The 53,740-nt window shown below is 36.6% G+C and carries 43 protein-coding genes; 18 read left to right on the forward strand and 25 right to left on the reverse strand.

Annotated features, from left to right (window positions below):
• Nucleotides 1-174: 174 nt before the first annotated feature.
• Entirely contained in the window at nucleotides 175-483 is a 309-nt protein-coding gene (locus EDF66_RS24585) for a helix-turn-helix domain-containing protein (RefSeq protein WP_132845826.1), read from the forward strand.
• A 314-nt stretch (nucleotides 484-797) separates the two neighbouring features.
• Here the strand turns inward: EDF66_RS24585 and EDF66_RS26200 are convergent, their stop codons facing one another.
• The 7 genes from EDF66_RS26200 to EDF66_RS24615 form a co-directional block, all read right to left on the reverse strand.
• The gene (locus EDF66_RS26200; protein WP_165902519.1) at nucleotides 798-965 is read right to left on the reverse strand and encodes a hypothetical protein; all 168 of its coding nucleotides are present in this window, start codon (nucleotides 963-965) and stop codon (nucleotides 798-800) included.
• Nucleotides 952-1,179: a hypothetical protein gene (locus tag EDF66_RS24590; protein WP_132845828.1), complete on the reverse strand. Its 228-nt coding sequence runs from the start codon at nucleotides 1,177-1,179 to the stop codon at nucleotides 952-954. Before EDF66_RS24590 ends, EDF66_RS26200 begins: the two co-directional genes overlap by 14 nt.
• Before the next feature lie 144 nt (nucleotides 1,180-1,323).
• Nucleotides 1,324-1,770: a DUF5675 family protein gene (locus EDF66_RS24595; RefSeq protein ID WP_243656136.1), complete on the reverse strand. Its 447-nt coding sequence runs from the start codon at nucleotides 1,768-1,770 to the stop codon at nucleotides 1,324-1,326.
• 4 nt (nucleotides 1,771-1,774) lie between these two features.
• Nucleotides 1,775-2,326 carry a DUF6266 family protein gene (locus tag EDF66_RS24600; protein ID WP_132845830.1) on the reverse strand — a complete coding sequence of 184 codons (552 nt, stop codon included), beginning with the start codon at nucleotides 2,324-2,326 and terminating at the stop codon, nucleotides 1,775-1,777.
• A gap of 72 nt (nucleotides 2,327-2,398) precedes the next feature.
• A complete protein-coding gene (locus EDF66_RS24605; RefSeq protein WP_243656137.1) occupies nucleotides 2,399-3,043 on the reverse strand; it encodes a DUF6266 family protein in 645 nt (214 codons plus the stop codon).
• A 475-nt stretch (nucleotides 3,044-3,518) separates the two neighbouring features.
• Nucleotides 3,519-3,944, reverse strand: a complete 426-nt coding sequence (locus EDF66_RS24610) for a hypothetical protein (protein ID WP_132845832.1) — start codon at nucleotides 3,942-3,944, stop codon at nucleotides 3,519-3,521.
• A 27-nt stretch (nucleotides 3,945-3,971) separates the two neighbouring features.
• Entirely contained in the window at nucleotides 3,972-5,087 is a 1,116-nt protein-coding gene (locus tag EDF66_RS24615; protein WP_132845834.1) for a hypothetical protein, read from the reverse strand.
• Between the two features lie 201 nt (nucleotides 5,088-5,288).
• On the opposite strand from EDF66_RS24615, the gene EDF66_RS24620 reads away from it, so the two are divergent.
• The 6 genes from EDF66_RS24620 to EDF66_RS24645 all read left to right on the forward strand — a co-directional run bounded on the left by EDF66_RS24620 (nucleotide 5,289) and on the right by EDF66_RS24645 (nucleotide 9,286).
• Nucleotides 5,289-5,669 (forward strand): hypothetical protein, encoded by a 381-nt coding sequence (locus tag EDF66_RS24620; protein WP_132845835.1) that lies wholly within the window; start codon nucleotides 5,289-5,291, stop codon nucleotides 5,667-5,669.
• A 128-nt stretch (nucleotides 5,670-5,797) separates the two neighbouring features.
• On the forward strand, nucleotides 5,798-6,799 hold the full coding sequence (locus EDF66_RS24625; protein ID WP_132845837.1) for a helix-turn-helix domain-containing protein: 1,002 nt from the start codon (nucleotides 5,798-5,800) through the stop codon (nucleotides 6,797-6,799).
• A 76-nt stretch (nucleotides 6,800-6,875) separates the two neighbouring features.
• Nucleotides 6,876-7,562: a hypothetical protein gene (locus tag EDF66_RS24630; protein ID WP_132845839.1), complete on the forward strand. Its 687-nt coding sequence runs from the start codon at nucleotides 6,876-6,878 to the stop codon at nucleotides 7,560-7,562.
• 147 nt (nucleotides 7,563-7,709) lie between these two features.
• Entirely contained in the window at nucleotides 7,710-8,318 is a 609-nt protein-coding gene (locus EDF66_RS24635) for a MauE/DoxX family redox-associated membrane protein (protein ID WP_132845841.1), read from the forward strand.
• A 118-nt stretch (nucleotides 8,319-8,436) separates the two neighbouring features.
• Nucleotides 8,437-8,820, forward strand: coding sequence for a hypothetical protein (locus EDF66_RS24640; RefSeq protein WP_132845842.1), 384 nt, complete (start codon nucleotides 8,437-8,439; stop codon nucleotides 8,818-8,820).
• 82 nt (nucleotides 8,821-8,902) lie between these two features.
• Nucleotides 8,903-9,286 carry a hypothetical protein gene (locus EDF66_RS24645; RefSeq protein WP_132845844.1) on the forward strand — a complete coding sequence of 128 codons (384 nt, stop codon included), beginning with the start codon at nucleotides 8,903-8,905 and terminating at the stop codon, nucleotides 9,284-9,286.
• 94 nt (nucleotides 9,287-9,380) lie between these two features.
• Here EDF66_RS24645 and EDF66_RS24650 read toward each other — a convergent pair whose 3' ends face one another.
• The 5 genes from EDF66_RS24650 to EDF66_RS24670 form a co-directional block, all read right to left on the reverse strand.
• Nucleotides 9,381-10,760 carry a RagB/SusD family nutrient uptake outer membrane protein gene (locus EDF66_RS24650; RefSeq protein WP_132845846.1) on the reverse strand — a complete coding sequence of 460 codons (1,380 nt, stop codon included), beginning with the start codon at nucleotides 10,758-10,760 and terminating at the stop codon, nucleotides 9,381-9,383.
• A gap of 12 nt (nucleotides 10,761-10,772) precedes the next feature.
• Entirely contained in the window at nucleotides 10,773-13,997 is a 3,225-nt protein-coding gene (locus tag EDF66_RS24655) for a SusC/RagA family TonB-linked outer membrane protein (protein ID WP_132845848.1), read from the reverse strand.
• Nucleotides 13,998-14,016: 19 nt separating this feature from the next.
• Nucleotides 14,017-15,405, reverse strand: a complete 1,389-nt coding sequence (locus tag EDF66_RS24660; protein ID WP_132845850.1) for a hypothetical protein — start codon at nucleotides 15,403-15,405, stop codon at nucleotides 14,017-14,019.
• Between the two features lie 27 nt (nucleotides 15,406-15,432).
• A complete protein-coding gene (locus EDF66_RS24665; RefSeq protein ID WP_132845852.1) occupies nucleotides 15,433-16,089 on the reverse strand; it encodes a hypothetical protein in 657 nt (218 codons plus the stop codon).
• 102 nt (nucleotides 16,090-16,191) lie between these two features.
• Nucleotides 16,192-16,827 (reverse strand): hypothetical protein, encoded by a 636-nt coding sequence (locus tag EDF66_RS24670; RefSeq protein WP_132845854.1) that lies wholly within the window; start codon nucleotides 16,825-16,827, stop codon nucleotides 16,192-16,194.
• Nucleotides 16,828-17,916: 1,089 nt separating this feature from the next.
• On the opposite strand from EDF66_RS24670, the gene EDF66_RS24675 reads away from it, so the two are divergent.
• The 3 genes from EDF66_RS24675 to EDF66_RS24685 all read left to right on the forward strand — a co-directional run bounded on the left by EDF66_RS24675 (nucleotide 17,917) and on the right by EDF66_RS24685 (nucleotide 21,803).
• Nucleotides 17,917-18,420, forward strand: a complete 504-nt coding sequence (locus tag EDF66_RS24675; protein WP_132845856.1) for a hypothetical protein — start codon at nucleotides 17,917-17,919, stop codon at nucleotides 18,418-18,420.
• Between the two features lie 322 nt (nucleotides 18,421-18,742).
• Nucleotides 18,743-20,905 carry an NACHT domain-containing protein gene (locus tag EDF66_RS24680; protein ID WP_132845858.1) on the forward strand — a complete coding sequence of 721 codons (2,163 nt, stop codon included), beginning with the start codon at nucleotides 18,743-18,745 and terminating at the stop codon, nucleotides 20,903-20,905.
• The gene (locus EDF66_RS24685) at nucleotides 20,898-21,803 is read left to right on the forward strand and encodes a RelA/SpoT protein (RefSeq protein ID WP_132845860.1); all 906 of its coding nucleotides are present in this window, start codon (nucleotides 20,898-20,900) and stop codon (nucleotides 21,801-21,803) included. Before EDF66_RS24680 ends, EDF66_RS24685 begins: the two co-directional genes overlap by 8 nt.
• A gap of 98 nt (nucleotides 21,804-21,901) precedes the next feature.
• Here EDF66_RS24685 and EDF66_RS24690 read toward each other — a convergent pair whose 3' ends face one another.
• The 8 genes from EDF66_RS24690 to EDF66_RS24725 all read right to left on the reverse strand — a co-directional run bounded on the left by EDF66_RS24690 (nucleotide 21,902) and on the right by EDF66_RS24725 (nucleotide 37,886).
• Complete coding sequence (locus EDF66_RS24690; protein ID WP_132845862.1) at nucleotides 21,902-22,330, reverse strand: HipA N-terminal domain-containing protein; 429 nt, start codon at nucleotides 22,328-22,330, stop codon at nucleotides 21,902-21,904.
• On the reverse strand, nucleotides 22,317-23,426 hold the full coding sequence (locus EDF66_RS24695; RefSeq protein ID WP_132845863.1) for a HipA domain-containing protein: 1,110 nt from the start codon (nucleotides 23,424-23,426) through the stop codon (nucleotides 22,317-22,319). Before EDF66_RS24695 ends, EDF66_RS24690 begins: the two co-directional genes overlap by 14 nt.
• 189 nt (nucleotides 23,427-23,615) lie before the next feature.
• On the reverse strand, nucleotides 23,616-23,888 hold the full coding sequence (locus EDF66_RS24700; protein ID WP_207898764.1) for a DUF6088 family protein: 273 nt from the start codon (nucleotides 23,886-23,888) through the stop codon (nucleotides 23,616-23,618).
• Nucleotides 23,889-25,082: 1,194 nt separating this feature from the next.
• Nucleotides 25,083-25,997 (reverse strand): hypothetical protein, encoded by a 915-nt coding sequence (locus EDF66_RS24705; protein ID WP_132845865.1) that lies wholly within the window; start codon nucleotides 25,995-25,997, stop codon nucleotides 25,083-25,085.
• Between the two features lie 44 nt (nucleotides 25,998-26,041).
• Nucleotides 26,042-27,670 carry a RagB/SusD family nutrient uptake outer membrane protein gene (locus tag EDF66_RS24710; RefSeq protein ID WP_132845867.1) on the reverse strand — a complete coding sequence of 543 codons (1,629 nt, stop codon included), beginning with the start codon at nucleotides 27,668-27,670 and terminating at the stop codon, nucleotides 26,042-26,044.
• Nucleotides 27,671-27,682: 12 nt separating this feature from the next.
• Nucleotides 27,683-30,820, reverse strand: coding sequence for a SusC/RagA family TonB-linked outer membrane protein (locus EDF66_RS24715; RefSeq protein WP_132845869.1), 3,138 nt, complete (start codon nucleotides 30,818-30,820; stop codon nucleotides 27,683-27,685).
• A gap of 27 nt (nucleotides 30,821-30,847) precedes the next feature.
• Nucleotides 30,848-33,712: a TIM-barrel domain-containing protein gene (locus EDF66_RS24720; protein ID WP_243656138.1), complete on the reverse strand. Its 2,865-nt coding sequence runs from the start codon at nucleotides 33,710-33,712 to the stop codon at nucleotides 30,848-30,850.
• A 172-nt stretch (nucleotides 33,713-33,884) separates the two neighbouring features.
• Nucleotides 33,885-37,886 carry a two-component regulator propeller domain-containing protein gene (locus EDF66_RS24725; protein ID WP_132845871.1) on the reverse strand — a complete coding sequence of 1,334 codons (4,002 nt, stop codon included), beginning with the start codon at nucleotides 37,884-37,886 and terminating at the stop codon, nucleotides 33,885-33,887.
• A 219-nt stretch (nucleotides 37,887-38,105) separates the two neighbouring features.
• On the opposite strand from EDF66_RS24725, the gene EDF66_RS24730 reads away from it, so the two are divergent.
• Nucleotides 38,106-38,927, forward strand: coding sequence for a GLPGLI family protein (locus EDF66_RS24730; protein WP_132845873.1), 822 nt, complete (start codon nucleotides 38,106-38,108; stop codon nucleotides 38,925-38,927).
• A 109-nt stretch (nucleotides 38,928-39,036) separates the two neighbouring features.
• Here the strand turns inward: EDF66_RS24730 and EDF66_RS24735 are convergent, their stop codons facing one another.
• The 3 genes from EDF66_RS24735 to EDF66_RS24745 are packed head-to-tail and all read right to left on the reverse strand — an operon-like array spanning nucleotide 39,037 to nucleotide 44,095.
• Nucleotides 39,037-39,615 (reverse strand): fasciclin domain-containing protein, encoded by a 579-nt coding sequence (locus EDF66_RS24735; protein WP_243656139.1) that lies wholly within the window; start codon nucleotides 39,613-39,615, stop codon nucleotides 39,037-39,039.
• 4 nt (nucleotides 39,616-39,619) lie between these two features.
• On the reverse strand, nucleotides 39,620-40,993 hold the full coding sequence (locus EDF66_RS24740; RefSeq protein WP_132845876.1) for a RagB/SusD family nutrient uptake outer membrane protein: 1,374 nt from the start codon (nucleotides 40,991-40,993) through the stop codon (nucleotides 39,620-39,622).
• A 9-nt stretch (nucleotides 40,994-41,002) separates the two neighbouring features.
• Nucleotides 41,003-44,095: a SusC/RagA family TonB-linked outer membrane protein gene (locus EDF66_RS24745; RefSeq protein WP_132845878.1), complete on the reverse strand. Its 3,093-nt coding sequence runs from the start codon at nucleotides 44,093-44,095 to the stop codon at nucleotides 41,003-41,005.
• Between the two features lie 430 nt (nucleotides 44,096-44,525).
• Here EDF66_RS24745 and EDF66_RS24750 point away from each other — a divergent pair, with 430 nt between their 5' ends.
• From EDF66_RS24750 to EDF66_RS24765, 4 genes are all read left to right on the forward strand, one after another.
• The gene (locus EDF66_RS24750; RefSeq protein WP_132845880.1) at nucleotides 44,526-45,572 is read left to right on the forward strand and encodes a hypothetical protein; all 1,047 of its coding nucleotides are present in this window, start codon (nucleotides 44,526-44,528) and stop codon (nucleotides 45,570-45,572) included.
• 71 nt (nucleotides 45,573-45,643) lie between these two features.
• Nucleotides 45,644-46,354 carry a hypothetical protein gene (locus EDF66_RS24755; RefSeq protein WP_132845882.1) on the forward strand — a complete coding sequence of 237 codons (711 nt, stop codon included), beginning with the start codon at nucleotides 45,644-45,646 and terminating at the stop codon, nucleotides 46,352-46,354.
• Nucleotides 46,355-46,463: 109 nt separating this feature from the next.
• Complete coding sequence (locus tag EDF66_RS24760) at nucleotides 46,464-47,072, forward strand: hypothetical protein (RefSeq protein ID WP_021191239.1); 609 nt, start codon at nucleotides 46,464-46,466, stop codon at nucleotides 47,070-47,072.
• A 57-nt stretch (nucleotides 47,073-47,129) separates the two neighbouring features.
• Nucleotides 47,130-47,777 carry a hypothetical protein gene (locus tag EDF66_RS24765; protein WP_132845884.1) on the forward strand — a complete coding sequence of 216 codons (648 nt, stop codon included), beginning with the start codon at nucleotides 47,130-47,132 and terminating at the stop codon, nucleotides 47,775-47,777.
• A gap of 49 nt (nucleotides 47,778-47,826) precedes the next feature.
• Here the strand turns inward: EDF66_RS24765 and EDF66_RS24770 are convergent, their stop codons facing one another.
• Nucleotides 47,827-48,681 carry an HD domain-containing protein gene (locus EDF66_RS24770; RefSeq protein WP_132845886.1) on the reverse strand — a complete coding sequence of 285 codons (855 nt, stop codon included), beginning with the start codon at nucleotides 48,679-48,681 and terminating at the stop codon, nucleotides 47,827-47,829.
• A 308-nt stretch (nucleotides 48,682-48,989) separates the two neighbouring features.
• Here EDF66_RS24770 and EDF66_RS24775 point away from each other — a divergent pair, with 308 nt between their 5' ends.
• Together EDF66_RS24775 and EDF66_RS24780 are read left to right on the forward strand one after the other, a co-directional pair.
• Entirely contained in the window at nucleotides 48,990-50,309 is a 1,320-nt protein-coding gene (locus EDF66_RS24775) for a serine hydrolase domain-containing protein (protein WP_132845888.1), read from the forward strand.
• 326 nt (nucleotides 50,310-50,635) lie between these two features.
• A complete protein-coding gene (locus tag EDF66_RS24780) occupies nucleotides 50,636-52,837 on the forward strand; it encodes an alpha-galactosidase (protein WP_132845890.1) in 2,202 nt (733 codons plus the stop codon).
• 76 nt (nucleotides 52,838-52,913) lie between these two features.
• Here EDF66_RS24780 and EDF66_RS24785 read toward each other — a convergent pair whose 3' ends face one another.
• Entirely contained in the window at nucleotides 52,914-53,288 is a 375-nt protein-coding gene (locus EDF66_RS24785; RefSeq protein ID WP_132845892.1) for a winged helix-turn-helix transcriptional regulator, read from the reverse strand.
• A gap of 91 nt (nucleotides 53,289-53,379) precedes the next feature.
• Between EDF66_RS24785 and EDF66_RS24790 the strand changes: the two genes are divergently transcribed.
• Complete coding sequence (locus tag EDF66_RS24790; protein WP_132845894.1) at nucleotides 53,380-53,652, forward strand: alcohol dehydrogenase catalytic domain-containing protein; 273 nt, start codon at nucleotides 53,380-53,382, stop codon at nucleotides 53,650-53,652.
• The last annotated feature ends 88 nt before the right edge of the window (nucleotides 53,653-53,740 follow it).

The raw sequence follows: 53,740 nt of genomic DNA on the forward strand, positions 1-53,740 counted from the left end.
TGGTCTTCCCATGATGATTAAAGTTAAATCTTTTTTAGGAAAACACTCTCTTAGTTTTTAATCAATTATGTCCAAATTATGCTGACGATTTACACCTAGAGTTTTAACATTTATAAATTATATAACCTCAGGTTATATTGTTAAATTTGTCGAGCAATAAATTAAGAGTAAGTTATGTCAAAAGCGGAGATTGGAACTTTTATTCGACAGAAAAGAGAAAATCTAAAAATATCACAAGAAGCAGTTGCTTATCATCTAGAAATGTCTCAAGCTGCATATTCAAAAATTGAGCGCAATGAAACAAAAGTAAAAGTTGATCAGGTCTACAAAATTGCCGAGTATTTTGGTGTAAGTATATATGAGCTTTTACCTCCATCACTAGCGAGTGATATTATGGGAGAAAACGTATTTGGTTTAGCTTATCACTATATTATTGTTGGAATAAAAAAAATCAAATCCATATTTAGGAAATTAGATAAATAACATCACTTAATAAATATGGAAATTCCCTTATGATGATTTACCGCACTACTTTGCCTTTTCTTTTTTCACAGCACGTAACACGGGTGATCGCTTCTTTTAAATCAAATATATTTTAGATTATGTTGGAAGGAGTTTCCGCGATATGACTAACAAGAAAAGAGCTTCCAATTATTTTATCATAGTTTTTTTTAAGTATCTACTAATTCTACTTCATTTATGAAACGATAAAAATGTTTCTTCTTTATACGAGTACGAAAATTAAAGAATCCTCTCAAAAACCTGAAAGGATTCTTTAATTTTAGAAAGTAATAATATTACTTCCGATTTGAAGTTTTTCTTAAAATTCTACTTGTTGCATAACTCACCACTGTTCCCAATGCAGCCATCAACACAGTCTGCAACACATCTCCGAAAGAAAAAGAAACCCATATCGAACACAGTGTACCACCTATCGTACCGATACGGATATCATTTAGTTTCATCTGACTCCTCCTTTTCTTGATTAGATAGAAACCCTTCTGCTGTTGGCGGTCCTTCCTCCTCTCCTTTTTTTACTTTATCATCTAGAACTGTCTCTACCACACCAATTCCTAGAGCAATGTATTTAATAATATTTAGTGCCTTTCCCGGCAACTTAATCGGAGCCATAAGCACAATCTGTAGCGCACGGCTTATTTTTTTAATTATCTTTTTCATTTTTCTAAATTTTTAGAATGTTAAGATGGTTAGTAAGAGAGTTATGAAGTGAAAGTGTTAGTAGGTTAGAAATTCTCTTTGTAACTTCGTTACTAGTCCACTTGTTACTGCCTCACCTCGTCACTTGGTTACTCTTTCACTACGTTACTCAACAACTTCAATAATCACATCCCGTACTACCATCAATTCCACCAACAATCCATACAATTTCTTGTACGCCGTTACCGACTGTACCAATCGATAATCCCCTTTTTCGAATACATAACCTGTTCCTGCAAGCAGGCAACCAGCAGTTTCCTTATGCGTATTACCGATATGGATATAGACGTAACTGAAACCTGGAATATCCTTAATCTCGATCATACCCCGATGCAGTTTAGGAAAACGGTCATAATAGTTTCCGTTCATGCCACCATCACGGTTGAAACCAAGCTTATATCTTCCTGCAGGAATGCTCGTACTTCCCGGTATCTTTTTTTCCCGAGGGATGTCCTCCAGACCATAGCAGATAAACTGATTATTCAGATAAATTTCGGACAGGGTACTGTTTTTCCCCTGTTCGATACGGATCACCTTTAAATGCATAGCCATGCTGTTAAAATTTCCCTAGATATTTACTATTGGACACCATCCGCTTATCCCGGTCATGGAGCATCAGATACAGATGCACCTGCTTTCCGCGCAGCACAGAAGGCAATTCCAGTGTCATTCGGGCATCTTTTCGGATTACCTGCTGTTCATTGATCGCCGCGTTGCCGGCTTCAACATCATAAGCACATAAGATCAATTCATCATCCCAGTTGCACTGATCCGGAAAAAAGCCATCCGGTAATAGCCACTTCACTGAGATAAAATCACCGGTTCTCTCCACCTGTTCGAGCATAACCGGAGCTAAGGTTCCTTCACTTATTTTTGCTTTAGCGGGATCGATTTCCATATTCGGATATTCTCCTTTGAGCGCATTCCGCAGATGATGTGACATGGCTTTTCCAATTGCAGTTTTCCCTTTTTTACGGGTTGCAAATCCGATCTGGATCAATAGGTTGAGCGGATTGAGGAAATAGCGCACCAGTTTAAATCCAAGCTGGATAGCTTTGGCTTTATTCGGTTCCGAAGCTGTTTCTTTTTTATTTGATATCATCAACATATCGCTATATTTTAAAGATCAGAACCAGGAGAAACTCTCGCTTCTCCCGGTCTGATGGATGAATAAAATTGATTACAGTAAATCTACCTCTCCCAGATAGGTACTGCCGGAAACCTTGGATCCCTTGCGGTCTGCAAAAAATATCCAGACATGACCTTTTGCTCCGAGGAGATGATCCGGTATAGTGATATCTATAGCCCCATCTGCACGCATAGGCGGTGTCGGAGCCGTCATAAACTCGTTCGCTGTCGGCTGGTATAGCAGGATAATCACCTGATCATCGGCTTTGGACTGGTATAAGGTGTTGAGCGTCACATCCCAGTTTATAGATAGCAGTCCTAAAGAAGCCGAAATACCTGTCGCACCGCCACCGATAAATGAACCCGAACTGATCTCGATTTTGCTGTAGTCCAGCTCAAAATTTGGATACGTTCCGATCACTGCTTTATCAATATTTTGTCTAAGCGCGACATTGGTCGGTGTCATCCGATCGGATTTTACCTGACCGAATCCCAGGCGTAGGATCGGTGTGATCGGCATTAAGAATTTCGTCATCGCGTAAAAGCGTGCCTGCACGATCAGCTGTTCCTCCGAGGCTGCTTTTGTACGCTTTCTGGACAGCCCTCTGATGTAGTCGATCCCCTTCCAGCTCGCACCTATCACGCTTCCCGTTTTGCCGCTGAAACTCCCATTTGCACCCTGTCTAATTGTTCCCATTTTTCTAATTTTTAAAAGATTTGACCATACGTAAAAGCTTGATAAATACCGGTATATTTTGCTTTACGATGACAAACATAGCATCCAAACATAGGGCTTGTCAAGAGCCAGAAAGGGATTGTCGGCGTTTGTCGGAGTACCGCTGGAAATTTGTCGGTGTTATGTCGGTGTACTGCAATTGGTTTTTCACATCGATATATCTTAAGTCCCTAAAAACTCCGATATACCATTGTTTGAAATCTTTAAAAATGGAAATTGGGAACCTCGTTCCTACCATCAGGCTACCCACTGGTAACCCTTTTTTACCAAAAGTCGTAACTGTACCGTAAGTGCACCGTCCATGCACCGTCCATGCATCGGGAAATGGACGGTGCAAGTACGGTACAGGGATGGTGCAACAGCGGAGAAACTTAAAAGCGGGTTAAAAGAAGGTCCGAACAAGGTTAAAAGAAATTCCGAACGGAGTTATGGCAGACTAGGGCAAATGTGGTGGCTTATAGCCTCGGTAAGCGATGTAAAGTCGCACCACATCCCGCTTCAAAAACTGATTCTTTTTCATATTTTTTGCAATCGGACGGATCGCTCCCTCCTTTACCCTACGTTCAAAAGTACGTTTCGAAATCGCGATAAATTCGGCCGCTTCACGTGTGCACATCGTACCGACAAGTCCGGCATATTCATCCTCATTTTGAAGGCATTCCAGCAGGAGCAGCAAACGATCAATTTTACCATGTAGCTCTTTTTCAGCAAATACAGGATGATGAGAAAGATGATAATGAATTTTGAAATTAGAGCTTGTCACATGTGAGACAAAGCAGTAGCTAGACTCCCGAGAAACAGGAGTACTTTCATAAAAAAACATAATAGGTTCAGTAAGGCGACTCACCGCCGAAATCCCCATCAAAAGGTGGCTTCTGCCACCTTTTGACTACAGTTTATCTTGGTTTATAAATTGAGATGGTTTTGCGCTTAGAGGTATATAGTCATCCCATCCCGTATGCCTCAGATCATTGATATTATCCAAAAAAACAACCAGTTTTTTATTTTTCTTGATCCATGTAGTCAATACTAATTCTTTCTGAATAGCAAGTTCAGTAAGATTCTGACGCAAACAATCAAAAACCTCCCGATGGAAAACCAAGCGATCCACATTGTGAGCAATTGGGTAATATACCAGCATCATATTGACGCTATAATTATTGCTGATTTTAAAATACCACTTATCCAGCCCCCGCTTTTCCAGTTCTTTCATAAACCGGTCAGCTTTTCTTCTTTCTCCATTGACCAGAATAATCTCTTTTGTATCTGCACTGGAATAATAAAATGGAACATCAAACATTCGAGGAGCCCCACATGCATTAAAGATTGGTCCTAATCCTTCAACATGAAACAGTACTTCAAATAAGGAGCTGATAACGATATGTTCATCTAACACATGTGGTGGGACAACCTTCACCTCCTTAACAATTACTCTTTCTACCGGAACTTCAACTTCCTTTATAATTTCTTTTGTTTCGAGCACCGTCTCTCTAACCGGTATTACTATTACTTTTGAAACAAAGCGTGTTTTGAATACAGTTCTTATCCAAGACAGTTTTCCCTTAATAAAAACATAAGCAGTATAAACTAAACAGATCAATGCAATGCGGCCTGCATAATATTTCATGTAGCTGATGAAGAGTGCTATTGTATCTCCTTCCCTTACATACGAAAACATGAAAATAAAAAAAAGATAGATGAACATCAGTATGCTCACTGTCGATCCGATACCCCAAATTTTGCTAAACAGTGGCAACCGCTTAAAGTATAACTTTTCCCCTTCTATCAATTTCAGTGTCGGATATTTCTTTTCCCAAAAGCTTGCCAACGATAATAACCGGAACTGAACCAGCAGGGTTCCTATAACCAATATCATTGTCAATCCACCAGTCCATATCCAAAAAGCAGGGGTAGAAAACCGGCGGAGCTGCAAGCCGTTATTACCGAACAAATTAAATACTACTGCTAAAGAGATTATAATAATCAGTGGTCTAATTCTTTTCATGAAATTTGGTCAATTGGGTTGATAAAATATTAATTTTCGATTCAAATCAACCTCCAAAATACCAATTATGCTTAATATTTAGATCAATTATTTCACTAAGATAGACTACAATAACCTACCAAATACGGTAGGTTATTGTATAACAATAGAAAACACTGGCTTTTATGAACTTTAAAGCAAATATTTGAAAGAAAAACAAATATGAAAGAAAACTTTAACACAGCTGGAGTTAACAATAAAGTTACAAACCTACTTGCACTTTCCAGTGCTGATCTACATCTTCAAAAGCAAATGCTCTATACAGATTTTGCCCTCTGGGTGAAAGAGCATTTTAACCTAGAGCAGGAGCAATTGGAGCAATTAGACAACATGCCTCAAAATTTCTGCAACCAATTGGGGACTGCAATTGCAAACTGCCTGGATGCTGGTTATCCTGTACAATTTTTAAAAGAAGAAAAAGAAGAAGATATTGATTGGAAAGAATTATCCATACAGGGACTTGAAGAATGGCAGGAACCGTTCATCACGAGGCAGTTTAGAAGTCCGCTGTTTATAGCTATCCGTTATAAAAAGAACCCATAGGAATTAATACAAAACACCACATTATCCAAACCAAGCCTATCACTTTTTCCGAAATCCCAAGTGATAGGTTTACAATAACCATATTAAGAAAGACGAATAAGTATCCCTATTAATAACCTATTAAAATAATGAAAAAATCGCTACATATAGATCTAGAAAAGCTATTTGGAACTGCAATTGAACGAAAACAAGTCAGTATAACACCGTCAATTAAAATGTCCAACGGTCAAATTTCGTACTTTTCTAATCAGCTTGATGAAGCTATTCTGCAAGAGTTCGACGGGCTCTTCGGCTTTATCAATATGCTTGATTTCAAACTTAAAAGTAAAAGAATAATTCCTTTGCACATTGAGCAGGCTGATCTGCATATTTTCTATCTAATTGAAGGGAGATCAAGCATCTTGATTAATGATTTACGAACAAAAAAAAGTATTGATATTTCCCCCTTAAGAGGACGTTATTTCTATCTACCAAAGGGTGAATACGTACTTATTTTACCCGAGGGAAGAACAGCTATCTGTAACTTTTACTTTCGATGTAGCATTTTTCGCAACGGGAATGAGAGGCCTTTTCAATTTTTACATGCTTTAATTGATGCTCACCGCAACAACAATCCCACCTCCAGCTGGAGTATTGATTTTCGTGTTGGTCCACGCACCACAGCACATATACAGCACCTGCTTACCAAACTCAAAAAAGGAGACTTAGACACAGAGAAACATATCCTACACGAGCTCAATGAATTGATTAAACTATCGAATGAAAAAGTATTTGAGGAATATCACAGGCTATCTGGCTCCATCTTAAAGGCCAGAGAAGCGCGTGATCTCATCATCCAATATGTAGATCAGCATGGGCAAAATTTCAGTATAAGCAGTATAGCTGAAAACACCCAGATAAGCCATGATTATCTGAACGAAATATTTCATCAGTATTATGAACAAAGTGCAAGCGCCTTTAAATATGATCTTCTCGAAGAAAAGGTCAAAAGCTTATTACTTGAGGGGATTTCAGTAGTAAATGTAGCCTACAGTTGCGGATACACAGAGAGCTCAAGATTATGCAAATTTTTCAAAAAAAGGACAGGTCTCACGCCAACTGAATTTATAACCAAATCAAAAAACAATTGATCAGCTAATCACTATTCTTAATCCCTAACAACTTAGCCTAATATCATTAATATAATTTGATAAAAAACGAAAGCCTATGCGAAAATTCATTTTTTTATATACCAGAGCACCGCAAGGCCAACTACCTAAAGAAAGATGTTATTATTGTGAACGCTGGATAGGGACTAGAGACAGTTCCGGTCTATTGAAACGATCGGTCGATCATGTACGGCCCAAATCAAAACATGTCTACTCCAATATCTTGGTAGTATGTTGTCATTTCTGTAACACTTCTAAAGGAGACCTAGAGCCTGAGATATTCCTAGAAAAACTTAAGATATCGCTAGAAAATAAAGCAGACTTTTCAAATATTCCACAGGCAGTATTAAGCAATGTCATCAAAAACACGACTATACTGCTCGAAAAGAAAATAAAACCACTTCGAAATTATCCCGTTACCATGCATTTAAATTGCTGTTCGATCCATCATTTACGTAGTGTAGCCCGAGATCAATTAGGAGATAAAATCGTCGATCAGCTTCATGATCATTTTTTCCTTGATTTAAAGATCATTATGCTTGGAACTTTAAAATATGTACCCAAACTACTTTTGGAAATCCGCCATAGAAACATCTCCAAGAGCCATTTTGATAAGCTCATTCAGACGCTGAAAGACCTTGGATGGATCATTGAGTTTGGTTCTGACAGTATTAATAAATCTAGAAGGAGGTACTATGCGCTAAGCAATTCAGGTAAAAAAGCACTATTATTGGATCCAGAATAGTAGCGATATTTGATCCACGATAGGAATGGCAATTTTTATTGCAGTACCTTAAAAATTGACAGTCCAATACCCCTGAACTGGTCAATCCTAAATCATCAATACTCCCGACCTTAGTCTCAACGAAGTTTATAAAAGATAAACCAAATTATGACTAGAAAAGTAAAACATATCATCGCTTACATTATCAGTATTTTTCTGATCATCTTCTGGCTATTTGTCGGACTGGAAAAAGCATGGAGCTGGCAGAACTTCAGGATCTCACTGCAACAGCAACCGCTTCCACAATGGTCAATGAGTATATTGTTCTGGCTGGTACCTCTTATTGAGATCGCAACTGGAATACTACTGGCCTTTCAAAATAGAAAATTACAGCGATTGGGTTACTGGGGTTCTATATTACTTCTCACCGCTTTTACCATCTTTATCGGGTTGGGTGTATTGGGAGTATACGAAAAACGTCCATGTACCTGTTCGTCCATCTTTAATACCATGTCCTGGGAAAAACACCTTGTTGTAAATGTGATACTATTAGGGATTTCTATAATTGGCTTACGATTATCGCGTTTGGAAGTAATATCCCCAGTTGATAGCGGGCGATATACCAAAAGTATCCGTCTGTTTCTACTATTCATTGTGCTAAACACCATCGGCACAGTACAGAGCAGACCTTTTTGGCGAGAAACCAATGCTTTTGTAATGCCTCAAAAAATGACCACTTACCCCAGTAATTTGGTGTATCAATTTAAAGTATCTTGACACCAATTAGGACCGCTGAAATCAGTTTTCTTGATTTAGGCAAAGATTATGAATACCTGTTTAAAAATAATACTTATTTGAATCGTATTTTTTAGGAAATACCATTAAATCTTACAGAATGAATATCATTAATTTTATAAAAAAACATGCGCTAGCTATGGTAGCTGTCGTAACAGTTTTAAGCTTCTCAGCTTTCAAAGTGAGTGGTGTAGATGCGCAACAAAAAAGAATGACTGTTGCGGTATATTTTCAGGGAAATCCAAATAACGCAACTCAAGTCGCTGACGAGTCATTATGGAATACAACTCCAAATGGACAGACCTGTAATTTCACGAACCAAAAAGCATGTATGCAACTGGTAGAGCATACTGATTTAACAGGATCAAATACGCTCGATCCAGCTAAAATAAACTTAGGTTCAGTAAGTAGTGGAGTAGGCTATATTCCGACCAGAATCGGAGGTTCAAGTTCAACTCCATTCACCCCTATCAATCGCAATTAAGCAATTGAGAAGGTTACTCATTAAGAACGGTTCATGAATCTTGAACCGTTCTGTTTTTGAATAATTTATAAACTTTTCAAACATGAATCTTAAAATATTTATTCATCAATATTTGCCAGCAATAGTTGCTGTACTGACTATAGTAATTTTATCAGCCTTAAAGGCAAATGGATTTCAAGAACTAAAAAAAAGAGCGACTTTAGCAATATACTTCCACGGTAATCCTAGTATTGCAAGCCAAGTAGCGGATGAATCACTTTGGACTACAGTACCAAATCTTGAGACATGTGACGCCACAAATCATAGAGCATGTATGCAACTGGTGGAACATACAGATTTAACATCATCTGGCGTACTGGATGCGACTAAAATCGAATTAGGAACAATGAATACCGGTATAGGCTTTATTCCAACACGTATCGGAGGTACCAGTGCAACACCCTTCCGACCGATCAACCGCAAATAATAATCAAAATATTCATCAAGAAATACGGCCCAAAATAAATGGGCCGTATACATTTTAGACAGTAATCAGCTAGTCAAATTAACAATGTGATTTATCAGATAGGATTCTGTGGCATCCCCGTCTCCCGAATGATATCAATAGGTAGCGGTAATGCAAATCGATTAGCATTCGGAAGTAAGTTATATTCGCTACCACTGATTATACGCTTTAAAGCTATGTTTTCTCCCTCCAGGTTTAAACGTTTAATATCGATCCAGCGCAGTCCACGCATAAACAATTCTTTTCTTCTTTCCTTCAGAATTAACTGCAGTACAGCCTGCTGTCCAGTCAGTTCATAAGGTTCAAAAGTTCCCGTTTTATAACGTCTCATCAGTAGTTTATTGAGATCAGCCTGTGCTTCAGCTAATTTACCTGATCTTGCCAAGCACTCAGATCGAATCAGGTAAAATTCATCCGTTGCCAACCCTCCAAATAAGGGCGCACCAAATGGAACTGCACCGGAATAGTTTCCTTTCACACTAACATAAGGTGAAAATCCTGACATAAAATAAGCTTGCTTACGCAGATCATCAGAACTATAACTAGCATACAAGAAAGTATCAACCTGAATATTTGAATAATTATCAAAAATAGGCATATATGTCATCTGGAAATGAGCTATTATCTCTTTATGAAAACGTGTAAATGGAAAATTATTAAACAGATCAACTTCTGCTGGATCGTTAAAATCTAACAATTCGTTATTGATTGCTAACACTTTATCAGCAAAATAGTAAGCAGAGTCGTATTTAGCCATTGATAAATAGGTTCGGGCCAATATACCGTACGCTGCAGCTTTGGATGGACGTAATACATGTGTAGCCTGATCCGGAAGTAGATCTGCAGCGCTACGAAGATCGTGAATTACCTTATCATACCCCTCCTTCACAGAAGAGCGTTGCGACTTTTCGTTAAAATTCGAGGTATTTCGAAGTACAATACCAGGATCAGTTCCTGCGGTAGGACTATAAACTTTGGCATATGTCCAGAGCAATGACAGGTATTGATTTGCCCGATAAAAAAGAGCCGATCCTAAAACCTGATCCCTACTGACCTGCTCTTCAAGTTTAGGTTCAATATTCTTCAATTGATCCAGAACTAAATTGCAGATATAAACAGGTGCATACCCCCTTGCCCAGTCGTTGTCAAAAACAGCCTGATCATTCTGCCAGATATAGGACTTCTTGTTCCAGTCAGTTAATATATCATAAGTCGATTGCTGGATAAAATAATCATCTGCTGAAACTTCACCATAAGCAGCTATACCCATATTCATTTTACCCGAATTATCCAGCAATTTTTGTAAACTCTCCAGGTCATTAGGTACAATCTGCGCATCATTAGACTGTATAGCTAAATATTTGTCACAAGAAATTATTGTGAATACCACCATAAACAAGATTACAGCGACCAGTATTTTTTTTAGTATTTTCATTATTTCAATAGCTTAATAATCAATATGTACACCAATTGAGTAGGCTTTAACAGGACTTAACCGATATGCAAATTCGGGATCAATATGTTCCTTATTGGCACGCCAAAGAATGCCTAGATTGCTTGCGTTAGCAAACAGCCTTACATTCATTGACCTGTATCCCAATTGCCATTTTTGCTGCCATGCCAATGAAATATATTCTAATCGAATATGATCTGCCTTTAGCACATTTATCGCTGCGTAATTGTAAAAGGTATTACTATTATCATCATATGGATAGGTCATAACGGGAACGTTAGTCTTGGCTTCGTCTCCTGGTTGCCTCCATCTATTTTCAAAATCTGGATAAGCATCACCACGAAAAAATAACAGATAATAATCCGTGACCGGTTTGTTGAAATAATAGTCTCCTTTGTAACTGATATTGGCCGCTAGCTCGAATCCTTTATAGGCCACGCTGTTGATCAGATTACCAAAAACCTGTGGCTTGGATGAACCTATAAAAGATACTGTTTCATTTCCTTCCGGATGATCGATAGCCATTTGATTCATCGCAATATAATCGGTACTAACCTGACCATTGAGCAGGCCCTGAGGCATACCCTGATCATTCAGTCCCATCCAGGTATATCCGGAAAGTCCATGTAGTGGTTTCCCAACAATGGGTTGCTGTATATTTCCATTGCCAAGATATGAGGCAATCCCTGAAAATGGAGCAGCAAAATACGCGGTTGTCTTATTCTTATTCAACCCTAATAATAAGCGGGTATTCCAGGCCACAGCACCTGTAGTATTTCTCGAATTGATGGTAAAGTCCCATCCCTTCCCTTCCATACTGCCCACATTCTTGGTAATGGTACCCTCCACTCCCCAAGCCGTATAATCATAATTCGCTAAACCGTAAAGGTCTTTTCCTCTTTTAATGTAATGATCTACTGTACCCGAGATACGGTTTTGAAAGAATGAAAAATCAATTCCAAAATTTAGTGTACTCACCTTTTCCCAACGCAAAGAAGGATCGTTAAGGGACTGTATTGTTAAGATCGGGTAATTCGTGTAACTATCTACACCACTTACTGCAACCGGATATGGGGTCTTGCGAAGGTCTACATTACCGCTGTAACCAAAAGTTGTTCTCCATTTTAAATAATCTACCCATTGAACCTTGAAAAACTCCTCTTTATCCAGCTGCCATGATGCTCCAACAGACCATAGCGGAGACCACTTATCATTGGTATTTGCTCCAAAGATATTACCACCATCTTGTCTGAAACTCGCAGAGATTCCATACTTATCGTTATAAATCTCATTCCAGTTGCTGTAAAAGGATACAAAACGGTTATTCATTTTCGTCAGACCGGGCTGGCCAGGTATAACGCCACTCGAAAATGTAGGTGCAACATTCAAAAACTGTGTCACATGATCCACAGGAACCGAAGTCAGTGGAATCTTATTATATCCATAGATACTATTACTAAAACCGGCCACTGTATTCTGGCGTGCTTCAGCACCCATTATTCCTGTTATCCTGTGCTTACCTATTACCTTATTAAAATCCAGCTGGCCTCGAGCCGTATAAGAATTTGCAGTCTGCTTATCCAGCATTCGTATAGCTCCAATTGGCACATTGTATTTTACCGTACCGGAAAATGGATCGACAGCTGAAAACTTATTGATTATGACACGGGTATAATAGCTCTCCTTAGCATAATAATGTTCCATATCTGCTTCCTGCCGTTGCCATTGAAAAGAGGCATTTGCGCTTAAAAAGGGAAAAATTTGATAACGGATCCCGGTGGTTGCAAACCATTCATTCAATTTTCTTTCAGTCGTTTCATATTTATAATCCGAAAATGGATAATATCCCCAGTCTAAATATGGACTAGGGAATTTATTATCCAGATAAGGTTTGTTAAACTCATAGTCAAAACTTACCTCCTGCCCCATTTCATCTCTAAATGCTCTGTAGGGTACCGATTTGCCTGTATATTTAAATTTTGAATAATCGGGCTTTCCCGAAAGATCCTTCTGGTCTGTAAACTGTACATTGAGATCAATCTGTAGCCGTTCCACAGGACGAAAGCTATTAGACAGCTGGATGTTAAGCTTTTTACTGTTAGCGTCCAGATGTGTCCGGTCAGTAGTATATCCTACCCCTAGGCCATAAGCATTGAACTCACTTCCGCCATTGATATTCAAAGAAAGCTGATTGGAGAAAGGTGTTGTATAAAACTCATCCATATAGTTCTGTCGACCATCCTGTGCCAGTAGCCAGTTCATAGTCTTCGCAGAATCGGTGGCCGATACAAGCCCCTTCTGTCTGTTATTAAGCAGATTTATCACAGGAGTCATTGCTAAATGGGGTTGAAAATTTAACCAAGCAAAATAATAGCCCTTGTCGAACAGCATCTTTTCAATATCAATAAATTCTTTATTCGGGATTTCATAAAGTTGTTTCAGATTAGGTTTATCTTTCGTGATAAAAGTATTGCTCAGAGATATCTTTGTTCTCTGGCCAGCTTGAAAAGAACCTTTTTTGGAGGTGATCAGAATAACACCATTTCCTGCCCTGGCTCCCCAAATAGAACTTGCTGCAGCATCTTTCAAAATGGAAATCGATTCGACATTATTGGGATCAATATTCTGAATATTACCTTCATATATAAAACCATCTAAGACTATAAGCGGATCCAGATTACCATTGATGGTACTGAGTCCTCGGACAGAAAAATTCAATTTTTGAAGATCCGGGCTGTAAATCGGCTGGTTATCAAACCGGACTGAAGAGGTTATATTATTAAGCCTGTCGATAATATTGAGACCAGTCTGCTGGTTAAGCATCGCATTGGAAACCACATCTACAGCGCCTGTAATATCTTTAGTCCGTAAAGATTGATAACCGGTATTGACCATCGCTTCATCAAGGTAATTCATCTTCTTGGTCATGTAAATCTTGCTCTGCTTTTGAAAATGAGATGCCTCATATGTCTGGGTCACATACCCCAGAATAGAAATCTCCACTGAATCTTTCAGACTATTTACCCGAACTGTAAAATCTCCATTGATATCGGTGGCGGCAATATCAGTTCCCGGAATTACTTTGACTGTTACACCCGGAAGCGGTTTTCGCTCTTCTGTAGCGTGCACCTGTCCTTTGACCCATACCGGATCTTTTTGCTGTGCGTTGCACAGCAAAACCCATACACTACAAAGTAGTGTTATAAAAACTGTTTTCATTTATTTAGAGTTAGAGGTGCTACTTCTTTTGAGATATAAAGACATATTCTTTAGGCATCGTTACCGGAGTTAACCTGATGCCTTGCTGTTCCAAAAATGACAGACGATCTTGCATCGATTTTTTACCAAAATCTGGAGGAAGAGTCAGATCAATATACGTTGTATTCGTATTATCAAACACCAGAGGTCTATCCAGATAGTAAAATAGATTTGCTAAAAACATCTGAACAGACACATTACGGTACTGCACAGGATCAGAACCCGGATAAGGCTGTATAACCGGCATCTCTCCTTTTGTTTTGATTTTATCAAAATGCTCATTGTAGCTGACGATGTAAATAGGAATCTCCGATTTCTTCCGTTCTACTTTTAAACTAAAATATTTTGAAAAAGCTTCGCGAAAATGTTCTTCTGCCTGAAATTGGTTGATCGAGTCTCGGACATAAAGTTGGTAGCTGAATGTGTTATCAGTAGCTTCGCCACTGAGAAGTTTATATTTGATATCGTCGATAATGGCCGGTTCAAATACATAATCGGTCCACGCCAGTCCTTCCACTTCTTTTTTATAGGCTTCATAAAGCATAAAAGAAAAAGAATTATTGACCATCTGGTAACTTGTATGCCCATTCTTATGTATAACGTTGGGATAGGTAGGCAGATAGTAGGGATTGTAACCCGTTATCTCCGATATAAACTTTTGCCCCGCCGTATCTCGTAATGGTGGTACATCATTACGGTTTTCAAAATTACGGTATATCTGAGTAACTGCCATATCAGCCTTCCCTGTCTTCAGAATCGATTCAAGGTTCTTTTCATTGACCTCATTGGACATCGTATTGCCCATGTAAATCCCCTCCTGATTGATCCACGCTGTACTCGGTATCGCATTATGCGGAAACAGCGTTGTCAACAACGTGTCTTCCAAAATTGTAAATAGACCGATATCGTATTTGTATTGTTCTTTATACCGCTTCATGGTCGCATTGATCCTACCGGGCGTATCCCTATTCCTTTTACTGTTGACCAAGATAATGGCCAGCTCATCGGGATATTTTCCCTGTATCTGCTCCATGTGCGGTATATTTTCGATACAGCTTTTGCAGGTAGTCGCCCAAAAGTCAAAGATGATGATCCGGCCTTTCATATCGCCAAATTTGAAATTTGACTTTTTGCCTTTGAAATCATCCAGTTCCATAGGCATATCCCAGAAACTCTCGGGCATTTTATCACCGGGTTTCAGCGCTTGAAAAAGATCCTGCACTTTATCCTGTAGAGCTGTGCTATCTGTTAAATGCTTCTTTTCCATGCTCTTAGCCACAAGAAATCCTGAACATATGAGCAACATGATAAAAGCGAACCAGACAGCATATCGAAGTCCATTGACAACCTTTATATATTGATTTTCCATTTTAATTTCATTTAATGAGTGTACTGGTTAGTTCTTACGTGCTCTGTTTTTAAGCAACTCTGCTAAACTGCTTTCCGTAACAAATACGGCCTTTGGATTGATCTGTACATACTTCGGGAAAACAGGTACTTTAAAAAGCTTATCAAGGTTCGTATTCCCGATAATAGATGCGATATCCATATCGACCCGATATTCCTTTTTGAATCGTTCCAGAGCAGAGGCTATCCTAGCCATTGTACCCTTGTCATGCTTGCTGATGACCAGTATGAAAGTGGAGCTCGCTCCCATCTCCTCTTTATAATCATAGATTTTCTTAAGGTCGGTCAGGTGATCGGCATACGAAGCATCCCAAAAGAACAGCTGTACAAAATTCTCGCTGAGCTTTCTGAAAGAAGACATCACTTTTGCTTTTCCATCAAAATATTGCAGTTCCAATGGCATATCCTGCACCGCATCAGGCAGGTATTCATACTGCTTGATCTCGGGTATCTGTTTTGTCTTTGTAGCAACTGAGTGATTACTTTTCGTTTGAGCAGATGAGAGATTAATCTGTGCGATTATCACTGTAACCATCAGTAGCATTTTATTGAACATCAATATGCTATCACCTTTAGATCTGAATAGCTTCTGTAGATAATTCCAGAGTACAGCTTTAGATATATGATATATTTTGTAAGATTTCATTATTTTAATTTTTAAGGTATTTCGTTTTACTATCCCCTTTTCGTACCGAGGGGTCGACCTGTTCCTAAAGTCTACTTTTAGCCCTCGGTCGAATCGGGCCTTCTAAACAGTGACACTAGTTATTAACTTTTTATATTTTGCTCTGTTGGTCAATAATTCGGCTACTAATCCCCGTTTTGTACGCATAATCAGCATCAGCTGTTCCTCCCAGATCAGCTCTACAGACTCACCGTCCATAGTGAATACTTTTCTGCTGTCTTTCACGATGGAGAGTTTTTCTACTTTGACATCAAGACCAAACTCTTTATTCAGATCATTGAGTATCCTTTGTCGGTACTCTTCCCTTTCGGTACTAGCTGGCAATGTAAGCTCATAGCAGTATAGGTGATTGCGATCGCGCGAAGAGCGGTAATCGCCCACTTTACGGGGTATGTAACGCTCCCGATCGTGGCTATAGACGATAATCTGCTCTGTTGGGAAGCTAGATGGCAATCCTAAAGCAAAGAGGTAGCACTCATAGATGGCCATATTGGCAAGTGATATGCGGAGCACATCCATACTGTCATCACGGACAACTGAACTGTATGAACGATCTGCCTTTTTTGATTGGGTAATGATCGAATAATAGCGTTCCTTTGGCCTTCTCTTGACCAGAGCTCTAGGCATCATTGGAGGCCCAGGTTTAGGAGATATGGACATCGGTTTCTTCCATATCCGATTTGGTAAAAGTGTCATCATAATTGGTTTTTTGATAATTGGATCACGTTTTTTACACAAAATCGAAGACAGTTTTTCCCCTGGGGACAGCGCATAGCTTTCCCTGTTGCAAAGTTTTTGCATTTTTTTAGGTTAAATTGAGATTTAAAAGGAAGCTAAAAATTAGACAATAGGTTCCCTTTTCAACCTCAATAGTTAAAAAATAAGATTAGAAAAAATGCAATTATTGGCCTACATCAAGGTTATAACTGGTCTTCGCGATTGCATAATTTAGATAAAGAACAAAAACCGGCTTTCAAACAATAGTGTATCACGATAAATTTGTGATTTCAAAATTTGCTTTACCACAAGAAAGGTCGTACTTTTAAAGTGTAAAATAAAAAATGTATACCGTAACTATTGTGGCGTATGCAGTATTGTATACTAACTGAATAAAAGCCGGTAACATATGTCTTCTAGGGATTGTTAGCTGATAAGCTTCATACCTTTTCCATGAACCTTTTTTTCAGTATGAGGTCTGGCCATTAAGCCATACTTTTTACTGCGGATACGTCTTTGGATTTGGTAAGAGCGAGCTCTCTCCTATTCGACAATATGTTTTATTGTAGCTCCTATTGCGGAGCGCAGATAATGTTCTTTAAAAGTTGTGAATGATCGACTTGATTACTTCGATCCTTGATGAAGTAACCTCGTCTTCTTTGGGTGGCTTTTAATCTTCGTATCATAATTATAAATGGTTTATAATGAACGATGAAAACTCTTAAAGGTTTATGAGCAAGCCCATAATTGGTTATAAACCAATAGAGCGCTACTCAATGCTTTGATAGTGGTACCGTCAAGAACCTCCACAGCCGAAGTTGTGGTTCCCCAAAGACTAACATGAGCAACGCTCTACTGGATAGTATACGAATATACAAAAATCCTGTAGAAAGCGAGCTCACGATCATCTCATAGGGAAAATTGACGGTTTTCTATTATGAGTGACATCGTTTAAAGTGTTTTTCAACAACACTTTTACTAATCGCTATAAATCTTATTACTAATCAAATATAGAAAAATATTTCCAATAATTCAAAATATAAAATTATTAGAAATTAAAAAATTATAAAAATGACAAAAAGAAGGGTCAAAAGAATCGAACCAAAACATAAATTGAAAGAGTATCTAGATTCAAAGAGTGAATCTAAAGTTGATTTGTATAAGAGTTCTGGAATTAAGGCTCCTGATATAACAAAACTAAAAACTTTCTCAACGATATTATCAGCAGAAAGATTAACATTACTTACATACATCTACTCAGATGAATTGGAATTTGTAATTGATGCAGTTTTCCCTGATTTGCAACTACCAAATAAACCTGAGAAAGACTTTAAAAAAGAAAGAACTATACTAAAAAATGCACTATTTCCTTTGCCTAAAGATTATTTGTCACTAGAGGAAATGTCGTATTTGACTGATATTGACATTGATCGGTTAAAAGAAATTATTGATAAGCCAACTGTTGTAATTTCTGCATCAGAATTGATTTTATTGGAAAAGGTAAAGAAACTAAATAAGGGAAGGCTTTTCAAATTGAAGTTTGGTAAAATGAAGGTAAAAATTGTTTTGAAATAATCCGATATTATGAAATCATTTTATTGAAAAACCATATCATAATTATCTTTCTTTTTCTCCCCTTTGACCTTATTTCTCAAACGAAAAATGACAAAGTAGTTCGAGCTGCCGATGTTGATACTACGACTTTGCTCGATTCTACTAATATATAAGGAAAATTTATCAAATTACGATAATTAGGATCTATGACTATAATATTGATTGTATAGTTTTTAAAAATCTTGCAATTATTATGAAGGTAAAATTATTTTCCATATTTGTTATTTAACATTATATTTATATAATTAACTCAATTAATTACCAATTTTTTTACACCTCAATTATGAATGATCAAATAGAAAAAGTGGATAACCTTTTTCAATCATACAATTATGAAGTTGCAGACTCATCAAATGAAAAGGTAAGAATTTACACCTTAGCATATGGAATGTATCATGCCGCAGAAATACTAACAATAGATCCAGAATATAAGACAGAAGATTTAAAAAAAGGGTTTTCAGACCTCGGTTATGCAACTGAAATTAGACACTTCACAGACATACAAGTGCTTGAAGAATATTTATTCGAAGGTTTTTTTATAAAAACGCCATTAGGAAATGAACTCAAAAATAAATATAAAGCATTCACTAAAAAACAAATCCAAAATTTACCTGATGGAAGTAAGTATAGTTATATAAACTCAACTTATGATTTACTTTCACAAGATAAAAATTTTGAAACAATAGAAAACAAGAGTTATGATGGAATATCTGATACTCCACTCGTGGAAAAAATATCAGATATATTATCTCAAACAGACGATGCACTATTTATGATAATTGAAGCACCAGCAGGTTTTGGGAAAACTTGTACCGCTTATGAATTACTAAATGTTTTTGATAATGCCACATCTAAAAATCTTCCTTTCTTCACTGAATTATCCAGAAATAGAGAAGCAAGAATTTTTAAGCATATACTTTTAAGTGAAATTGATGATCAATTTCCATCCGGGATTAAGCAAAAAATTGTTCTTGACCAAATATTTAAAGGACGTATTCCGCTAATAATAGATGGATTTGATGAATTAATTACTAAAGAAAGTAATAAAGAAGATGTTGAAAGTATGTTAACAACAATTGTTGATTTATTGAAAAATAGAGCTAAAATTGTAATAACATCCAGAAAAACTGCAATTTTTAACAGTGAAGAATTCCTAAGATCAATATACGATTCAGCAAATGAATTTAATTTAGTAAGAATTGAAATAAAAGAACCAAAAATTGAAAATTGGTTAAATATAGATAGGCTTAGCATAATTCAACAAAATAATTTTCCGCTCAGCCAAATAGCAAATCCAGTTTTACTATCATACATTAGAAATATAAGCATTGAAAATCTTAATATTCTATTAAGTCCAGATAATACTGACACATTAATTGATAAGTATTTTAGTTTTTTACTAAATCGAGAAATTGAACGGCAAAGTTTGAAGCTTGATTATAATGATCAATGGTCAATTATGGCGAAATTAAACACTTTCTTTTGTGAAGTAAATATTACAGCGGAATCCAAAGAAACTATAAAAGAAATCATACGTGACTATAATTACAACCTTCTTGCTGAAAGCCTAAGTAAATATCCTCCTGAGAATCGTCCTACAATTGATGAGCTATCTGAGATTCTTTCAAATCATGTACTTTTGGACAGAAAGACCAATGAAGAGATTGGATTTATTAATGATTTTATTCTTGGGTATTTTGTAGGCGATAATATATTGAATAACAAATTTAATACTTCCAATGGAGGTCTAGAAACACTCGTACCACAGGATTTCGCATATAAATCTATTGAAGCTTTTAAAGTTGCTCCTGAGTTAAGTCAATTCCTTTTATGGGATTCTTACACCAAAAAAAGCTCATCTTTTGAGAATCTGTTCTATTTCGAATTAGATTATGTACTTCGAGGGGAATTATTTAAGAATTTTAATGAGCTTTATATTTTTGATAAAAAAATTGAAAATATCAGATTCGATCCTCCTACATCATTTTCATATAGTAGTTTTTCAGGTGTATCATTTTCATCATGCAAATTCAATATGAAAGTATTTACTTCAACATCATTTCAAAACTGTGACTTTTATAATTGTGAAATAATTAGTCCTGAATTATCTATTTCTTTTAATGATTTTGCAATATATGCTTGTACTTCAAATAATGATTTTCTTGAAAATGTAAATAAGATTATAAATAAAGGTAATCATGATGTTGAAATAAAATCTATAACAGAAGAAGACGTGCTAAAGAAGTTCTTTCATGTTGGAGATATTAGACCACGACCACGAAAATTATCCAATGTTAAGAAGATGTTCGATAACATAACAGATAAAGAATTTAGTAGGATAATTGATTCGTTAAAAAATAAAGAATTTCTTCATTTTCAAGATGATGTTGGTTTTATTACAAGAGAAGCAATTGGTCACTTAAAACATTTAAAAGGAAATGAGTAAATCAAGTTTAGAATACATTGCTAAAAAAATCTCCGATAAAGTTGAAAGTGAAATTTTGAAAATAGGTGTTCAGTATAGAATATTTTATCGCAGTAAAGATATCACATCACTTCAGGAAAAAATTAGCAGAAAGGCAAATGAGGGTAATCCTTATTCATCCAGTGGAAAAAAAATGCAGGACTTATTTGGAATTAGAATTGTAACATATTTTCAGGATGATATATCATTGGTGTTATCTGTATTAGAAAAGGCCTTTAAATTCATTGACAAAGAAATTGATGACCCTGACCTAACTGTTTTCAAACCCAAAAGAACAAATATTATTTGTGATCTGCAACAAGAAGAAAAGAATTTGTTCAGAGAGTTTATTGCTGAAAATAGATTAGAAGAATATCAATTAATGGACTCAACATTTGAACTCCAACTTAGAACAATTCTTTCTGAAGGTTGGCATGAGATCGATCATAATCTTAGGTATAAATGTAAAGCTGATTGGGAACTACATAAAGAAAAAGAAAGAATGCTTAACGGAATTTATGCAAGCCTTGAAACGAATGATATAGCAATGAAAAATCTTTTTAATGAATTAGCTTATCAACACTTTAAAACTCAAAATTGGGAGGCCTTATTAAGAACAAAATTTAGAATTAAATTTAAATTATCTGAACTTGATCCTATGATTGTTAAATTTTTAAATGCTAACGTACACGTTGCTAAAAAAATTGTCAAACTAGATAGACAGGACACTTTATTAGAATTATCAAAATTGAATAATAACATACCATTAACACTCTCTAGTTTCTTCTATATTATAAACTATACATCTATTAAAGATGTAAAAATAGATGAAATTACTCCAGTTATTACTAAAGCTTTAATAACCAAATTTTATATATAACTTTTTATTAAAAATAAATTAAAAGTAATAAATTTAATAAAGAAAAAAGGAATTCATAATTATGAATTCCTTTTTTGTGCTATCAATTATAAATTACTCTATACTAATTCTAAACTAAAAGGATTACTAATTGTTCGTTTCCCAAAACGTTCTAGTAATTTAACACTATTAGTCGGGTCAATATTTTCCTTTTTTAATATTTCTCTAACGCTCGGTTGCTTTAACCCTGGTATTCGAACAATGAAGAAAGGCCAAAGTTCCTCACTTTCATACCTTTTATCCAAATTAGGAAAGCCAACTATAAGGTTATATTCTTCTGAATTATTTTTAAATTCAGAAGAATATTCAAAATACCAGCGTTTGTTATCTACATCAAACGCCAATACTCCAATTTTTAATTCATTTAATGATAAAACAAATTTAATTGTATTCGAGAAAAATTCATGTTCTGGAACTTCTAAATCTTCCAGATCCATAAAAACTTCATCTTTAACTGATGAAGATTTAAATAATTTATTCCACCACATAACAAAAACGTCTTAAAATTTCAAATCTTTTTTCTATAACAAGCGTAATAATCCGTTTCCTTTCCTCAGTGAAATATACAAAAATTTCCTCATTTAATAATGTTAAAATTTTTCTTTCATTAATTTCACTTAGCATTTCACAAACTATATCGCGATTCTCACTACTATAATTTTTTAAAAACTCAACTAATTCAAAATGATTAATAGTCTTATTTGCATCTATACTAATTCTAGGACAAGAATTATTGAGATATTTTCTTAATAGAGATCCTCCATTTGTATCATAGTTGACGAGATACTTTTTAATATTTTCTTCACTAAGATTCCACAACAATCCACGTGCCGAATCATAAAGTGGGGCAAAGCTAATCATTTTTTCCATGCTATTTATACTCCTTTTGACACCCCAATTATAAAAATGTCTATCATTATTACCAACAATTGCATCAAAGACTAACATTTTAACGAATGCTGGCATTAAGTTCTCGAAATTATTTGGAAAAACTAATCGTATTGCATCCTTTACAAATTCAAATGTAAAATGATTTCGCGCTTCATTTCTATCATTAGCAATAATAATTGCTTTTTCTGAATTTCCAAAATGTTCTGCACAAATATCAGCCCCGTGAACAAGAGTTTCTCTTCCAACATTTAAAAAGAATTTACTAAGGAATCTGATTTGGTTATTTGCTACAACTAGTCTAGTTTCATTCATATTCAATTCTAATACATCTCCTATCCTATTGATTGCATACTCTATTATAGACTCATGGGGATACCATTTTTCTGCTGTCTTTGCAATATAAGAAACCCAAACTTTCCTATTACCCCTACACTTTTTCTTTTTCCCATTCTTATATTCATAAACGCAAATAAACTGTTTTGGTGCATCTCCATCTAAAGGAATATCTTCAATTTTATAAGATTTTTCTTTTAAAACTTCAATCTTATGAAAATTTAATAATTTACCTGAATCATTGGATGAAAATTCAATTCTTAGACCCGCTGAAGCCATACTTTGTAACAAATGGTTAATAAAAACAAATATACGATTAATTTCAGTAAAATAACTTATTAAAAAATCACCTTTTTTCAAGCAATGAATCGGAAGCGTCCTAAAAAATTGACGGAGTATTTATGTAGCGGGGATCACTATATTTAGTTCGGTAAAACCATCCTGCTACATAATGAATACAAACTTATTTTCTCAAATTCTGAATATTGTAGTCCGTGTAAGTATCCCTTAAAATCAGAGAGCTTAAAGCTGGACATAAATATTTTAAATTTAAGAAGAAGATGAAAGACATGTTTTAAAGAAACACAGCTGGTAAAAGCTATCAAAGAAGGTGAAGAAGACAGAAAGACCGAGAACATTTTTTGGTTTAAGATAAACGCCCTGCGCCAAACGTACAAGAACCTCCTCCTGTTCTAAACGAGAAAGCACTTTTCTTATGTTTTCGGCAGAACCATACTTTACAAAGTCATCCAAAAAAAATATTTCGCCAAAAGAAGACTTCGAAACCTTTGTAATCATTTGACTATTAGACGATTTCAGCATTTTAAAAATTTAATCTTGTCACAAATTTAATAAATATTTGTGACAAAAACATTTCTATTAAACTACAATAATTTTAAATGGTACTTAAGATGTCTTATCTTTGCATAAGCCTGCTTATGCAAAGATAAGACATCTTGATTATAAACACTGACTACCAGCTATTTACAGATATTTGTTTTTCGTTCATTTATATAAGTATCCGTCCTAAAAAGTACATGTTTAAAGACAAATTACTGGTTACTACTTTTGTTATATATTGAATACAGTACGGGAAAAAGGAACCACATTCTATAAAAGTACAGGAACAATATCTCTATTTTGCCATCTCGGAATAGAAAACAATATGGATGATACCATTCCTTATTGGTTCCTTCATTGAATAATTTGCTTAACTTCTCTCATAAATCATTTATGTGTAGGTATACACTTAAAAAATTCATGAACTTTACTGAGATAGCGTATTAAACGCAGAGACTACAATCGAAAATTTTAATATAGTGGTTGAATAAATAATATGAAAGAAAAATTTTACAGATTATATTTATGCTATTTTTTGCATTATCGATCTAAAAGTACAAACAAAGAATCATTTCAAATGGCTCTTGTTTTAATGGTTGTAATAAGTGTTTTCTTGCTCTTAATTTCCTATTATTTTATCAAACATATACTTCTGAGTATTCCACATAATTTTGTCGGTAAAATGGATAACAAAGGTCAAGTTTTACTAATCCTATGTTTTTTCTTTTATTTAGTTTATAAATTTTACAAATATATACTAATTAACAAACTTGAAATCGATCCAGATAATGGTATATCTGACTTATATAACTACACACCTACTAAGCGTCATATTAAAAACAGCATGCTATTTTATTGGATGATTATATTAATTCCGGTAATAGTGTTCTCGATTAAAAAGATACTTCTTCCATAGATAACAACATAGTGAAGCATTTCCATTTTCAGACAGTTCCGATTGGATTTATCTACCCTGAACGCCAAAATAAAAGGTCTAATTTTCATTAGACCTTTTATTTTATAATAACTAATGATACCACGATCATTCTTACTCTATATTGAAAAATTATACGACAGGGATGCGCAGCAGATTGTAGATTCTCAAAATTAAACAATCTTGATTTACGTTTTTCCGTATGTGTTGTTACGAGAAACAAAAATTCGTAATTCCCATTTTTAATCGCTCGATTCTAAACTTTCCCGATAAGCTTTACTAATAAAATTATAGGTCAACATGGCGGCACCTTCTTGCGAAAGAACAGGATCTCGTAAAACGGCCAGTTGCATGGTATTTTCATTCAACGACATAATGCGAACATCGCCCCAATCGACCACGATACCATCTTGAGGTTTACCATGTAAGGGTGTTGCATCAACCATTCGGATCGTCTTCTTGTCCGTATCAATCATAAAGGATCCTTTTTGCTTTCTACCTAGCATATTGTGGTTGACAATGATATTGGCACCTCCTTTTAAATTAAAAGTCATTTCTCCATAATCACCCGCTGGCATAAGCCAGGTATTTTCTTTCCAGGTAGGATCCCAAAGCCAAGAATCGCTATTGAGAGGCTTTCCCTGCTGATTGACATTGCCCCACCAGTCACCTGTTCCATAAAAATATAACGGCCCTTTGAAAACTCTAGACAGTCCATTTTGATCCAGATCCAGATACCAGGTTTTCTCTTCTCCTGCCCCACCTGCCAACAGTGTCCAGGTTTCGTCACTGATAAACTCGGCATACATATCATCTACCTTAAAAGTGGCAGGTTCTCCATATACAATACCACCGCGGGTTTCAACGCCGAACTTCACTTTGTACTCTCCAGGGAATGGAATTCTCAGGGTAACCTTTTTATCTTGGCTACGTCCCTGAGGATGCTCCCACAAGGGTGTATATTTTGCATCAACCAAACTGGTCAAGTAAATAATATTGGGATTCGAAGCATCATGTTCAATCTTATACGATACGCCCTCTACAATCTGGGCTGGTGCAATATCGATATCCCCTAATTCATATTTTTCAGGAGTACAGGCTCCAAACAGAACTATTCCAATAAAGAAATAGATGCTATACTTTACTATATTTTTCATCTTTGTACAATTTTTATCAAAGCAAAATTTAACGATCGGCTTTACTAATTCCATCCGTCATTTTGTTTTAGCACGCCATTCGATAGGGTAATCTGTTTATTAGGAATCTGCATAAAACCTCTTGTCTTTAAGAAGTTCTCTTTTTTAACGGTGACTTTTTCAGGAACAGAACCACTGAGCACATCTTCAGAAGTTTCCAGTATGCCCGCAGCATTATTTAATCCCTGTCTTAAAACGTCCCAATAACGAATTCCTTCAAACGCAAACTCAAATTCTCTTTCTCTTAAAATAGCAGCCTTGGATACAGCGGCAGCTGTGAAGTTGCTTTTGTAAGCTCTTTTTCGCACATCATCAAAATATTTTTGAGCATTGCCCGAACCCAGCTCTGCAGCCATCAGTAATACATCGGCATAACGGATCACAAAATAATCCTGATCTTGAGAAAGCTGCATATCTTTCTCTCCTCCCGTATTGGTCGTTCCGTCCGGTAAAGCGGTGGGCGCATATTTCTTTACGGTATATCCGGTATATTCACGTTGATCTCTCAGATCAAAATTAGTAATGCCCTCTCCATCGATGTCAATGATAGAGGCTACTTTTCGCGTATCATTATTACTAAATTTATTAAAGAAGTTTTTACTAACGGTACAGGCACCCCATCCTTGGCCATAAGGAGACCAGCTTTTACCTCTGAGCCCTAAGAAAACGATCCAGCGATTGCCATCAACATAACCATTATAGTTGGAGGTATTATTGAACTTTTGCGCAAACACCACTTCTGAATTCCCTTTTCCGATATACTTGGATATATCTAACGAGTTGTTGGTTTTGTTGGGAACATAACTCGCTGCCGGCCATAGCGCGCTGAAGTTTTGTACTAAAGCAAACTGCCCACTGCTTATCACATCTTCTAATCCGGCGAGTGCTTCGGCTTTAGTGACACCTATATCTTCAGTACCATAGTATCCGGTATAAAATAAATAGACACGTGCCAGTAATGCTTTTGCCGCTAAAGGCGTTGCCCGACCATCATTGGTTCCTGCTGCCGATTTTGGATAGGCATCTGCAGGAATATGAGTTGCTGCAAACTTAAGATCTTCGACGATCAGTTTGTATACATCCTTAGGATCTGCTTGGGGTATATTTTCATTAGTAGCACTCGTTAGCAAAGGGACTTTTTCAAATAAACGCACCAGATCAAAGTACATCAAGGCGCGTAAAAATTTTGTTTCCCCTTCAATCCTTGCTCTAGCAGCGGTTTGATTAGTAAAGTCTGTCCCGTCCAATTTACCCAAAAGGGTATTCGTTCTGAAAATACCGGCATAATAATCTGACCAGGTACCATCAAAAATATTGTTATCTGAAGAGGATTCTGAAATATCAAATCGATCGATCGCCTGAAATGCACGCCCATCTGTAGTACCTGTACCGCCAAAACACTGGTCTGCGGCAACCTCAGCTGTTAAATAAAAGGACTGGCTACCATTGGATACAGTACGCTGATAACCATCGTAACAACCCACTAAGGCCATATCTGCATCGGCTACTGTTTTATAGAAATTACTTTCTAAAACACTTGTCATCGGCTCGACATCGAGAAAACTGGATGAACAAGAGTTGAACAGTAAGGCCGACATTAAAAAAGAACTGTATATGAAATGAGATTTATTCATGATTTTTAGTGTTTAAAATTTAACGTTTAGACCAAACAAGACACTTTTAGGTCGTGGATAATAACCTAAGTCTATACCTGAAACCCAACCATCTGTGCCGTAACCGATTTCCGGATCCATACCGTCGTATTTGGTGAACGTGAATAGATTTTGTCCCTGTACGTAGAAGCGGATCTGATTGGTGAATTTCCAGCGGAGGACTTTGGATAGATCATAACCCAATGTAATGTTACTGATGCGCAGAAAATCGCCATCTTGCAAGTAAAGATCGGAGAATTGCCAGTTTACATTTGTTTCGGTAACCCTCGGTATGGTATTGGAAGTGCCTTCACCGGTCCATCTGTCCAAGATCCGTGTGGTATAGTTTCCTTGTTTGTTCGCGTGGTTGCGATAGGACTGTACGATCTTGTTTCCTACCGATCCATAGGCCTGTATTGAAAAATCGATTCCTTTATAATCTAAGCCTAGATTAAATCCATAGGTAAAACTTGGCATACCTACACCGAGATTTACTTTATCGGTTGCATTTATAACACCATCGCCATTTTGGTCTACATACCTGACATCACCAGGTCGTACGTCTGCCTGTAGAACACCCTTTCCGGCATCTCTCCATGCATCAATTTCGGCTTGGTTCTGAAATAAACCATCGGTTTTATATCCCCAAAAATATCCAATCGGCTGACCGTTTTCGGCACGATAAAACTCTTCCGAGTTGTCATAAAGCATAGCTGTTCGACCATGAATAATACCGTCTTCAGTCGGAATCTGACCAACTTTATTTTTGTTATAAGCAACATTAACACCAAAGTTATATTTCAGTTCATTGACTCGGTCAGACCAATTGACCGCAAGCTCAACCCCTGTATTCTTGACATCTCCACCATTGATAAAAGGTGGTCTTGTACCTGTTGTGGCCAGTACGGGCGCCGTAACCAACCAGTCTTTGGTAGTTTTAATATAGAAATCGGTAACAATGTCCAAACGATTATTGCTAAATTTTGCGTCTATACCAATATTGGTCTGCTCGGAAGTTTCCCATGTCAGGTATGGATTAGATAACCGGCTTGGATAAGCTCCTGCAATATTGTTATTGCTTGTTCCAAATACATAGTGCGCTCCGGGGTTGCCAGAAGTGATACCCGTTGAAGTACTTATCGGCGAAGCATATTGAAAATCATCGATATCTTGGTTACCTACCTGACCCCATGATGCTCGAAGTTTAAAAAAGTTTATCGCACTTAAGTTGTCTTGAAAAAAATCTTCAGAAGAGATCACCCATCCGGCAGATACCGAAGGAAAATAACCCCAACGGTTGTCTTTGGAGAATTTGGATGAGGCATCGGCTCTTAGGGTTGCATTTAAAAGATACTTCTCTTTGTAATTATAACCCATACGTCCAAAATAAGATACTCTGCGCGTAATATTCTCCGGTTTACCAGCTACTGTGCGGGTTTCTACAACATTACCTTTCTCATCTAAGTGTGCCTGACCTGTGGTATTATCCAAGTAAGCATGCGAAAAATCATTGAACTGCGACAATAGATTCCAATTGGAAGCAGATAGATACGTTCCTTGATAACGCAATGATTCCATACCCACCATAGCTGAAAACCGATGATCGCTATTGATACTAAAATCATAGGATGCTGTATTGGTCCAGGTCAGCGTATGACCTTTGCTCATGTTCTGAGAAGTTGTCGTATGATCTTCGTTGTAGGTGTAAATTGAAAAGCGGTACATGGGCGTAAAGCTTCTGTATTCGGATGCATAATAATTAAATCCCAACAGCGACCTGACTTTCAAGCCCTTGATTGGTTCAATTTCAGCAAAAACATCGGCCAGCAGTTTCTGACCATCATTGCTATTATTGGAATTGGTCATCATACTACCATAGGGATTACCGTCTCCATTGTACCAAGGCGAATTGGAAGAATCATTAAATGGACTTCCAAAAAGACCATTGTCCGAATAGACGGGAGACAATGGCGATGTGCTAAATGCGCCCCGTAGCGTATTGCTGTACTGATCGCCAACACTCACACCTCTATTTTTTATGTAGTTGAAATTGAGGTGCTGTCCTATTTTTATAAAGTTATTCAATAATTTATGTTCCGAATTGCTGCGGAAGCCATAGCGTTCGTAGTTGGAAACATCCTTGCCCCCAACAATCCCTTCTTGCGCAACATAATTTAAGGACATCGCATAGGTTGACTTTTCCGATCCACCGGTTAATCCAATATTATAGTTATCCATTCGGGCATTGTCTTTAAACATGTGGTCCAACCAACTGGTATTGGCTAAACCTTCCATACCATCAAAATTGATAACGGATGCCCCAGAATTAAGCGACTGTTCATTCATGATGACTTTATACTGGTCGGCATTCAATAGTTTTGCTTTTCGGGCTACATTCTGAATTCCGGTAAAGCCATCAAATGACAACATACTTTTACCGGCGGAACCCATTTTTGTGGTCACTAAAACAACCCCGTTTGCGGCCTGAGAGCCGTAAATGGCAGCAGATGCCGCATCTTTTAAGACATCTATCGACTGAATATCTGCCGCATTTAACACCGAAATATCTCCTCCCGGCACACCATCTATCACATATAATGGTCCGGAGTTGCCTATTGTACCTAAACCGCGAACGACAACTTTCATGTCTGCTCCCGGTTGCCCTGAGGTCGATGTGATGGATACACCCGGTGCCTGTCCTTGAAGTGCCTGTAGCGGATTGAGCTGATTACGTTTTTGCAGATCTTCGCCTTCTACTTTAAGATTTGCTCCTGTATTTAATTTCTTTTTTTGTACACCATAGCCAATGACGACCACCTCATCCAGATCGGATACCAATGGTTGTAGACGAATGACCAGATCTGTACCTGAGGCAGCAATTTCTTCTGTTTTATAACCGACATAGGAAATGACCAAGATCGTTCCTTTTGCTGCAGGTATGGAAAATTTCCCAGATTCATTACTACTTGTTGAGGTTGCCTGATTTTTCACTTTAATACTTGCGCCCCCGATTGGCAAGTTGGATTCAGCAGAAACTACTGATCCCGAAAAGGATTGTGCACAGACAACTGAGGTCATGCCCGTCATGACGACGACGGCAATTCCCTTTTTAAACAATTGCTTACTTATCATATAATTTAAATTTAAAATCGGTTGTATTTATTTTAATTTAACCTGTAGTGTTTTTCCGGAATAAGAAATCATCTTTGATTTTTTTGCTTTGATATCGATACCGGCACTGTGAGCAGGATCGACAAAAATGATATTGAATTTTCGATCCTTCAGCATGCCATCAAACGTACCAACACGGTCTGCTAACACGAGTGTTTTCGTCTTGTTGTCATAGGTCATGTCGATACGACTATATTGTCCTTTTTCGTAATTATAGTTGATTCCTTCATCTTCATATAGCGCAAATTCACCATCTGCACCATCGTAAACATACAGGTTGATCAGATCTTGTTTTTGCTCAGTGGTAAACTGAATGGTTCTGCCTAATGGCAATATTGATCCTGCTTTTACAAATACCGGCATACGCTCATAAGCAGCTTCTGCTGTAATATCTTGTCCTCCCCGACTCATTTTGCCCGTGTAGAAATTGTACCAATCTCTTCCTTCTGGTAAATGAATGACTCTCGAGGTCGCTCCCATTTCTGTAACTGGACTGATCAATAAGGATGGTCCCCACAGGTACTGGTCATTAATATTAAACCCCTTCTGATCTTTGGGAAAGTCCATTGCCAATCCACGAATCATCGAGTAGTCTTCAAAAAATGTCTTTGCGGCTATACTGTAATTGTAAGCCAGAAGTTGATAGCGCAGATTGATGTAATAAACCATGCTTTTATATGCAGGATGATCTTCTGGAGCTATATTAAAAGGTTCGCGAAATGGAAATTGACCATGCGCGCGGAATATAGGCAGGAAAGTGCCATACTGATACCATCTGGCATTCATTTCGCGCCATTCTTCCTGATCTGCAGGATTGGGCTTATGAAATCTATTCTCTACTAAAAAGCCTCCGGCATCCATCGTCCAGTAAGGTGTACCAGACATTGAAAAATTGATTCCAGCAGCAATTTGATCCTTCATATCATGCCATCTTGAAGCAATATCGCCACTCCACGCTGCTGCCGCATAGCGCTGCTGGCCCGCGAAATAGGAACGTGTTAAAATAAAGACACGTTTATTGGGATCTGTTTCGCGCTGTCCCTCATAGATTCCTTTTGCATTTTGAAGTGGAAATGCATTGTAATAGCGGACTGATGATCCGATATTTGGCTGAAAGACAGATTTGCGTTCGTTCAGATCGATATTTGAATGTATATCAGGTTCACTGGCATCCATCCACCAGGCATCGACGCCAATTTGAAAAAGATTTTTGTCTAATAATTGCCAAAATCCATCGCGTGCTCCTTTATTGAAGGGATCATAAAAAGTCGATGTATATCCTTTTCCGATCCAGTCTTTCCGTCCATCATAGATATTTCTGGTGTAAATCCATTTATTGTCGCTGAACTGTTTGTAGACGGTAGATTGTTCATTGATCTTGGGCCATGCCGAAATCATCAACTTATAATTTTGATCATGTAATTTTTTGATCATCCCTGCTGGATCAGGGAATCGCGCCTTATCAAACTGCTGGCTTCCCCAGTCGTGCTCTGACCAGTATGACCAATCTTGTACGATATTGTCAATGGGAATTTTTCGGTTTCGAAATTCTGTTGCGACACTTTCAATCTCCGCTTGCGTTTTATACCGTTCGCGACTTTGCCAGTAACCAAAACTCCATAAAGGCATAATCGGTGCTTTTCCTGACACGTGGCGATATCCAGAAACGACTTCATCCATCGATTGACCATGTACAAAGTAATAATCAATCGCATCACCGGCTTCAGAGTTAAAAGAAAACACATTTTTACGCTGCGTTGGAATAGGGCTTTGCCAATTTAAAGTAAAATAAGATTCTCCCCCATCTGGCAACCATTCTATACGGATATCATGATCCTCTTCTTGTTTAAATTGTTGTTCAATTTCAAAGGTTCCTGCATTCCAAGATTGTCGCCACCGATCAGCGACCAAATGTCCATCAATCCAAACTTTCATGTAACCCGAGTATTTAAAATGAAGCACATGTTTTCCTGAATAGGGAGAAGATATACGGCCTTCGTAGATAACTTTACTGTCTACGAGTTTGACATCTTTGGGAAACTTATGCTGATCAGTCAGATAACTATATTCAATAATTGATTCGGGACGTGACAGGAAAACTTCTTCATTTTTATGCTTATTCACATAGGTTGCTGTCAACCAACCTTGCTCGCCCTCTTTAGAAGTTAATTTAAACGCATTGAGAGGCAGAAAAGCACGTGTATCTCCAGCTTTGGTGATGGAATAGTTGTGCCATAAAAGCCCATAATTGTTTGTCGAAACCAGAAAAGGAATTCCAATTTCGGTATTATATTGCAACAAAGTCACCTGTTTACCGCGATTGTAGTTCATAATCGCATTTTGATGCTGCCCAAGTCCAAATATGCCCTCAGCGGTGTCTACAATAAAATCTTGATTTAATCGATAAAATGCATCGCCAGCATAACTGTCGGGAATGAATGCATCGGCATTTCTTTTTGATTCACTGAAAATTCTCTTGCCTGATGAATCAAAGAATTCGACTTTCCCGCTCACCAAAGAAACCTTAGCAATAAGATCCGATGTTGTTAAGTTGATCGTCGAATCTGTTGGTTGTAAATGAAAGGATTTGAGCTGACGTTGCAAAGAATCGACTACCACCAAACTTGCTTGTGATGGAAATGGATCTCCATAAGGGAGTGCAGTGACTCGGATGATTTTATCCGTGATTACATCCAGATAAACATCTTGATCAATGGCACTTTCAGATCCCTTGAAACTGACCTTGACGCCTGATTGGGTTTTTATAAAATTGGATTTATTCACTTGCGCATTTCCATTATGGACAAGTGCAAAAAGCATAATACCGCTCAGAGCAAACTTTAGGTTTTGCATATATAAATAATTACTGGTTTAATTTTGGTTATTCCCTTTTACCTTATGAATTGGTAGGATCAAATATAGCGCAGTAGTTATTTCCAGGAGGGGGTGTTATGTTAACAATTAGGGTATCTAATGTTAACTGGCGTAATCTAAAAAGACCCCTAATAAATTACAACATTTTAACTTACAGACTTTTACGATAATAGGAAGGTAAAAATCCAAAAGTAGCTTTAAAGTATTTCGTAAATTGTTTGGGATTACTAAAACCAACTTCATATGCAATCTCTGAAAGCGATAAACTGGAGTGTTGTATCAGGTGCATGGCTCTTGTTAGACGGATATGCCTGATGTATTCTGTTGGTGAATATCCGGTAATGGCTAATATCTTTTTATAAAGTCCTACCCGGGTCATGTGCATGTTTCCGGCTAATATTTCAACCGACAAGGTCGAGTCTGACAAATCTCGTTCGACTTCAAGAATGAATTCGCGGATGAACTTCTCGTCGGCAGACTCAACCTCTGGCTGGTTGAGTTCGATTGCGATTTGCTTTTTGTATTTTTTGACCAGGGATGATTTTTGATCCAGGACACTGGCGATTTTAGATTTCAGCAATTCAAAATTAAATGGTTTTAAAACATAATCTGAAGCTCCTGCACGAAGTGCCTGCAGCTGTATTTTTTGATCCAGCACAGCAGTTACCATAATGACAGGAATATGTCGGTAACGTTCTGATGATTTTAGATACATACAAAAATCGATACCGCTTTCACCAGCAAGCTGAATATCGGCAATCACTAAATCATACTCCTTTTTTGTCAGATGGTCTTTTGCTTCCTTTACGGTACAGACACCATCAACTAAGTATTCATCGTTTAAATTTCTTTTCAAATATTCTAAAAACTCGACATGATCTTCAATCAGCAAAATCTGATTTCTCTTGTTGATTTGTTTCTCTGAGAGTGCTGATGTTTCCGAAATCGCTTCGATCGGTATTTCAACCACAAAACTTGATCCTTCTCCGACTTTGCTCTGAACGGAAATATTTCCGTTTAGAAACTCGACATATTCTTTTACAATGGCTAATCCAATACCTGTACCTTGATTTAAACGGCCATTATTGACATCATATTGAAAATAACGGTCAAATATCTGATTTTGATATTCTTCCGGTATCCCGGAACTTTGGTCTTTGATCTCTAATCGCCATATATCGAGGTCATCGTTTTGTTCCTTGATCGTGATCGTGATATGTATTGTACCTCCCGATCTGCTGAACTTAATCGCATTGGACAATAGGTTGAATAGGATACTTTCCAATTTTCCTTTGTCAAAATTACCGAAATAATGATCGCGGTTATATATTACTTCAATGCGGAGCGAATTGACTTCGGCCAATTGGAAAAAGGGCTCAATCTGTTCTTTAGTAAAAAGAATTAAATCGCCATATTCGTCCATACGGCTAAGCTGGTTTTTTTCTAGTTTTCGAAAATCCAGCAATTGATTGACCAAAATCAATAGACGAGATGCATTTTTATTGATCAGTCTTAAATTCTCTTTTTTATGTTGATCTGTTTCTTCTTTTAGAAGTTGCTCAGATGGGGTTAAAATTAAACTGATCGGCGTTCTGAACTCGTGGCTTACGTTAGTAAAAAAGCGTGTCTTCAACTCTTCGAGTTCTTTGGCTTGCAACGCTTGTTCTTTGACCATTATCAATTGATTTCGTGTCTTTGTCCGCAGTTTTACCCACGCTTGCCACAGGTAAATACAGGAAATAGAAATCAGCACGTAAAGCATTAATGCCCAATTGCTCCTCCAAAAAGGAGGCTCAATCACGAGGGTTAATAATAATGTTTTTTCAGACCAGCTTTCATTATCGACTGAATGTCGGATGTAAAATCGGTATGTTTTGGAATCAAGATTCGTAAAATTGGCCTTCATTGTTCCGGTTTCAAAATCAAACCATTCCTCGCTGAGTCCATCCAACTGATACTGGTAAATCCGATTATCCTGCTGCAAATAATTAAATGAGGATAGTTCCAAGGAGATCGCATTTTGATCATATGGCAGTTCTAATTTTTTCACATTTGTCAGTGCCTCATCATAAATCACCTTGCCGTTTACACGTTCACCAACATTGATTTTACGATTAAAGAGATAGATATTGGATAGAACAGGTGTTATATTTTCTTTTGATCCCAAAATTTGATTTGGATCAATAATATTATAACCATTGGGGCCTCCAAATATAAGCTGTCCGTTATCCATCTTTAAAGCTGAATTTTCATTAAAGACATTGCTTTGTAGTCCCTGCTCTTTGGTGAAGTTACGAATGACAAATTGCTTAGCATTTTGATTGGGAACAATTTCAGATAATCCTTTTGCTGTAGAAGCCCACATATTGCCCTTATTGTCTTTGATTAATGCCAGTACGGCATTGTCAATCAGACCGTCGCTCGTATTGAGGTATTGGATCGTTTCATCCTCAATGATATTTATTCCCTCTTGAGTGGCTACCCAGATGCAACCTAGCTCATCTTCCTTAATATCATATATCAAATCATTGGAAAGACGCAACTTTCCTTCTTTTTCATTAAATTGATGTATTTCTCCATTTGACCGAATCAATTCGATGCCTGTAGCAGTTCCAACCCAGATATTATTTTTTGAATCTTCAAATAAAACAGATACATAGGTACTGGAAATTGTCTTTCCCTCACGCGAGCGATAGGTGGAAAACGTTTCCGTATCCTTATTAAACAAATATAAACCAGCAGATAGTGTTCCGACCCAGAAACGACCTCTTGAATCTTCAAATATTTCCCAGACGCTATCGTCTGGTAATCGATCAGCGCCTTTGTTGTATGTTTTGAAACTTTTACCATCGAACCGACTCAATCCCCCGTGGTAAGTGCCTACCCAAAGTATATTTTTTTGATCCAGATACAGACTTACGACAACGTTACTGGGTAAAGAAGTTGCATCATTTGGATTGTGCAGATATTGTTTATATACTTTATCTTGAAAGTTATAATGCAAAAGACCGCCACCATTTGTACCGATCCATAAGTAATGATTTTGATCTTGAATAAACCTGTTGACATCATCAAATGGCAATGTTTTCGTGTAACCTGCATAATTTTGGTATACCGGAAAAAGCAGTAAGTTTGGGTGATAATAACTGATGCCGCCCTTGTATGTCCCAACCCAGATAATGCCTTTCGGATCTTTATACAGGGAGGTAATACTATTATAGGGTAAACTTCTTAAATTATACGCCTCGTGATTGATCACAAAAAGTGATTGCGTCTTTTTATTAAAGACATTGATTCCACCATGATCAGTAGCTAACCAAATCAAACCTTGTTCATCTTGAACGATACTGCCTACAAATACATTCGAAAGTTGCTCTTTGATATGACTGATCTCATCCGATCCAGCTTTGACCCAAAATACGCCGATTGGAACATCTTTTGAATAAATCCACAGATCGCCTTCGCGATCTATAAATAGACCATACGTAACGCGCTGTTTGCTGGCAGGTAAAGAAAATTGTTTAAGAATATTCCAGGTCTTTTTTTGTACGAGCTGTGTCAAACCGTTTTCATAGATTATCCAAAAAGATTCTTTTGAATAATTTACAACATCGACTATTTTTTGATTCTTAAGTGGTGAAAATTTTCTCGTTTTTTTTGAAATCGTATGTGTTAGCATGAATGAATTATCGCTGTACAAAACAGCATATTCATCATCTTCAAAATGGCGGATAATTTGAGGATCTCCGATCGGTAAATTCCATGTCTGAAGAATGGAATCTATATTTTGAATGATTACTCCTTTTTTTTGATCGTACACATTCATTTTCGAATGGGTACGGATCCAAATTTGCTCCCCTGGTCCTTCAAATAATGCCGATATACGATTACTGCTCAGCCCAAAACCTTTGTTTGATGAATACCGGAAATTTGTAAATTGAAGTCCATCAAATCGACTAAGTCCAGATTCTGTTCCAAACCACATGTAATTATATTGATCTCGTAGGCTGCAATTGATATGGTTATGTACCAATCCTTGATCGGAAGTGATGTTCTTAAAAGAATAGACTGTTCCTTGCTCTTGACCGAAACAAAAACTAGTAATCCATGAAAAAAGAAGTATACTGATCGAAAGTAATGTACTACGGATCATCAAAATTTATAATTAGTACTGTAATACCAATATTAACAAAAATATTATTCAAATAAGAATAACCGCTTGAAGTTTCTACGTTTGCGCAGAGAAATTATTAAGAAAAATACGGAAATTGGAGTTTTGGAAATTTTCAGATCCTAATAAACAAGAAAGTTAACTATTTTTATTATTCACTGAAGTTTAGAATTAATTACCATTGACTTAATATCAAACCATATGAACCAAATAATAAAACCTTATTTAATACTGATTTTTTTATCTTTTACTAGTATTTGCTACGGTCAACAAAAAACACCCTTGTCATTTGATCTCAAAATAACTTATAAATTAAGCTATCTCGGAGATAGTACAGATCAAAAAACATTACGTTCTGAAAATACTGTTTTATTTATACAGCATGATTATTCTTTATTTGAAACCGAGAACTCTCACTACATGGATTCAATAACCTTTATCAGTAAAACAGAAGGGGATAGAAAATATAGTTTTTTCAACTATAAAATATTAAAAAAAGATAATAGTATTATTACCTATGATAATATCTTACCTAATCGTAATGAACCAGGAAATGAAGGATTTCATTACATTGAAGATGTCAAAGATCTCCTCTGGAAATTATCTGAGGATACACTTACAATTGGCGGTTTTTTATGTCAGAAAGCCACCACTACATTTGGAAATAGAACTTGGATAGCTTATTTTGATCCTTCAATACCAACTTCGGAAGGTCCATTTAAATTTAAAGGACTTCCTGGGCTTATTATTCAAATTTCGGACACAAAAAAACATTGGAACTTTAATCTTATCAGTATTGAAAAAGGAAATCAAAGCTTTAAAGCCACACTACTTCCTGTTATAGACAATCCACTTACCGACAAAGTGACTTTCTTTAAAAATAAACGATACGCAAATGAAAATTTCATGGAGCTTCAACAAACGATGAGAGTTACTGATACTGATCCAGCACGACGAGAAAGAACAAAAAAACTATTTAATCAGGCTTTAAAAATAAGAAGTAATTGGATAGAACTATATTGATGGCTGGATAAAAATTCGTGACAGGATCAAGTCTTGAACATCCCGTACTTTCTTAAAGAAAATTAAGTTCCTGCATTTGCGATGTTGTAGAAATGCAGGAACAATATACCTATTTTACCTTCTCGGAATAGAAAACAATCTGATCAACAATATGGATGACACCATTGTCCGGAACAAGATTTGACGTACGGATTTGCCATTGCTTATTGGTTCCTTCATTGATGAGCCCAACATAGGTACCGGTATGGGATAGATACATGATCTGATCATTTTCAGTCTGATATGCAATGGGCTTATTTTTTGGAGCCAAAGCTGGATCATTAAAATTCACTACTGCCTTTACAATATGATATCGCAACATATCTTTCAGTATGGATATCGGTACTGTACCTATAGCGTCGTAATTATTTTCTTCTAAATATGCCTTAAACGCACGATTCGTGGGCAGAATAAAGGTCGATTTCTCTGTCCTTTCGTATAATCCTTCATCCTTAGCTAGCATAATTGCTTTTTTTAGGGAGGACAAAGAGTCATCTTTTTGGATATAGGCCCATGCGGACATATTTAATTTGCTATTGTCTTCTGCGTAATCGTATTCAAAGCTGTCCTGTACTTCGCAACTAAAAAAAGTAACTACCACTGCAAAACTGAATAGAAAAAAAGTAACGATATATTTGATCTTCTTCATATGATTATCTATAAAATTCATTTTGTTTCAAATTTGGATTTTTTAATAGTTCGCCTTCGTGTATTGGCCACAGCAGATTTCGATTGTCCGAGAGACCGTTGATCGGTTTCATTGTTGAAATTGCAGTACCAGTACGTACAAGATCAAACCATCGATGTCCCTCAAAACAAAGCTCTACGGATCTTTCATGCAAAATTCCGGTGAGTAAGCTTCCAAATTGGGTATTGGCTTTATTTTGATCCAAAGCAACGAGTCCTGCACGAATGCGGATACGGTTCATTAACTCCAATGCTTCAACGGGCTGGTTTAAATTTGCATGTGCTTCGGCCTTTAGTAAGACGACATCAGCCACTCTGGTAAGTACCATATTTCCTGACGAAGGTTCTGGACTCTCGTCATTAAATCCCTGTCCAAAAAATTTCCAGATCTTACGTGGCTGTACCTGAGACACATCGTAAATACGTGGTTTACGTAGATCTCCAGGCTCGATAGACGCAATAAAAGATGCACTGGGTACATAATCACTATCTGATCCCATGGCATACCATATACGGAGATTATTGGTCTGCACTTCATTGTAGCCGACTTCAAAAATACTTTCAGCACTGCTCCCTTTAACAAAAATGTTATTCCAATCCTCGATCGATACCAAAGTATATTGAGGATCCGAGAGCACTTTTTCGGACATTTCTATGGCCTGCGCATATTTCTTTTGCCACATATACAGCTGCGTCAGAAATGCATAAGCAGCTCCTTTGGTGATCAGCACACGATTCCCGGCTCCTGAATAATTTGTAGCACAATTCTCCGTCGCGAGCATCAAATCTTCCTCTACCTTAGCCAATACTTCAGCCTCCGTGTTCTTTTGGACAAACAGCTCCTGACCCAAACCCTCGTACGGTTCGATGACTAAAGGTACCTCCCCCCAGATCCGAACTAAGTAAAAATAAGCGAGTGCCCTCAATGCATGTGCCTGCCCGAGTAATTGTTTTTTAAGTTCGCTATCCTCAGTTCCAAATGCCTGGGGAATATATTTGATTGCGTAATTCGCGCGTGATATAACGGTGTAAAAATTATCCCACCGTGCTGAATTGATAATTGGCGTTAACGTATTTTGTTGCAGCGCGGCTGGATCACCGGCATGACGGGTCACGACATTATCGGCCCGGCCTTCTCCCCAGTGGGCATAATTTTGACGGAAGAGAGTTTGTAAACCATTATAGATTCCATTGACTCCGGCTTGGGCATCACTGGGCTTTTTATAGTAGCCTTCTCCAGAAAAATTACTAATCGGTTCCTTATCCAGCAACGATTTAGAGCAACTGGTAACAGATAGAAAAAGAATAGAGCAAAATATGTATTTATACAATTTTTTCATCGTTATTTATTAAAGTCCAAAGATTAAACCAAACGTAAATGTGCGGCTCTGTGGGTAAGAGCCTTCATCTAATCCTACGCGAAGACCGGAATAGGAATTGACATCGGGGTCAAAGCCCGTATATTTTGTCCAGGTGACCAGATTCGTAGCAGTAACAAATGCATCCAACTTGCGCAGGCCGATCCGTTTGCTCAAAGCTGAATCAAAAGAATATCTTAAATTGACGTTCTTTAATTTGAGATACGAACCATCTTCAACCCATCTACTTTGGACTCTGCTGTCGGACTGTTTTGGATCGTCCCGAATCAATCGGGGAAAATCTGTTTGATCCCCTTGCTCTCGCCACCGATCAAGGGCATCGGTAGATAGATTGTTGTAACGGACAATTGAGTTTCGTTGATGATTCAATTCGTTGTAAATCTGATTACCGACAGCATACTGAAAAAACACATTCAGATGAAAGTTCATATAGCTAAAATCGTTGGAGATCCCGCCGAAATACTTAGGTTCTGCATATCCGATTATCTCCCTATCATTCTGATCGATAATTTTGTCATTGTTGACATCCTTCCAAATGGGGTCTCCACCTACAAATACAGCTCCGTTGGCTCCGTTTGTTAGCTTGTTTGTATTGTCTTCATCACGCGCATACACGCCAAGAAAATTCCAACCATAAAATACACCAATAGGTAAACCCTCTTTTAGTATATGGAAATTACCGTTCTGGATATGCCCATTGGTCAATAAATTCTTAGGTAAAGAGGTCACTTTATTCCTATTCAAGCTAATGTTTACATTCGTGCTCCAACGAAAAGCGCCTTCTAGATTACGGGTCTGTAGGCTAAATTCCAAGCCGCGATTCTCAATCGACCCTATATTTTGCGTAATATATTCAAAACCAGAAGTTCCAGGGGTAGGCACATTATACAGCAGATCTTTTGTTTTCTTCAAGTACGCATCTGTTGAAAACAGGATTCTATTTTTAAAAAAACCTAGCTCTAAACCCAGATTATATTGGTGGGTAGTCTCCCAAGTGAGGCTCGGATTGGGCATCACTGTCGGCGCAGCACCCGAAAAATCCAAATAGTTTGTTCCTAAGGTAAACTCTCCTCTTGATGTGTAATCACCGATGGCTTCATTTCCAGTACTTCCGAGGCTAAAACGGAGCTTACCGTCGCTCAGCCAGCCCAGATTTTTGATACCTTCTTCTTCCACAAAACGCCATCCTGCGGATGCAGAGGGAAAGAACCCAAACCGTCGATCACGGCCAAAGCGGGAAGAACCGTCAGTACGAAGATTGAATTCTAACAGATATTTGCTCTCATAATCGTAAGTAACCCGGCCGAAATAAGAAAGCATAGCATGTTCGGAGGCGACATTTACACCTTGGTTCGAAATCACAGATGCACCATTTAGGGTACGGATATCATCGCTTGGAAAATATTCTCCATTGAGACCTGTTCGGTCATAACGCCATTTCTGAAAACTCATCCCAAATACCGCCCCAATATGGTGCTTATCCGCTACATTTTTGGTGTAAGTAAAGTAACTCTCATTTCCCCAAGTAAGATTTCCAGAAGATCGTACAGCACCGCTATTGTATCCTTCGCGGTAGTCCAATATCGATGGCATAAATTCATCTTCCTTCATTGCAATATAATCCAGATTGACATTGCTCCGGAATTTAAGATCTTTATAGATATCAATTTCTAGATATTGGCTTCCAATGATACGATTGCTCTTATTGAGATTGGTCGAAAACAAAGCCATACCGACAGGATTACGCTGTCCAATCATATAGCCGTTCAGTGATCCATCAGGCAAGTACATCGACATATTTGGTGGCCTTATCAATAAACTCCTGATAATACTCAAATTCCCGGAGCCAGCAGCATTTGTTCGGTTGTTGACCGCGTTTGTGTAGGAAATGCTCTGCCCTATCCGCACGCGATCTGAAATTGTAAAATCAACATTCAATCGGGAAGTAAACCGTTTATAATTCGAATTCAATATAACTCCATCTTGATCCAAATAGGAAGAACTCCAGGCATATTTTGTTCCTTCATTACCTCCTCTTACAGAAAGATCTAACTTATACTGTTTTGCTGTACGCATCAACTCATCCTGCCAATCTACATCACCATTGTTCATGGGGTTGAGGGAATCGATAATCGTATAGAAAGGGTCTTCTGGGACTGTCATGCCACGATAAGAGTCCAACACTGCTTCTCGATACTGCCTGGCATTAAGAACACTTAGTTTTCGCGTTAATGAACTTACCCCTGCATTTGCATTCAATATCACTTCCGGCTTTCCTGCTGCCCCCCGTTTGGTCGTAATCATCACAACCCCATTAGCGGCCCGGGAACCATAAATTGCTGTTGAAGCTGCATCTTTTAGGACTTCAATGGATGCGATATCGCTTGGATTGATATCCGCCATTGGATTTAGACCTGAATTTTCTGTACCATTTAAAGAAGAAATAGAATTGGATTCCAGCGGGATACCATCCACAACAAAAAGCGGATTATTACCCGAGTTCAGCGAAGAACTTCCCCGGACACGGATACTCATTTCTCCACCTGGCGCTCCAGAATTGGACGATACCTGCACGCCGGCTGCCCGTCCCTGTAAAATGGAAATAGGGTCCTGCAACGTTGTTTTCTCAATTTCAGAGGCACCTACAGAAACAATAGCGCCGGTTAGATTTCGCTTTTTCTGACGGCCGTATCCCACCACAACTGTTTCTTCGATCACATTGGAAATAGGTGCTAAAGCTATCGTATAGCTTGTACGCGTATCTATTTTTATCGTCTGACTGGAATAACCCAAAAATGAAAAAGTAAGCGATTGTCCTATCGCCCCATTGTCTAATACAAAACCACCCTGTTTATCTGTCGTTACGGTCGTACCATTTTTATCGTCAAGCTTTATCGTAACCCCGAGCAATGGTGTCTTTGTCACTGCATCGATCACTTTCCCAATGATCGTTTTTTGCTGCGCTGCCGCAGTGCCAGGAATAATCAATAGGACATGCAAAAAGAACAAGGATGGTACATAATATGACAACCATAGTTTACATTGGGTAGCACTAAATTTCATACAAAGGTTTTAAGTTTAGATCATCTATAAATTGTCGATAACGATTAATAAAAAGTATTTTAATGAAAACATTTACATTAAAACTTAAGCATTATCAAATAATTAACGACGAAAAAAAACCTATAGTATCTGGAGCAATACATTTTGTAACATTATTGTTATAAATGTGGATTTCCTGCTCCTGAAGCACACACTTATTCTTACCGATTTATGAGGGGAATTGGCAGATATAAATTTATTACCTTTTGCAAAGGCAACCAGCTGAATAGAGATAAGATAGTTCGAAACCATCTTAATGAACAATTCTGTTGAGCGCGATTCTAGTTTTTATAAAAGAATCTTTCCCTTGTTTTTTTGTATACTAAGCAACAGAAACTTTGTAGCGCTTCTTTATCAATTTTCACTATATTTATTTGTCAAACCATTTTTCATGAGCACACAGAGTATAAATAGGGATTCAGGTCGTTACAATATTTCAACAGGATTTAAAAAAAATGAATTATCAGCTATAGCAAACAATACCAAAACGAAGCTTGTACAATTTTCAGCCCCACTTACTTATGAAGAATATGATCTTTTGGAAAAAATGGTTTTTGCAACAAGACCTGATATAGAGCTACGAATCTTTGGACATTATTCTGTTGAATGCGATCTAACATTTCTGGAGCGAATTCCTTCTCTCAGAAAAGTTACTGCAGACTGTATGAGAGATACGACCGGTATTGAGGTCGTTACGCAATTGAAAAACTTAGAGTCATTGTGTGTAGGTATTTTTGATTTGGATAATTTTAATTTTTTAGAACAAGTAGCTCCTAATCTAAAAGTGCTTGGATTATATCAGACCAGATCTAAAAAACCTAAAATTGAAAGCATAGCGAGATTTGAAAATCTGGAATACCTATTTTTGGAAGAACAGCAAAAAGGGATCCATGCGATCAAAAATCTAAAAAAACTTCAGAAAATTGTCCTAAGGTCAATCACAACAACTGATATTGACTTCTTACAGGGACTAAAACAGTTATGGTCAGTAGATATCAAACTTGGGGGAATTAAAAGTTTTGATGCCTTAAAGACACTTCCATCACTGAAGTTTCTGGAGCTTTGGCAAATAAGAGGATTGGCGGATTTGTCTTTTATTTCGGATCTAACAACGCTACAAAATCTATTTATTCAATCACTCAAACAAGTAAAAACTTTACCAGACTTTTCTAAAAATAAGTTTTTAAGAAGAATTTACCTAGAAAATATGAAAGGTCTTGACGATTTCTCCACATTAAAACATATTCCAAATTTGAAGGAATTCATCATATGTGATGAAAATAAAGAGCCTAATAATTTCTTACCTCTGTTTGAAAATCCAACAGTTGAGCGAGTAGCTGGATTTCTAGGGAGCAATAAAAGGAATAACCAATTTATGGATTTGGTGAACTACTACCAAAAGAACATTTACGAGTATAGTGATTTTGAATATCAATAGAATGACGGGAATAATCTTTTTGAAGGATTAACAATTATTATTTCACAGCGTATTAATTAAATAATTAAGATATGAAATTTATCTTAGGTCTGTTTTTTTCGATGATCATTTTAGTGTCCAACGCACAAAATTTTAAAGTAAAAATAATAAAAGAAAAGCTTGTTAGAAATTTCGACGGATATGGATTAAAATTTATCATTTTAAATAAGAATGTTTTAGATACAATTTCACCAGGAGATTACGAAAAATTATATGTTTTTAGTAATTCTCTTTCAAAGGATGAAAAAGTTCTTTTTGCTCAAGAATTGAGTGCATATTTTAATGATTATTCATTATGTGCTTACAAGATTAGACTATTTATTCCATATGCGGGTGTTTTTGGATCTTTCGCGAAAGGAATAGAGAAGTCTTCTTTAGCAATTGAATCGATGTATATTACAAATATGATTTTATTTGGTGATTGGACAAGGTTTCTATCTAATTCTCCAGTATTAGTAGAAAAATATTCCGGAAAAAAAGTGAGCTATAATGATTCTTTAAGCATTTCAAAATTATCTAATTTGTATTGTAATCTATTGGAAAATCTAAATAGTAATGAATTATCATTAATAGATTTGATGGATTTGTATAGGGGTCCTGTTGGTTGGTTTGACGCAGAATACATTCCTAATTCAAGAAGGATAGTTGCAGATTTATACAGAGAAATGGAAGCTGATAAAAAGAGAAATAAGAATAAAGAAAAACCTGAGAACAAGAAGAATGTATTTGAAAAGAACCAATAAATTAGAAAAGTTAAAGGTGGAGTAAGAAAATTAAATTAAGAAGAATCTCAAGAATTTCTTCAATAATCTGGATTTTCAACATTACATGAGCTAAAAGACATAATTTATTATGAAAGATAAAGTGATTTTATTACTAAGTTTTATTACCATATTATATAGCGATTGTTTTTCGCAACCTTATGTAAAAAAAATCAATACGGAAGATAATAAAGCTTATCTAAAAATATCTTTTAAAAAAGAAAATAGAAATTTAGTGTATGATTTTATCAATATAAATTCGAATTATTTAACTGATATTGAAAAATTACAACTTATTTCCTGCCTATTGGATTTTGAAGGTGATACAACAAAACATCCAGGAAATGTGCTACCAATATATTTAGGTAATAATGAAAAAAATAATGTTAGGTTCTCTCCTAAATCTAAATATTTTACAATTGAGATCAATGCTCTCTATTTTATTGATAGAATTGCATATGGAGAGTTTTCAGATTTTTATTCACCTGCACCTGTCTTATACGATAATATCGACAATATGGAAATAAATGATTCTCCTGACAAAATAAAAATTGTATTTGACTCTTATAAAAAATGGTTTCAAGAATGTATGCTTATTGGGAAAATATCTAAATATTTCCCTTTCAATGACGGTCGATTTGTTTGGCTACATGGGAAAAAATCCCTTTTTACAAAGGGTCAAATACTGATTGAAAAATAAAGTAGTATCTAAATTATATTTGGTTTAGATTTAGTAACATAAAATGCATTTATCTTTATGAAAAATATTATTATTCTTTTAATTGCTTTTTTACTAACTAAAACTTCTTCTGCTCAAAAAGCCGTAGTTACAGTGGATAAAATTACTTGTCAGGAAGATCTATCAGGTTACTACTTAGAGATAACTTTAAAAAAAGGAAATAGAATTTGGATAAGAAAAACTAAGGATTATCATATGGAGAGTTTACTGGATGAAGGGCTAACTAATCAAGATAGATTAGAAGTTATCAGTGCTCTAAAACCGTATTTTACGGACTATTCTCGAAGCTGTAAAAAAGTGAGCCGATATTATATAAATTCTTTTCAAATAGAATATGATAATATGCCAGTTCCTAGTAGCAGAAATTATAATATTGCTATAGATGCCATGTTTGCTTTTAATAGGTTATTCTGCCCTTCTTATTTACACCATATTTCTACTTATCCAGTTTTATTTAATAGTAAAACTCTTAAAGAAGCTAATAATGATCCGAAATTAATTAAACAGATGGCAGATAGATACTTAAAATTATTTCAGGCAAAAGAAAAATCAGCCTCTAATAAAAATCCATTTATGACGCGAGATGATTTGAATTATCTAAATCAAGGAGCTGTTAAATGGTGGGATATGATGATTGTCGAGAAAGGTATCAGAGAAGATATCTAATTACCAATTAATGATGAATAATAATATCAATAAATCAATGTAAAATATTTTAGGTAATAACCATAGGCTTTAGTATCCTTTCTTTGAAAATTTTTCCAGATTGAGTTTTTGAAAAACTTTCAAAACCTTCCAGATTTTCTATTTTTTCAAGTTCTGAATTGAGGGCTGGATCGGTCTTTATTATTGATAAAACGGCAGGGTCATCTTGCCAAAGATCTGATAAAACAAGGATACCTTTTTCCAGTCCTATAGCAATCAATTCTGCAAGCTTGGTATTGGCAAATATATGTTCCGGTTTTCTGAAATATGCATTATTGAGCTGAAGGTATTTACTGCTAATCCATGAAGCTACTTCTTCACTCTGAACACCTATCTTACTATCCTGAACACCAAGTTCGCTTATAAAATTATGTGCCTCCACAATATCGTTCAGGCCAAAATGATATAGATCCCTAATGGTATAATCTATTCGATCTGCACAAAGCTCAGGTAGCGGCATCTCAAGCAAGGTATGCTTTGGATCATCCAATAAGAAAGTACTGAATCCATATTTAGCGAGAATGTTAGGTATCGTAGACTTTCCAATTACTGTTTCAAAAATTTGCTCATGATAATCTTCGCCTTTATGCTGCAAGACATAATCGATCACATGTGAAAAAGCAGTGTGCGAAACATCATGCAAAAGCGCAGCTATCTGTTCTTCCAGACTACCTCCAAGTTTCCGCACAAGAAGCATAACGCCGATAGAATGTTCATATCGGTTGTGACAAACATGTGGAGAGACCAGAAAGATAGCACCACCCTGATGAACATTTTTTAATCGTAGAACGGGTTTTGAGCTTATAAGCTCACTAAGAATATCTTCAAGTTCGAAATTGCCGTAAAAAATATCACTTACCATCATAATTCAAATATAAAGCATTTAAGGTAATGATAGAGTTAAAAATAAAAACGCCCTTCTTTATAGAAGAATCCATTTAAAAAATCATTTACACGACAATTGGGCAGTCGGATGTACCGCAAAAACTTGTTTAAAACGTTGAACTCCATTTTCTAATACATAATTCTAATGATCGAATAGATCTTATTAAAAGAAAATCGAACACATGAAGCATTAAAATATAAACTAAAACAATTATCTTTAAAGTCTAAGAAGCTGCAAGTTACATCAGCTCATTATCCATCAAATTAAAAACCATAAGACAAATTATTATGCTTAAAAAAATTTCAGGTTACTTCGTACTTCTTTTGATTTCGACTGGTAGCTATGCGCAAAATTTCGACTCCCAGAAACTCGATTCGTATTTTGCATCACTGGAGCAAAATAACAAATTTATGGGAAGTGTGGCTATATCAAAAAATGGTACACTTATTTATTCCAAATCGGTTGGCTTTTCTGATCTTGAGAACAATAAGAAAGCAACCCCAAATTCTAAGTATAGAATTGGTTCCATTTCAAAAACATTTACTTCCGTTTTGGTTTTGAAAGCTGTAGAAATGAAAAAATTAAAACTAAATCAAACCATCGAAAGCTTTTTTCCGACGATTAATAATGCCGAAAAAATAACCATAAAACACTTATTAAGCCACAGAAGTGGAATACATAATTTTACAGATGACAAGGATTACCTGACCTGGAATACACAACCTAAGACCGAAAAAGAAATGGTAGCAATCATTGCTAAAGCGGGCAGCGATTTTGTACCCGACAGTAAAGCGCAATACAGCAATTCGAATTTTGTACTTCTAACTTACATACTTGAAAAAAGTTTCAAAAAAAGTTATACAGATCTATTAAAAGAATTGATCACAAAGCCTCTTGATTTGAAGAATACGTATATGGGAGGAAAAATTAATCCGGCGAAAGAAGAATGTAAGTCATATACCTTTAATGAGAAATGGATTCTTCAACCTGAAACAGATATTTCTATACCTTTGGGAGCTGGAGGAGTTGTTTCTACACCAAGCGATTTGGTCGATTTCAGCAATGCACTGTTTAATGGCAAATTGTTGAATCCTGAAAATCTTGAAATCATGAAAAGCATCAAAGATCAATATGGTGTAGGCTTATTTCAAATTCCTTTTTATGACAAAATTGGATATGGACACACCGGAGGAATTGATGGTTTTAGTTCTGTCTTTTCTCATTTTGCTGACGAGAATATTGATTTTGCTTTAACTTCAAACGGAACTCATTTTAATAATAACAATATTGCTATTGCGCTATTAAGTGCAGTCTATAATAAACCATATGATATTCCAAATTTTTCCAGCCACGAAGTATCTTCAGAAGATCTGGAAAAGTATTTAGGCATTTATGCGTCCAAACAAATCCCTTTGAAAATTACGATTACAAAAGACAAAAAAACGTTGATGGCTCAGGCAACAGGACAGTCGGCATTTCCACTTGAATCAACAGAAAAAGATAAATTCAAATTTGAACAGGCAGGGATTGTTTTAGAATTTAGCCCGGAAGATAAGACAATGAAATTGAAACAAGGTGGTGGAGAATTTCTGTTCAATCTGGAATAATAAATCAGTAGATCCATTAAGACGTTCTAAGCCGATTACAATATAAAATGCTTGTAAATATACGATTTGCAAGCTTTTTTTTTTGTTCATATATCTTGCAATATGAAGCTTTTACAACCCGCTACTAAAAAGAAAAAAATCAAAGAATTAATCTGCCATACTGATTATAACGATTGATGATTTTGAGAACAATCTAGCAATCACTATCTTAGTTGAACCGTTTCTATTTATTATAGTCGAGACCGATGCATCCGATCAATGAGATATGGAATACATTAGGCTTTAATTAAATAGCACTAATTACTTCATAACCCTAAACCAACAATATGACAAAATTTATGCTCCTATTTTTGTTGCTCCCTATTTTTTTTGATAGTAGTGCACAACAAACGCAATTGCAACTCAAGACGACAAAAAAAATCATCCTCGAAACTGCTGACATCGCACTGGTTCTGAATGTAGAGGAAAACAAAGATGTCAATATGGTTTACCTTGGAAATAAGCTGTCAAAATCGGATGAATATACACAAGTAACCAAACAATATAAACAGGCTCATGACTACACCAGTATGTATCAATCTGCTTATGCAGCTTCGGGCACCCGAAACTTACTTGAACCCGCGATAAGCGTTGAGCATGCCGACGGTAATCAATCTTTAGATCTTAAATATATCGATCATAAAAATGATATCAGTACGGCAGGAAAACAGCATGTCACCATCTTTATGAAAGATGATCTGTATCCTTTTTATGTGGAATTACATTATCTGGCAAATTATCAGGACAATATCTTTGAACAATGGACGGTTATTCGGCATGAAGAGAAAAAAAATGTAAAACTAACCAAATTTGCTTCGGCTAACCTCAACCTGAAATCAGACGATTTCTACTTACGCAGCTATCACGGCGACTGGATAGCGGAAATGCAACCAGAAACTGAAAGACTTACGCACGGCATCAAAACACTGGACAGTAAACTGGGTACCCGGACCAACTTGTTGATGAGCTCTTATTTTGCCATTGGTATGGATAAGATATGGAATGAAACACAGGGAACTGTATTATTGGGAGGATTGGATTGGAGCGGTAACTTCAGAATTGATTTTGAAAAAGATCCGCAAGATAATTTGAGAATTATTGCGGGCATCAATAATTATGCTTCACATTATTCCTTAAAGCCTAAAACACCTTTCATCACTCCGAAATTTACGTATACCCTTTCCACCAAAGGTGTAGGAGAAGGATCTCGTAATTTCCATCGATGGGCAAAAAATAATCGCCTAGTTGATGGAAACGGAGAACGCCTAACTTTACTCAATAACTGGGAAAGTACCTATTTTGATTTTGATGAAAAGAAAATTTTTCATTTGCTGGAAAACACCAAAAAATTAGGTGTTGATCTTTTCCTGTTAGATGACGGTTGGTTTGGAAATAAATATCCCCGCAATGCCGACACGTCTGCATTAGGTGATTGGACTGAGAATAAGAAAAAACTGCCCAATGGAATTGCCTCAATCACAAAAGAAGCCGATAAAGTGGGTGTAAAATTTGGTATCTGGGTAGAACCCGAGATGATAAGTCCCAAAAGTGAACTTTATGAAAAGAAACCAAACTGGGTAGTGAAGCAGACAAACAGGCCTGAATATTATTTTAGGAATCAGCTCGTGCTGGACTTATCCAATCCCGAAGTACAGGATTTTGTCTTCAACACTCTTGATCAATTATTACAGAAAAATCCTTCTTTAGCTTATATCAAATGGGACTGTAATGCTGTTATATACAACGCATACTCGAGTTTCCAAAGTGACCAAAATAATTTCTATGTTGACTACACCTTGGGCTTATACAAGATTCTAGAACGATTCCGCGCCAAGTATCCGAAACTTCCCATGATGCTTTGCTCTGGTGGTGGTGGGCGTATCGATTACGGTGCATTAAATTACTTTAGTGAATATTGGCCAAGTGATAACACGGATCCTTACGATCGGATCTTTATGCAATATGAAAACTCGCTGTTCTTCCCCGCAATAGGAAGTGCAAACCATGTCACCACTTTTGGAAAGCAGGATCTTAAATTTAAAATTGATGTAGCCATGATGGGAAAAATGGGTTTTGACCTCAACCTCGAAGAGTTGCGTCCGGAAGAACTGAGTTTCGCACAAAAAGCGGTTAAAACATACGATAACATCAAAGACATTGTATGGCATGGTGATCTTTATCGGTTTTCTAATCCTAGAGAAAACAATTATGCCAGTCTCGCATACATCAACAGCGATAAAAGTAAAGCGGTTATGTTCAATTACCTCACCTTTTATAACCATGTTTTTAAAACCACTAAACCGATCAAATGGCAAGGTTTAGATTCGAATAAATCTTACAGGGTTCAAGAAATAAACTTGAATAAAGATGATAAAACAATCGCTGAAGACCTGATTCTATCCGGAGACTTCTTAATGAATATCGGTTTAAATCCTGTTTTAGAAAATAACAGAAGAAGCGTAGTCATCTTGTTGACAGCTACTCCATAAGTAGATCGATCACTTAACAACTTTAAATATCCTATTTCCTTATCCATTCGACTGGGAAAGGAAATAGGATATTTTATTACAACGAATTTTTAATTTTGTCCCTATGGATCAAACCCCAGTTTACCAGTGTCTCGGTCACCGGAAATACTGATTTCCCATATTCTGTTACAGCATAAATGACCGTAATGGGTTTGGTATCTTGAATGGTTCTTGTAATCAGAAGATTAATTTCAAGCTCTCGGAGTTCTTTAGTAAGCATTTTAGCTGAAATTCCCGCTATACCACGTTGTAACTTCTTAAAATGAATCTGTTGGTCCGTTCTGTTGGTTAGATAGCGTAAAATCATCAGTTTCCACTTACCGCCCAGAACATCGAGACTATCGCGCATTGCAAATAGCTCCTCTGTACATGTCGCCGGTCTTTCTACACCGTTCTCTATAATATTTGCCATAATAGTTACCTTAATGTTACTAGTTACCAACAGTTAACTAGTAGCAAATATAAACTATTCTACCTATACCTTTGTCTAAAATCAACACATCATGCAAGTAGTAACGATCAATCAATATGGCCAACTGGAAGATGGATCCATTCCTAAACCAATTCCTAAAGACCATGAGGTTCTGATTCACATAAAAGCCAGTGGTTTTAATCCTATCGATTACCAGATGTTGGAAAATGAACACGAAAGAAAACTGATCAGTTCACCAATATTGGGACGAGAACTGGCAGGAATCATAGTAGAAATGGGTAGTCAGGTACTTGAATTTCAAATTGGTGATGAAGTTTTCTGTGCTAGTGGATCAATGGTGTAAATAGCAAATTTACTTTCATCAATTTTTAGCAAAAGTATTTCACCACTTTTCTTCAAAAAAATACATTTACTTTTCCGGTGTATTTTCT

The sequence above is a fragment of the Sphingobacterium sp. JUb20 genome (genome assembly GCF_004342035.1).
Taxonomy (GTDB): domain Bacteria; phylum Bacteroidota; class Bacteroidia; order Sphingobacteriales; family Sphingobacteriaceae; genus Sphingobacterium; species Sphingobacterium anhuiense.

Excerpts from the sequence above, each read along its gene's own strand:
- EDF66_RS24585 (WP_132845826.1), top strand. The coding sequence starts at position 175 with ATGTCAAAAGCGGAGATTGGAACTTTTATTCGACAGAAAAGAGAAAAT.
- EDF66_RS26200 (WP_165902519.1), bottom strand. The coding sequence starts at position 965 with ATGAAACTAAATGATATCCGTATCGGTACGATAGGTGGTACACTGTGT.
- EDF66_RS24590 (WP_132845828.1), bottom strand. The coding sequence starts at position 1,179 with ATGAAAAAGATAATTAAAAAAATAAGCCGTGCGCTACAGATTGTGCTT.
- EDF66_RS24595 (WP_243656136.1), bottom strand. The coding sequence starts at position 1,770 with ATGGCTATGCATTTAAAGGTGATCCGTATCGAACAGGGGAAAAACAGT.
- EDF66_RS24600 (WP_132845830.1), bottom strand. The coding sequence starts at position 2,326 with ATGTTGATGATATCAAATAAAAAAGAAACAGCTTCGGAACCGAATAAA.
- EDF66_RS24605 (WP_243656137.1), bottom strand. The coding sequence starts at position 3,043 with ATGGGAACAATTAGACAGGGTGCAAATGGGAGTTTCAGCGGCAAAACG.
- EDF66_RS24610 (WP_132845832.1), bottom strand. The coding sequence starts at position 3,944 with ATGGGGATTTCGGCGGTGAGTCGCCTTACTGAACCTATTATGTTTTTT.
- EDF66_RS24615 (WP_132845834.1), bottom strand. The coding sequence starts at position 5,087 with ATGAAAAGAATTAGACCACTGATTATTATAATCTCTTTAGCAGTAGTA.
- EDF66_RS24620 (WP_132845835.1), top strand. The coding sequence starts at position 5,289 with ATGAAAGAAAACTTTAACACAGCTGGAGTTAACAATAAAGTTACAAAC.
- EDF66_RS24625 (WP_132845837.1), top strand. The coding sequence starts at position 5,798 with ATGAAAAAATCGCTACATATAGATCTAGAAAAGCTATTTGGAACTGCA.
- EDF66_RS24630 (WP_132845839.1), top strand. The coding sequence starts at position 6,876 with ATGCGAAAATTCATTTTTTTATATACCAGAGCACCGCAAGGCCAACTA.
- EDF66_RS24635 (WP_132845841.1), top strand. The coding sequence starts at position 7,710 with ATGACTAGAAAAGTAAAACATATCATCGCTTACATTATCAGTATTTTT.
- EDF66_RS24640 (WP_132845842.1), top strand. The coding sequence starts at position 8,437 with ATGAATATCATTAATTTTATAAAAAAACATGCGCTAGCTATGGTAGCT.
- EDF66_RS24645 (WP_132845844.1), top strand. The coding sequence starts at position 8,903 with ATGAATCTTAAAATATTTATTCATCAATATTTGCCAGCAATAGTTGCT.
- EDF66_RS24650 (WP_132845846.1), bottom strand. The coding sequence starts at position 10,760 with ATGAAAATACTAAAAAAAATACTGGTCGCTGTAATCTTGTTTATGGTG.
- EDF66_RS24655 (WP_132845848.1), bottom strand. The coding sequence starts at position 13,997 with ATGAAAACAGTTTTTATAACACTACTTTGTAGTGTATGGGTTTTGCTG.
- EDF66_RS24660 (WP_132845850.1), bottom strand. The coding sequence starts at position 15,405 with ATGGAAAATCAATATATAAAGGTTGTCAATGGACTTCGATATGCTGTC.
- EDF66_RS24665 (WP_132845852.1), bottom strand. The coding sequence starts at position 16,089 with ATGAAATCTTACAAAATATATCATATATCTAAAGCTGTACTCTGGAAT.
- EDF66_RS24670 (WP_132845854.1), bottom strand. The coding sequence starts at position 16,827 with ATGATGACACTTTTACCAAATCGGATATGGAAGAAACCGATGTCCATA.
- EDF66_RS24675 (WP_132845856.1), top strand. The coding sequence starts at position 17,917 with ATGACAAAAAGAAGGGTCAAAAGAATCGAACCAAAACATAAATTGAAA.
- EDF66_RS24680 (WP_132845858.1), top strand. The coding sequence starts at position 18,743 with ATGAATGATCAAATAGAAAAAGTGGATAACCTTTTTCAATCATACAAT.
- EDF66_RS24685 (WP_132845860.1), top strand. The coding sequence starts at position 20,898 with ATGAGTAAATCAAGTTTAGAATACATTGCTAAAAAAATCTCCGATAAA.
- EDF66_RS24690 (WP_132845862.1), bottom strand. The coding sequence starts at position 22,330 with ATGTGGTGGAATAAATTATTTAAATCTTCATCAGTTAAAGATGAAGTT.
- EDF66_RS24700 (WP_207898764.1), bottom strand. The coding sequence starts at position 23,888 with ATGCTGAAATCGTCTAATAGTCAAATGATTACAAAGGTTTCGAAGTCT.
- EDF66_RS24705 (WP_132845865.1), bottom strand. The coding sequence starts at position 25,997 with ATGAAAAATATAGTAAAGTATAGCATCTATTTCTTTATTGGAATAGTT.
- EDF66_RS24710 (WP_132845867.1), bottom strand. The coding sequence starts at position 27,670 with ATGAATAAATCTCATTTCATATACAGTTCTTTTTTAATGTCGGCCTTA.
- EDF66_RS24715 (WP_132845869.1), bottom strand. The coding sequence starts at position 30,820 with ATGATAAGTAAGCAATTGTTTAAAAAGGGAATTGCCGTCGTCGTCATG.
- EDF66_RS24720 (WP_243656138.1), bottom strand. The coding sequence starts at position 33,712 with ATGCAAAACCTAAAGTTTGCTCTGAGCGGTATTATGCTTTTTGCACTT.
- EDF66_RS24725 (WP_132845871.1), bottom strand. The coding sequence starts at position 37,886 with ATGATCCGTAGTACATTACTTTCGATCAGTATACTTCTTTTTTCATGG.
- EDF66_RS24730 (WP_132845873.1), top strand. The coding sequence starts at position 38,106 with ATGAACCAAATAATAAAACCTTATTTAATACTGATTTTTTTATCTTTT.
- EDF66_RS24735 (WP_243656139.1), bottom strand. The coding sequence starts at position 39,615 with ATGAAGAAGATCAAATATATCGTTACTTTTTTTCTATTCAGTTTTGCA.
- EDF66_RS24740 (WP_132845876.1), bottom strand. The coding sequence starts at position 40,993 with ATGAAAAAATTGTATAAATACATATTTTGCTCTATTCTTTTTCTATCT.
- EDF66_RS24745 (WP_132845878.1), bottom strand. The coding sequence starts at position 44,095 with ATGAAATTTAGTGCTACCCAATGTAAACTATGGTTGTCATATTATGTA.
- EDF66_RS24750 (WP_132845880.1), top strand. The coding sequence starts at position 44,526 with ATGAGCACACAGAGTATAAATAGGGATTCAGGTCGTTACAATATTTCA.
- EDF66_RS24755 (WP_132845882.1), top strand. The coding sequence starts at position 45,644 with ATGAAATTTATCTTAGGTCTGTTTTTTTCGATGATCATTTTAGTGTCC.
- EDF66_RS24760 (WP_021191239.1), top strand. The coding sequence starts at position 46,464 with ATGAAAGATAAAGTGATTTTATTACTAAGTTTTATTACCATATTATAT.
- EDF66_RS24765 (WP_132845884.1), top strand. The coding sequence starts at position 47,130 with ATGAAAAATATTATTATTCTTTTAATTGCTTTTTTACTAACTAAAACT.
- EDF66_RS24770 (WP_132845886.1), bottom strand. The coding sequence starts at position 48,681 with ATGATGGTAAGTGATATTTTTTACGGCAATTTCGAACTTGAAGATATT.
- EDF66_RS24775 (WP_132845888.1), top strand. The coding sequence starts at position 48,990 with ATGCTTAAAAAAATTTCAGGTTACTTCGTACTTCTTTTGATTTCGACT.
- EDF66_RS24780 (WP_132845890.1), top strand. The coding sequence starts at position 50,636 with ATGACAAAATTTATGCTCCTATTTTTGTTGCTCCCTATTTTTTTTGAT.
- EDF66_RS24785 (WP_132845892.1), bottom strand. The coding sequence starts at position 53,288 with ATGGCAAATATTATAGAGAACGGTGTAGAAAGACCGGCGACATGTACA.
- EDF66_RS24790 (WP_132845894.1), top strand. The coding sequence starts at position 53,380 with ATGCAAGTAGTAACGATCAATCAATATGGCCAACTGGAAGATGGATCC.